This window comes from Bacillus sp. AK031, assembly GCF_053903065.1.
In genome coordinates, this window is the sequence record NZ_CP096424.1 from 1,261,251 (window position 1) to 1,318,921 (window position 57,671).

A 57,671-nucleotide genomic window follows, 5' to 3' on the forward strand; every position below is an offset into this window, starting at 1 on the left:
AGAGGAAATTCTGCTTGAAGGAAAGATTGTGGAAGTTACTTATCTTGAACAGTAAAGGTACAGGAGGGTTTGGCTTGAAGAACCAGTGGATAACGTTTTTTACGGGCAAAGTACTTGTAAAGGTAGAGGGGAAGGGAATAGAAAGGTTTATCAATGAAATTACGCGTTCTCAAATTGCTGTATGGCAAGTGAAAAGAGTGGGTGAAAATACTTTCACCTTTTACTTATCCCTCAATGATCTACATAATTTCAGGCGTGCAGTCAGGCGGTTTGGCTGCCGTGTCACTTTTTTGAGAGGACAAGGCTCTCCTTTCCTATGGAAGAGAACATTGAAAAACAGCGGATTCTTACTGGGAGCAATTTCATTCCTGTTTTTGATCTTGCTTCTGTCAAATATGGTATGGGGGATCAGCATTAAAGGAGCCAGTCCGGAGACGCAATATGAGATTGAAAAGCAACTTCAGGAAATGGGGATTGAAAAAGGGAAATTCCAGTTTACAATCACTGATGTGGAAAGTATTCAGCGTGAACTTTCGTACAGAATGAACAATATTACCTGGGTTGGGGTGGAATTAAAAGGGACAACCTACCATTTGCAAGTAGTGGAAAAAAATCAACCTGAGGCGGAAGAGAAAGTCGGTGCCCAAAACCTGATTGCAAAAAAGAAAGCAATAATAAAAGAGATTTTTGTTGAAGAAGGCATGCCGATAGTGGAAGTGAATGATTACGTGAAAAAAGGACAGCTGCTTGTTTCCGGACTCATTGGCAAGGAAGACCAGGAACAGAAAAAAGCGGTTTCAGCAAAGGGTGTCATACGTGGTGAAGTTTGGTATGTAACAAAAGTGGAATTGCCGTTGAAAACTGATTTTGAGGTATTCAGCGGAAACGAAAAAGTAAAACATTATATTTCCTTTGGAGACATCCGGTTACCTGTCTGGGGTTGGGGGAAGATAGAATACAAAGACAGTGTGGAAGAGCTTAGTGAAAAGAAAATCAAATTTTTGAAATGGGAATTGCCGACAACCTATATTGAAAGAACAGTGAAAGAAAAGGAAGACGTTACAAGGGAGTACTCTAAGAAGGAGGCGGTTGAGACGGCCAAAGATCTGGCAAGAGACAACTTGAAAGCAGATCTGCCTGAAGACGCCAAGGTTATCGGCGAAAAAATTTTACACCAGCAGATTGAAAATGGTAAAGTAAGGTTAAACGTACATTTTCAAGTAATAGAAGACATAGCTGTCGGACAACCAATCATTCAAGGAGACTGAGTAATGTCAGAGGAATTAAATACAACAAATATCCAACTTGATAATCCAAATGAAGCGATTGCGCTATTCGGTGTTTCGGATTCCCACCTTAAGTCCATGGAAAATGAGTTATCCGTCTCTATTGTAACCAGAGGGGAATCTGTATATATTTCCGGGGATGAAAAAGATGTTGAAGCGGCACAGGAAATCCTTAACCGGTTACTTGCTGTAATCAGGAAAGGGATCAATATCAGCCAGCGTGATGTTAGTTATGCTCTGCAAATGGCAAAACAGGGTACGCTTGAATACTTTGAAGATTTATACAATGAAGAAATCACTAAAAATGCAAAAGGCAAACCAATCAGGGTTAAGACTTTGGGGCAGCGCCAATACGTCCATGCCATCAGGAACAATGACCTTGTGTTCGGCATCGGGCCGGCCGGGACAGGAAAGACTTACTTAGCGGTTGTAATGGCTGTACATGCCCTGAAAAACGGGCAGGTTAAGAGAATCATTCTAACAAGGCCTGCAGTGGAAGCCGGGGAAAGCCTAGGGTTCCTGCCGGGTGACCTGAAAGAAAAAGTGGATCCTTATTTAAGGCCGTTATATGATGCGCTGAATGATGTTCTTGGGGCTGACCATACACAAAGGTTAATCGAAAGAGGAACCATTGAAATCGCCCCCCTTGCTTATATGAGGGGGAGAACGCTCGACGATGCATTCGTCATTCTTGATGAAGCGCAAAATACCACGCAAGCTCAAATGAAGATGTTCCTTACAAGACTTGGCTTTGAATCTAAGATGATTATCAATGGTGACAGGTCTCAGGTCGATCTGCCGAAAGGGGCTCAATCAGGACTTGTGGCAGCTGAGAAAATCCTTAAGGATATTAAAGGCTTGTCATTCATTTATCTGGAGCAGACGGATGTTGTACGCCATCCCCTTGTCGGGAAAATCATTTCTGCATATGAAAAGAATACAATGTGATGTAAAGACTGCTTGCAGGGAACTGCCGGCAGTCTTTTTGCCTTGTGGACAGCAATTGGGAAATTCATACAACCGCTAAATTAGTGGATGCAATCCCATTGAAAAACTGTTATCATTTTACATAATTAATAGAATTTTCACCCCTCTATATTTAATTTGATACCAGCCGGGAGGATTCTGATGAAGTTCCAGCCTTACATTAATAAAATTCGGTCCATTTTGAGCTATAAAGTTTTTACACTTCTCATTTTTATTTTACTGGGTTTGCTGCTTTACGGAGTCCTTTATGGAAATGTAAAACCTCCAATATATGATGTGAATGTTTTTGAGACGAGTGACGTTACAATCAGATCGCCTAAAACGATTGAAGATAAGGAACTGACAGAGAAGAAACGCGAAGAGGCAGCGGAAGAAGTTTCGGATCAATATGTACATATTGAAGGTGTAGTTGAAAATCGTGTTTCTCTTCTCAACTCGATATTTGCCATAATAAAGGATGTCGGAAAGGAGAAAACTCCACAGGCGGAGCAGCCGGAAAGTGCGGAAGAGGAGCAGATAAAAGAACCGACGATTGAAGAAAAGCTTACAACACTCAAAGCAAAGCTGAAAGAAAATGTCAAAGAGGAAGAGGATATTACCCAGAGCATTCCTGATAGTGTCCTAAGAACTTTGCTTACCTTTAGTGAAGATGAGCTTAATCGCGTAAACACAGCAGTCGTATCTCAAATAGAATTATTGATGAGCAGCAAGGTATATGAGGAAGATCTGTATGAAGTAAATGGAAAATTGGAGCAGAGAATCCGGGCACAAAACCTTCCGAGTCTGATGACGGAACCTGCTATTTCAATGGGAAGGCTGGCAATCGTTCCTACAGAGAAATTTGAACCGGAATTAACAGAAGAAAAGAAGGAGGAGGCACGGGAGAGTATAACGCCTTCACAAATCATCGAAGGTGAAGTTATCATCCAGCAAGGGAGTATGGTCACACCAGAAATTTACCGCCAGATTGAGTTATTGGGCTTGCTTTCTAATGAAAAGTCGAAAAAACCGTTTGTCGGTTTAGGAATCTTTGTTGTTGTGACAATCGGTGCGCTTTACTATCATTTTTACAACTGGCAGCTTCCTGAAGAAAGAAAACAGAACAGGTTGATTTTACTCAGCTTGATTTTCGTTATCAGTTTAATTCTAATGAAAATTACCGCATTAATGAAAGAGCTAGACCTTGACAATGTCGGTTTCCTGTTTCCTGCAGCTCTTGCAGGCATGCTGATCAGGATCATGCTCAATGAAAGAATTGCGATGCTGATGGTAATGATTCTCGCTGCATGCGGCAGTATTGTATTCCATTATGAATTAAGCGGGGCAATTGATATTGAGATGGCCATCTATATCATGTTCAGCGGCTTGGCGGGAGTGCTTTTCCTGTCCAGCAGGAAGAACCGGGCAAATATTTTGCAGGCAGGCTTGTTTGTTGCCATTGTAAATGTCCTTATCATCTTTTTCCTGCTTTTCTTGCGGGGGGCAACGTATTCAAATATGGAGTATATGTACTTTGTCGTCTATGCGTTTGTTTCCGGAATAGGTGCGGCCGTTCTCACTATAGGGTTTCTTCCTTTTTTCGAGGCTGGTTTCGGCATACTGTCAGCTATGAGGCTTGTTGAACTGTCAAATCCGAACCATCCATTGTTAAAGAAACTGCTTACGGAGGCACCGGGTACTTATCACCATAGTGTAATGGTTGCGAATCTTGCAGAAGCAGCGTGTGAGTCAATCGGCGCCAACGGCCTCTTGGCAAGGGTAGGCTGTTACTATCATGACGTTGGCAAAACTGTCCGTCCCCGTTATTTTATAGAGAACCAAATGCATGGGGGCAACCCTCATGACCATCTGCCTCCTGAAAGAAGCAGGGATATTATCATCAGCCATGCCGCAGATGGAGCTGATTTGCTGAGAAAATATAAGCTGCCGAAAGAATTTATTGATATAGCTGAGCAGCATCATGGAACGACGCTATTGAAATTCTTTTATTTTAAAGCAATGGAAGAGAATGAGGATATTCAAGAAAAGGATTACAGGTATCCGGGACCGAGGCCGCAGACCAGAGAGACGGCAATCATAAGCATAGCGGACAGCGTAGAGGCAGCAGTGAGGTCGATGAAAAGCCCGACTACCGAGGAGATCAAGAAGCTGGTGGACAATATCGTCAAGGACAGGCTTCAGGACGGCCAGTTCAATGAATGTGATATAACTCTCAGGGAATTGGAAATAGTAAAGAAAACATTATGTGAAACGCTTAATGGAATTTTTCACTCGAGAATTGAGTATCCGGAAACCAAGAAAAAGGAGCTTGCACATGAATCTTGAGATTGATTTTTTAGATGAAACAAATGAACTTGCAGATTCTGACAGGGAACTTGTCCAAAGTCTTTTGGATTACGCAGCGAAGCAGGAAAATGTTGAGCCAGCCAGTGAACTGACCGTTTCGTTTGTAACGAATGAACGCATTCGGGAAATTAATAAAGAATACCGCGATAAGGACCAGGCGACTGATGTGATTTCATTTGCATTGGAAGAACTTGGAGCGGATGAGACTAAAATCGTCGGAGATGGGATTCCACGCATTTTAGGAGATATCATCATCTCTGTCCAAAGAGCAAAGGAACAAGCGGAAGAGTATGGTCATTCTTACTCGCGTGAGCTGGGATTCCTCGCCTTGCATGGGTTCTTGCATCTGCTGGGATATGACCATTTAAATGATGAAGATGAGAAAAAGATGTTCGGCAGACAGGCGGAAATCCTGGATGGATATGGACTTCAAAGGTAATCCTCCGCCTGGAAAGAAGGTTCTTCGCTCCTTTAAATACGCTTTTAATGGAATCAGGCTTGCATTTACTGAAGAACTCAACTTTCAAGTTCACTTTATTACTTCTATAATTGTTATAGGTGCAGGTTTCGTGTTTTCGCTTTCGACCATGGAATGGCTTATCTTGATTCTGTTGATAGCAGGGATGTTTGCTTTGGAAATCATGAATACAGCTATAGAGCGAACCGTCGATCTAGTTACAAAGGAGTATCACCCATTAGCCGGGCAAGCGAAAGACCTGGCGGCAGGTGCAGTCTTGTGTTATGCAGCTGCCGCGGTGATAATTGGCGCCATTATCTTTATGCCCAAGGTATTAAGAGTGATCTTTTAACTAGGCTCTTTTCTAAAAGATTATTGCTTTTAATACTATTTCACTCTCTCCCCTATAACGTAGGAGGATTGGAGCGGAAGGCGCACGACCTCCTGCGGGACTAGCGGGACAGGTGAGACCAAGGTTACGTACCTACTGGAACGTAACCCCGCAGGCTCACCGCCCGCCCCGCGGAGTCGTGCGCCTGGAGCGGAAAGCCATCACTTTTAAACAGCCGCAATCATTGCGAATAGAGCCTTTAACTAAAATGGCTTCAGTTATCGAAGAAAAAAGAAATTACAAAGGGAGGACGAAATCGCTAATGATTTTGTCCTCTTCTTTTAGTTGATATAGAATGGTGCCGTTCATACTTGAAGATGGAACAACACAAGTTTTGAATTGAAAATTATAAAATACTTCTTTTTGGGGAAAAGGGAGAAAAAATATTTATCTATTTTATATCTATTTTCTGAAATTATGTGGTTTTTTAATCTGTTTATCCCTCTATAGTTTATTGATTGGAGCGGAAGGTATGCGACCTCCTGCGGGAACAGCGTGACAGGTGAGACCAAGGTTACGTACCCACCGGAACGTAACCCTGCAGGCGAATCCAGCTCCAGCGGCCAGCACCTAGCGGATTTCGGTCTCCTTCCTTGCGATAAGTCATCATCAACTCACTTTGTTCGTTGTGATTCCTTTATCTCATGCAGGAGCCCTCCAATCCGTACGGTGCTGAACGGCCGCTTCCGCTTTTTATGAAGCCGAGGAGGCTCACCGCACGCCCCGCGGAGTCGCATGCCTGGAGCGGAAATCATAGCAGATTTGTTGTATTGTTTTTATGATGGTTTTCAATTCGTTTACATGTGCGAATTATCCTTTTCACTCCCAAAACGGAACCGTTAAGGACAATTCTGCAGTCTTTTTTTGGAGAAATTTGAATTCCGGCTGATAGTTGGATAAAATGGTTTCACACACATGGTAGTGATTGTCCATTTGTGAGAATTATCTAACTATTTTATAACAATACGGTAACAGCCCATTTTTTTTTACGTAAGATGTAGTAAAATAGAAAGTGGGTAACAAAGGAGATAAACAATGAACAATGAACAATTAATCGCAGAAGCTAAATTAGCAAGAGATAGAGCCTATGTTCCCTATTCTAAGTTTGGTGTCGGAGCTGCACTTTTGACGGAAGAAGGAAAAGTTTATCATGGCTGCAATATCGAGAATGCCGCATACAGCATGTGCAATTGTGCTGAAAGGACCGCATTATTCAAAGCCTACTCTGAGGGTGACAAGAACTATAAAAAGATGGCTGTCATTGCGGACACTGACCGGCCCGTTCCTCCCTGCGGAGCATGCAGGCAAGTGATCTCTGAGTTGTGTCCCCCTGATATGAAAGTGGTTTTAAGCAATCTAAAAGGGGATATACAAGAGCTAACAGTAGCAGAAATATTGCCAGGGGCATTTTCACCGGAGGATTTAAATGAGTAGTAACGAACAACAAGCATACAAATCAGGATTTATATCTATTATCGGAAGACCGAATGTTGGAAAATCCACATTCCTTAATCGAGTAATTGGACAAAAGATTGCGATTATGAGCGATAAGCCGCAAACAACAAGAAACAAAGTGCAAGGTGTGTATACAACAAATGACTCCCAAATGATCTTCATAGATACTCCAGGGATTCACAAACCGAAGCATAAGCTGGGAGATTTCATGATGAAAATAGCCCAGAATACGCTGAGGGAAGTAGACATTGTACTCTTTATGATTAATGCCGAAGAAGGCTATGGCCGCGGCGACGAGTTCATAATCGAGAAACTGAAAGGCATCAAGACGCCAGTTTTTCTGGTCTTGAACAAAATTGACCAGCTTCATCCTGACGATGTACTTCCGCTTATTAAGCAATATAATGAGTTATACGATTTTGCAGCGGTCGTGCCGATTTCTGCATTGGAAGGAAATAACGTTGAGAATCTTGTCTCGGAAATTCGTAAAGAACTTCCTGAAGGACCTCAATATTACCCTGCAGACCAGATTACGGATCATCCTGAAAGGTTTATCGTTTCTGAACTGATTCGTGAAAAAGCGCTTCATTTGACAAGAGAAGAGATTCCGCATTCATTGGCTGTCGTCATTGAGAAAATCTCGACAAGAGGGAATAAAAACGTCATTGATGTAATGGCTACCATTGTAGTTGAACGCGATTCACAAAAAGGTATCATTATTGGCAAGCAAGGCGGAATGCTGAAAGAAATAGGCAAGCGGGCAAGGGTTGATATTGAAAATCTATTAGGGTCCAAAGTGTACCTTGAACTCTGGGTGAAAGTTCAAAAGGATTGGCGTAATAAACTTTCGAATCTAAGGGACTTTGGTTTTAATGACGACTATTAATAGGTAATTACTGTAAGTTTTACAATATTTACGTCTCATGTTTTTTCTCTGAAAGGTCAATCTAATAACACAAAGGTATTAGCTAGTTTAAAACATGAAAGGCGGGGTTTTTATGTTGGACTTTACCTGGAAGGTGTTTTCACAAACAGGTAGCATAGACACATATTTACTTTTCAAAGAACTTGAGTCAACTGATGACGAAGGAATCCTTGATTATGATGAAGAACTAGCGGAGTTAGACAATCCTATCTCTTAAGCCCTGATCAGCAGGCTCTAAAACAGATTGAGCCTTATTGTGTACGTCCTATATTGATTGAAGATATATGATTGATTTGATTACCTGGGCTATCACCCGAACAAATTTCAATCCCTCGGGAGGTGGCTGTATGCTGCAAAAATGTGAAGGTATTGTGATAAGAACCAATAACTATGGTGAGTCGAATAAAATTGTAACCATTTTTTCAAGGGAAAACGGGAAACTGGGGGTAATGGCGAGAGGTGCTAAGAAGACTAACAGCCGATTATCTTCAGTTTCTCAGCTTTTTACATATGGATATTTCTTGTTTCAGAAAAGCAGCGGACTGGGAACCTTACAGCAGGCAGATACGATTTCTTCGATGAGAAATATAAGGGAAGACCTTTTCAAAACAGCTTATGCAACATATATAGTCGATCTCATCGATAAAGGGACAGAGGAACGTAAGCCTAACCCATACTTATTTGAAATGCTGTTCCAGACACTGACTTTTATTAATGAGGAATATGATCCTGATATTATAACGCATTTATTTGAAATGAAGATGCTTCCGGTTCTGGGCCTGCATCCGGCGTTAGACCGATGTGCCGTTTGCGGAGAGACTGAGGGGACGTTCTCCTTTTCATTTAAAGAAAATGGGATTATATGTCATAGGTGTCTTGAAAATGACCCCTACCATTATAAGGTTTCCGCCCAGACCATTAAGCTTTTGAGGCTGTTTTATCATTTCGATATGAACCGGCTGGGAAAAATATCGGTAAAAGATACGACAAAAGAAGAATTGAAAAAAATCATCCGAACTTACTACGATGAATATTCAGGTCTTTACCTTAAATCAAGAAAGTTCCTTGATCAGATTGACAGGATGAAAGATCTTATGTAGTGAAAGAAGCTGACAGCACTAGTGTGGTTAGCTTCTTTTCAATTTATGCATGAATTTGCCTAAAGACTAAAATTTTTTTGAAATGTCCGTAATCAGGAAGTGGCAAAGCGAAAGGGAGCAGCTTCATGCTGCTCCCTTAATCTTTAAAAATTAACTTTTTCTTGAAGGAATCCTTTAACCTCGCTGATCGGCATACGCACCTGATCCATGGAGTCGCGGTCACGAACAGTCACTTGACCATCTTCTACTGAGTCGAAGTCAAATGTGATACAGAAAGGAGTTCCGATTTCATCTTGCCTTCTGTACCTTTTACCGATTGAAGCCGTTTCATCGAAATCGATCATTAAATCTTTAGAAAGTTCCTCATACACCTTAAATGCTTCATCAGAAAGCTTCTTGGATAGAGGGAGAACAGCCGCTTTAAACGGAGCAAGAGCAGGGTGGAAACGCAGCACTGTTCTTGTTTCTTTCTCAAGTTCTTCTTCTTCATAAGCATCACATAGGTAAGCGAGAGTTACACGGTCTGCCCCAAGCGATGGTTCGATACAATAAGGAACATATTTTTCGTTGGTCTGTGGATCCATATAATGAAAATCTTCATTAGAATGTTCCATATGGCGTTTAAGGTCAAAGTCTGTACGGTCAGAAATTCCCCATAATTCACCCCAGCCAAACGGGAATTTATACTCAATGTCAGTTGTTGCATTACTGTAATGAGATAACTCATCGTCATCATGGTCGCGCAGCCTCATGTTATCTTCTTTCATTCCCAAGGATAACAGCCAGTTCTTACAGAAATCTCTCCAATAAGAGTGCCACTGAAGGTCTTCTCCTGGTTTACAGAAGAATTCCAACTCCATTTGCTCAAATTCACGTGTACGGAAAGTGAAGTTTCCAGGAGTGATCTCATTACGGAAACTCTTTCCTATTTGGCCAATGCCAAATGGCATTTTTTTGCGCATGGAACGTTGGACATTTTTAAAGTTGACGAAAATCCCTTGCGCTGTTTCCGGACGAAGGAATATCTCATTTGTAGATGACTCTGTTACACCCTGATGTGTTTTGAACATAAGGTTAAACTGGCGGATTTCCGTAAAGTCACGGCTGCCGCAATCTGGACATGGGATTTCATATTCATCCATGATTTCCCCCATTCTTTCAAAGGGAAGTCCGTCCACCACCATTTCAACACCTTTTTCTTCAAGGGCATTTTCAATGATTTTATCTGCTCGGTGGCGCGTCTTACAATTTTTGCAGTCGATCATCGGGTCATTGAAGTTGCCGACATGTCCGGAAGCGACCCATGTCTGGGGATTCATCAATATAGATGCATCCAAGCCGACATTATAAGGGGATTCCTGAATGAACTTTTTCCACCATGCTTTTTTGATGTTGTTTTTAAGTTCTACTCCAAGAGGGCCGTAGTCCCAAGTATTCGCAAGTCCTCCATATATCTCAGACCCGGGAAACACAAAACCTCTGTGCTTCGATAAATTAACAATTTCTTCCATTGACATTGATAACACTCCTTTGTTATTAAAAAAATAAAAAAAGCACGTCTCCAGGCTTACGCCTAGGGACGAGCTTTGCCCGCGGTTCCACCCTAGTTGATATACATAAGTATATCCACTTTGATTTTCATCTGCTCGAGACTGCCTTTTCCTTGTGTTCCGGGCTTTCACCATCCCCGGATCGCTTTAGGACAAGTACTTATAGGTCCGTCAACGCATTCTACTATTGAATTAGGTTCCAAGAGCGGTTTCTTGGAAAGATGGAATAATTTTATCACTTTCTATAAGAATATACAACATATGAAGAATGATACAAAATAATTGCAGTCTCCTGATGAAAAAGCTACCCTGTTTTAAAGGGATAATGTTAAAAATGCTGCAATAATAACTGATTCTGAAAAAGTCTTTCTTTTCTTTTTTGTTGATTAGTATATAATATTTAGTATAAAGTATAACACTTATTTTATACATTTGTCCGTTAGGTGGTGAGTAAGATGGAACTAAATAGTCGACAGGAGCATATTCTGCAGATTGTAAAAGATAATGGTCCAATAACAGGAGAGCAAATCGCCGACAGGCTGAATCTCACCCGGGCAACTTTAAGGCCCGACCTTGCTATTTTGACCATGGCGGGCTATTTAGATGCACGCCCGCGTGTAGGCTATTTTTATTCAGGGAAAACAGGGACTCAGTTATTAACTGATAACCTTAAGAAAATCCTGGTAAAAAACTATCAATCCATTCCTGTTGTTGTGAATGAGAATGTTTCAGTATATGATGCTATAGTAACAATGTTTCTTGAGGATGTAGGAACGTTATTTGTAATAGATGGAAATACCCATCTCGTCGGCGTCCTTTCCCGTAAAGATTTACTAAGGGCAAGTATCGGCAAACAAGAGCTGTCGTCAATTCCGGTCAACATCATCATGACAAGGATGCCCAATATCACGACTTGTGGAAAAGAGGACCTCCTAATCGATGTGGCCAAGAGCCTGATCGACAAGCAAATTGATTCAGTGCCTGTAGTTAATGAAACGGAAAACGGGGAGCTGGAAGTGACCGGCCGAATAACGAAGACTAACATCACTAAAGCATTCGTCGCTTTAGCAGAAGATCTATAAAACGTATTTTTTAACAGGTGGTGAGTACTTTGAATGGACCTTACATTTATGTGGTTTCAGATTCAGTAGGTGAAACAGCTGAACTTGTGACAAAAGCGGCAATCAGCCAATTTGATGGATCTAATACAGTGATCAAGAGATTTCCGTATGTAGAAGAATTTTCCCATCTGGATGAGGTTATCTCTTTAGCTAAACTTAATAAGGGGTTAATTGTATATACACTTGTAAAACCGGAAATGAGAAAATATATCAAAGAAAAAGCTGAGAATGAAAAGCTGCATGCCTTTGATATTATGGGGCCTCTGATGGATACCTATCAGGAACAATATAACAAAACACCATTGAACGAACCTGGAGTGGTCCGCAAGTTGGATGCTGACTACTTTAAAAAAGTAGAAGCAATCGAGTTTGCAGTAAAATACGATGATGGACGGGACCCCCGCGGACTTCTCAGAGCGGATATAGTTCTAATTGGAGTATCCAGAACATCGAAAACTCCCTTATCACAATACCTTGCCCTTAAAAGGCTGAAAGTGGCAAACGTCCCGCTTGTTCCAGAAGTGGATCCTCCGGAGGAACTTTTTAAAGTTTCACCTTCAAAGTGTTTTGGATTGAAGGCTGACCCGGAAAAGCTGAACAGCATAAGAAAAGAGCGGTTAAAGTCCCTGGGGTTAAATGACCAGGCGAGCTATGCAAACATGGAAAGAATTCAGGAAGAAATTGATTATTTCGAGAAGATCGTGAACAGAATAGGCTGTCATGTCGTGGACGTTTCCAACAAAGCGGTTGAAGAGACAGCGAATATCATCATCAATGAAATTCAAAGATCGAAGTAGAGGATGGCGCAACCAGGCCATCCTTTTTCTATGTGTGCCAGGCATGGCAACTATCTAGGTGGTGAAAGTCCACTGTGGGGGTACACATCGACCAACCACTAAGGAAGCGCAAGGTACTTATTGTGAAATAAGGGCTGGAGGAAGCGTGGAATAAAATCTTGGCTCGACGAACAGAAATCTGATACAAAGGCTTTATAAAGGGATGAAGTTCCATAACAAACTAAAGTCCAAAAGATGTGCGTAACTTTATGAAGTAATCAGGCGAGTAAAAGAGGAAAGATAGTTGTCTTACCCTGGGAGATCTTGCGGATGTACAGGAGTACAGTCGAAAAAGGTTAGTCGCAAGAAGTCAGCAGAAGCCATAGTAGTGAAGCGAATTCATGAAGGGCGGAACAATTTATAGTGTTTCGACACCACGAACGCGTAAGTGACCTACTCCGAATGTGTTAATGGTGAAAGTATGAGCGTACCTCAGAGGATAGCCAAAATACGAGATATCACTTACTACGTGAGAGGAAAGGAGAAACGAGTGTGGAACTTTTAGAACAAATCCTTAATAATCAAAATATGAATGAAGCCTACTTGCGTGTCTATAAAAATAAAGGCGCTAGTGGGATAGATGGGGTAACGGTCGATGAACTAAAGCAATACCTGAAGGAAAACAAGGATGAATTGCGGAAGCGCATCAGAACAAGAAAATACCATCCACAAGCTGCCTTAAGAGTGGAGATCCCAAAAGAAAACGGAAAGATGCGCAAATTGGGAATACCAACAGTAGTGGACAGAGTTGTTCAACAAGCCATTCATCAAGTTCTCAGTCCGATATTTGAAGAACAGTTCAGCGAATTCAGTTACGGATTCAGACCAAAAAGAAGCTGTGAGATGGCAATTATTAAAAGCTTGGAATTTCTGAATGAAGGACATGACTGGGTTATTGATATCGATCTTGAAAGATTCTTCGACACAGTCCACCATGATAAACTGATGCGCATTATATCTCAGACAGTTGATGATGGAGATGTCATTTCATTAATTAGAAAGTACTTAGTTAGTGGAGTCATAGTAAATGGAAAGTATGAAGATACACCTGTCGGTACTCCGCAAGGAGGAAACCTCAGTCCACTACTGAGTAATATCATGTTGAACGAACTAGATACAGAACTTGAAAATAGAGGATTAAGATTCGTAAGGTACGCTGAAGACTCACTTATTTTTGTGAAAAGCGAAAAAGCAGCGGACCGAGTAATGAAATCAATTGTGAAATTCATTGAGAAGAAATTAGGACTTATAGTCAACGCAGAGAAAAGTAGGATTGCCCGTCCCAAAGAACTGAAATTTCTAGGATACGGATATTATTACGACTATAAGAACAAGAAATATCAAGTAAAACCTCATCTAAGTTCAATACGGAAATTTCAAAGAAAACTTCGCCAACTCACAAAACGAAACTGGAGTGTTCCATTAGACTTTCGAATTTTGAAATTGAAACAAGTCGTTTTTGGATGGGTGAACTACTTCAGGATTGCCAATATGAAAGAAGTGACCAAACAAATAGACCAGAAGCTCCGCTCTAGAATAAGGGTCATCATCTGGAAACAATGGAAAGTTCCGAGTAAACAAATCAAATCGCTTATTCAACTAGGGATTCCGAAGGAAGAAGCGAAAGGACTAACCTTCTGCAGAAAAGGTTATCGGTTTATAGGACTTTCTAAAGTGGTCCATAGAGCAATTTCAAATGAAAGACTAAAACAGAGGGGACTCCCTTCTGTTTTAACCCATTATCTAAAAGTACACACTGTAATATAAGTTGAAGCGCCGTATACGAGACCCGTACGTACGGTGTTGTGAGAGGGGCGAAAATAATAACATGATTATTTTCCCTCTACTCGATTTTAATAATATTTTTTGAGGCTGACTCTTATTACGTGTGGTCTATAACCCGGTGCATCTTTAAAGGACTATACAACATGCAATGGTAATTCCAATCAACCGATCACATCACTTGTTCAAAGCTTAAGGCTGTTCTGAAAAAATAATGTCCAAAGGGGGAATAGAATGGAGTATGAAAAAATATATTGTATACGGGGTTTTTAGTGGTCAAACAGATAAACTTATACTATAATAAAAAATTGTGATAAAAATATATTCAAAAATAGGTTTAGACTCAACTATAAACGAATAAACTAATTATTGGGTTATGTCAAGTCGTTTGCAAAGAAAAAAATCGACAAAATGTCTTTTTTACACTGCTATAAGTGAAAGTTGTCATAAAGAGAAGGATATTTTGAGGTGATGTAGAATAGGTAATATTAACAGCACTGGTTCTGTGATTTATTTAGATGCGGATGCTTGTCCCGTGAAAGAAGAGATTACGGAATTATCAAAAGTGTATGGATTAGAAGTTATATTTATAGCATCCAATGCCCATAGAAAAGCAAATCCAGAAAAAGGTAAATGGGTATATGTGGATTCATCAAAGGAGGCAGCAGACCTCTATATTATGAATCACATTAAGGCAGGGGATGTTTTGGTCACTCAAGACATTGGCTTGGCAAGTGTTGTCTTGCCAAAACGCGTTTATGCCATTTCTCCAAGGGGAAAACAATTTAGAGAAGAAACCATTTCTACGGCTTTGGATTTCCGTTACTTGTCTGCCAAGGAAAGGCGGAAAGGAAAATACGGTAAAGGGCCTAAGCCTTTCACAACGGAGGATAGAGAAAGGTTCGTCTCTACACTTACAAAAATATTGTCGAATTTTGCAGGAGATTTATAGAAAATATCGAATGCACTATTTAAAGTAAATAGTAATCAGGTGATGTATTAGTGACAGGGAGAATTCCTGAAGAAAAAGTAAATGAGATTCGTCAGTCAGTTGATATTGTAGATGTCATAGGTGATTATGTCCAATTAAAAAAACAGGGCAGAAATTATTTTGGTCTCTGTCCGTTTCACGGTGAGAGTACTCCTTCTTTTTCTGTTTCGCCTGATAAACAGATATTTCATTGCTTTGGCTGCGGAGCCGGTGGAAATGCCTATACCTTCCTTATGGATATCGATGGTATACCTTTTCAGGAAGCGGTCGTAAAGCTTGCCGAGAGGACCGGACAGGAGCTTTCCGTCGAGGTAAGCCCTGCAGAGAAGCCAGCCGGCAAAGATGAAGAAAAGATGATCGAGGCTCATGAGCTGTTAAGTAAATTTTATCATCATTTGCTTGTAAATACAAAAGAAGGTCAGGATGCGTTAGAGTATTTGCTGGAGAGAGGCTTTACCCGTGAAAGCATTGACAAGTTCCAAATAGGATGGAGCCTTCCGAGCTGGGAATTCACGGTCAACTTTTTGACGAAGCGAGGGTTTGCGCCGAACCTGATGGAGCAAGCAGGGCTTTTGGTAAAAAGGGAATCCGAGGAGCAATATTTTGACCGTTTCAGGGGAAGGATCATGTTCCCCATCCATGACCATAGAGGAAAGACAATCGCTTTTTCTGGAAGGGCCATGGGGGGCGAAGAGCCTAAATACCTGAACAGTCCTGAGACAATCATTTTTAATAAAAGTTCTGTCCTTTATAACTTTCATAATGCCAGGTCGCTGGTTAGAAGGAGAAGCCAGGCAATCCTTTTCGAAGGGTTTGCTGATGTGATTTCGGCAGACAGGGCAGGGGTGGAAAACGGAATTGCTTCAATGGGTACTTCATTGACCCCAAAGCATATGCAAATGCTGAAAAGAGTAACAGACTCGGTCGTCATTTGCTATGACGGGGATAAAGCAGGAATGGAGGCAGCTTACCGCGCTGCAAAAATGCTCAGTGAAGATCAGTTTAATATAAGAATTGCTGTGGTCCCTGAAAAACTTGATCCTGATGACTACATCAAAAAATACAATGCTGAAAAGTTTCAAAATGATGTAATAGGGGCAAGCCTGACATTCATGGCCTTTAAGCTTATTTATCTCCGGCAGGGAAAAAATTTGAATGATGAAGGAGATAGGCTGCAGTATATAGAAGAAGTATTAAAGGAAATCAGTGTGCTGCAGAACCATATCGAGCGCGATTATTATCTGCGTCAGCTCGCAGATGAGTTTTCCTTGTCGCTGCAGGCTCTCCAGCAGCAGCAAAAACAGTTCTATTATTCCAGCAAAAAGACCGAGAAGAGAGAACACAGGAAGAAAGAATATGTTCAGCCGATACAGCCGAAATCTGAAAGCAAGCTTTTCCCGGCTTATCATACTGCCGAGAGAAGATTAATTGCCCACATGATGAAAAATCCTGATATTTGTTTTAAAGTGCAGGACCTGCTGGGTGGCAGCTCATTTAACCTTGACGAGCATCAAGCAATCATTACCTATTTATTTGGCTATTATGAAGAAGGGAATGAGGCGGACTCCAGCGGATTCATTCAGTTTCTGCCAGACAGCAGGCTGAGAAGGGTCGTTTCTGAGATAGGAATGATGTCTGTTTCGGATGAATGCAGCGAACAGGAATTAATTGATTACGTTAATCAGGTGTTAAAACATCAAAAGATGTTGACAATAAAAGAAAAACAAACAGCTCAAAAAGAAGCGGAAAGACAAAAAGATTATAACAAAGCTGCTTTGATTGCGATGGAAATCGTGCAGCTGAGAAAATCGTTATAAAAGCAAGTGGAATCAATTGCAAGGAAGTTGGAAGGAGGGGAACAAATGGCTGAAAAGTCAGCACGTTCCAAAGAGGTAGAGTCAGAAGTTACTGTAGACCAGGTGAAAGATCAGTTAATGGAAGTCGGGAAAAAACGAGGCGTTCTAACATATGAAGATATTGCCGAAAAAATGGCAAACTTCGAGCTAGAATCGGATGCTATGGATGAATTTTATGAGCAGCTTGGCGAACAAGGGGTGGAAATCATTAATGAAAATGAAGAAGATGATGATCCCAATGTACAGCAGCTCAATAAAGCTGAAGATGAAGAATTTGACCTGAATGATTTAAGCGTTCCTCCCGGTGTGAAAATAAATGACCCGGTTCGTATGTACTTGAAAGAAATCGGGAGAGTTGACCTTCTTTCTGCGCAAGAGGAAATTTCGTTAGCTAACCGTATCGAAGAAGGTGACGAAGAAGCGAAGCGCCGTCTTGCAGAAGCCAACCTAAGACTGGTTGTAAGTATTGCCAAAAGATACGTGGGACGTGGAATGCTGTTTCTTGATCTCATTCAAGAAGGTAATATGGGCCTTATCAAAGCGGTTGAGAAGTTCGATTACCGTAAAGGTTTCAAGTTCAGTACTTACGCAACTTGGTGGATACGCCAGGCGATTACCCGTGCGATTGCCGACCAGGCAAGAACGATCCGTATTCCAGTGCACATGGTTGAAACAATCAATAAGCTGATCAGAGTACAGCGCCAGCTGCTTCAAGATTTAGGCCGTGAACCTTCACCTGAAGAGATTGCTGAGGAAATGGATCTTACACCTGAAAAAGTAAGGGAAATTCTTAAAATCGCACAAGAACCCGTTTCTCTTGAAACACCTATTGGTGAAGAAGATGACTCTCACCTGGGCGACTTCATCGAAGATGCCGAGGCACAGTCTCCTTCTGAACATGCTGCATATGAGCTGCTTAAAGAACAACTGGAAGATGTTCTTGATACGCTGACAGATAGAGAAGAAAATGTATTGAGACTAAGATTCGGGCTTGATGATGGCCGTACAAGAACACTTGAAGAAGTTGGAAAAGTGTTTGGTGTCACCAGGGAACGTATTCGGCAGATCGAAGCCAAAGCCCTTAGAAAATTGCGCCATCCAAGCCGCAGCAAGCGCTTGAAAGATTTCTTGGAATAGAATATACACTTTCTGAATGTTTGCTTCCTTAGGGGAGCAAACATTTTTTGTCTATACAATTTCTGATTTTTAAAAGGGTTTTTCGTATCTATGGCGAAAATACACTAACAGGATGTGGAACATTTGGATACTAAAAATCAAAAAACAAACATAATCATTAATGAAATTCAATTCTGGAAACAGAATAAGATGCTCCCCGAACACTACTGTGACTATCTGTTGGCACTCTATAATCAGGGAGAGGAAACAGATGAGAAGCCGGCCAAAAATCGAAAGTTTTCATTTGGTGCGATTACTTTATCGCTGCTGTTTCTATTCTTGATTCCGGTTTCATTATTTGTCATTTATTTTACTGAATTGTCATTCGTTTTGCAAACAGCGATTTTGACGGGTTTTGTCGTCTTATTAATTTTTGCAGGAATTTATTATTCTAGAAAAGAAATTGTATTCCCGGTTATATACATTTCTGCTGCCTTTATAATCCTGATATATTCAGTAAATACGGCTGATGCCTATTTTCAGGGAAGCCCAATTGCTATATACATGATCCTGTTTGTTAATTGCATTCTCTGGATAGCAGCCGGGATCCTAAAGAGGCTGCTGTATTTTACAGTTGCAGGTGGGGCTGGCTTAGTTATTCTGTTTATTTCTATGGTGATATAATATTATAATTTTTGAAAGTTTTTAAAAGTTGAGAAAATTATGCCAATCCTTTTATAATAAGAAGTGTAAGCGCGTACAGAAGATACTTTGGCACACAGAAACAAATGCAACTATTACTATTTTGTGTGTATCACACTTAATCTGTCATGTGTTACTGACGTTTGCATACTAAGGGGGATGGACATGAATTTTGATTTAACTTCAGAACAAAAGATGATTCAAAAGACGATTCGGGATTTTGCCAGGGAAGAAGTGGCGCCCGGGGCTGTGGAAAGGGATCGGACTAAACAGTTCCCTAAGGAAATTTTCGGTAAATTATCAGAACTGGGAATGATGGGCTTACCGTTTCCTGAAGAATATGGCGGAGCAGGCGGCGATACGGTCAGCTTTGCAATTGTGACTCAAGAATTGAGTAAAGCATGTGCTTCCACGGGGATTACTTACTCTGCCCATATTTCTTTAGGTGGAGCTCCTATAAATATGTTTGGGACAGAAGAACAAAAACATAAGTATCTGGCGCCTATCTGTACAGGAGAATCTTTCGGTGCTTTCGGACTCACAGAACCTAATGCGGGCTCTGATGCTGGTGGCACTCAGACGACAGCAGTAAAAGAGGGCAATGAGTACGTAATCAATGGAAATAAAAGTTTCATTACCAATGCCAGTTATGCAAAGCACCTGGCTCTCACAGCGATCACAAACAGAGGTGAGGATGGCAGCAAGGAAATCAGCGCAATCATTGTACCTACAGATGCAGAAGGCTTTACAGTAGTGGATAACTACGAGAAAATGGGGCTTCATTCCTCTAATACAACTGAATTGGTCCTTGAAAATGTAAGAGTTCATGAAGAAAACCTTCTAGGGAAAAAAGGAGAGGGGTTTAAACAGTTCCTTGCAACTCTTGACGGCGGCCGGATCGGTATCGGGGCTATGGCTCTGGGGATAGCTGAAGCCGCATATGAGAGAGCTCTTCAATATTCCAAGGAACGAAAACAATTTGGAAAACCACTTTCAAAATTTCAGGTTACGCAATTCAAATTGGCTGATATGGCTTTGAAAATCGAATTGGCGAAAAATATGATTTACAAAGCAGCATGGTTGAAAGACCAAGGCAGACCATTTGCAAAAGAAGCTTCTATGTGTAAACTGTATGCTTCTGAAATTGCAATGGAGGTAGCTGATGAAGCGATTCAAATCCATGGTGGATACGGCTATATGAAAGAGTATGAAGTTGAGCGGTATATGAGAGATGCAAAGCTGCTGGAGATCGGTGAAGGAACATCTGAAGTACAGAGGATGGTCATTTCCCGTTTAATCGGCTGCTAATAATTAATAAAGCAAAAACGTGTTTTTTTCCTGAATGTTCATTTGCAGATGAGAAAAGTGAAAAACAAACACCACAAATGGAGGACGAAATCGCTTATGGTTTCGTCCTCTTTTTTCATTGTTTTAGAAAGTTTACGCTCAACTTAGAAGATGAATCAATACTGGGTTTAGGTTGGAAATCAATGGTGTGGGTAAGAGTGTTGTCGCGAAGGGATTTGTACGCATGTGACGAGCGCACTTGAGCTTTTGAATGTGTCTAATTTGCGACAAACGTCGAAAAAGTGCTGCTTAGGACTTTTACTTTCCATCTTTTTAAAGTAAAATATAAATTGTTTATAATAAACACAACCTATATTATCAATTGTTACATAAGGGAGGTTAAATCTATGAATCGCAATCCGATTATTCCATTCGTTTTAATTATGGTTTTTGGAATCGGCCTTGTTTTCTTTATGTCTTTGGAAGGCTTGAATAACTCTGAAGAAATGGCAGAAGAACATGGTGAAGGTACAGAAGAACCCGCGCCAGGCGGAACTGCTGACGGAGGGGAATTCGATCCGGAAGCACATTACCAACAAGCATGTATTTCATGTCACGGTGGTAATTATGAAGGCGGTGCCGGCCCGGCGCTTACTGGTGTAGGCGAACGTTTGTCTGCAGAACAAATCCAAGATATCCTTAAAAATGGTAAAGGCATCATGCCACCTAATCTTGTTCAAGAGGAAAATCTTGACGCCATGACAGAATGGTTAATGTCATTATAATTCATAAAAAAAGTTCTTTGCCTGTGCAAAGAACTTTTTTTTGTTATAAAACTTGGTTAGAATGAGAAACGTATACAGCAGTTTCATATCTTACTCGAATACTGCTTTGTCCCTTCTATGGACAAAAAAATATCTTTGTACTGACAATACATAAATAAAAAGGTGAAAATATGAATGCTGAAAAGTTATCAAAAAGATTAGAAATGGTTGTTTCATTCATACCGGAAGGCTCAAGAATCACTGATATCGGATCCGATCATGCTTATCTGCCCTGCTATGCCATCGATAAGGGAATCGCTGTTGCCGGCATAGCCGGGGAGGTTGCAGAAGGCCCTTATCAATCCGCCGTGAAGCAGGTTAAATATTCGCAATTGGAAGATGTCATTTCCGTACGTAAAGGTGACGGTCTGGAAGTCATCTCACCGAATGAAACGGATTGTGTAACGATTGCAGGCATGGGGGGGGCCCTTATTGCCAGCATATTAGAGAATGGAAAAGATAAACTCGAAGGTGTCAGCAGATTGATTTTGCAGCCAAATGTCGGGGCAATTGCCATACGTAAGTGGCTGCTGAAAAATGGCTGGGAGTTAAAAGCTGAGAGAATTCTTGAAGAAGATAATAAAATTTATGAAATCCTCGTTGCTGACAAGGGGGATGCAGAATCGCCGTATGACAATAAAGACACAGAACTTCTGGTTGGTCCGTTTCTGCTTAAAGAAAAAAACTCCGTTTTCAAACAGAAATGGATTCAGGAAATGAACCAGTGGAATTCCATTATAGAGAAGATGAAGAAGGCTGAGGACTCTCCCGGATTACAAGAGAGAAGGGAGCAGGTACAAAAAAAGATAAACATTGTTAAGGGGGTATTGGATGAAAAAAGTTAATGGCCATGAAATTATTTCTTTATTTGAGACACTTGCACCTAAGGAGCTTGCTGAAGAAGGAGATAAAATCGGGCTGCAGATCGGAAGACTGAACCAGAAGATTGAGAAAGTGATGGTCACTCTCGATGTGCTGGAGGAAGTTGTTGATGAAGCGGTTGAGAAGGGCGTAAAATTAATTATTGCACACCATCCGCCCCTTTTCAGGTCATTAAAGGCCATTAGGACAGATACTGTTCAAGGAAGGATGATTGAAAAGCTCATCAAGAATGATATTGCAGTGTATGCAGCCCATACGAATCTGGATGTTGCCGAAGGCGGGGTGAATGACCTGCTTGCTGATGCCTTGGAACTAAAAGATACTGAGGTTTTATTGCCGACCTACAAAGAAAAGCTGAAAAAGCTTGCCGTGTTTGTACCCGAAGAAGATGCAGAGAAGGTAAGGAAGGCTCTGGGTGAAGCTGGAGCAGGCCATATAGGCAACTATAGCCATTGCTCATTTTCCTATACCGGCACTGGACGATTCCTTCCTGGTGAAGGCTCAGAGCCTCATATCGGCGAGATAGGCAATCTGGAAAAAGTACAGGAAGTTAAGGTTGAAACGATTTACGCTGCAAAGTCAGAGAAAAAAATTCTGCAAGCTATGCTGAAAAGTCATCCATATGAAGAAGTTGCCTATGATATCGTGCCTCTTGATAACGAAGGAGGAACACTCGGGCTAGGGAGAGTTGGAAAACTGGAAACTGACATGTCACTAAAAGAATTTGCTTCTTTCCTGAAGGAGAAGCTGGAAGTGGAAAATGTCCGCGTGACTGGGGATTTAGAGCACACTGTCAAAAAAGTGGCTGTCTTAGGTGGTGACGGAAATAAATTTATTCATAGTGCTAAATTCAGTGGTGCCGATGTGTTTGTGACAGGGGATTTATATTACCATACCGCTCATGATGCGATGATGCTCGGCTTGAACGTGCTTGACGCCGGCCACCATATTGAAAAGGTCATGAAAGCGGGAGTAGCCAGGTGGATGGCGGATAAAAGTAAAGAAAAGGGAATGGACGTGGAATATCTCATTTCTGAAACTAAAACTGATCCATTTATATTCTTATAAAGGTTAAAGAAAAGAAGGCATTCCGAGGAATGCCTTCTTTTTATTCTGCTGTTGTTTTCGGTTTCTTAACTTTAGGAAGTATTTTGTTCAGTGGAACCTTCTTTTCTCTTGTCCATGTTTCTTCATTTTCAGGGTTAAACTGAGTGATGAAGTTCATAACTTCCTTAACAATTGGTGTCGGAGTGGAAGCGCCTGCTGTTACTGCAACCAATTCAGCATCTTTGATCCAGTCAATTTCAAGCTCGCTGATATCTGCGATGCGGTAGGCTTTGGTTCCAGCGATTTCTTCTGAAACTTGAGCAAGGCGGTTTGAGTTGTTGCTTTTGGGATCTCCCACTACGATCAGGACATCGGCTTCTCCTGCCTGCTCAGCCACTGCTTCTTGCCTTACTTGCGTAGCGAGGCAGATTTCTTTGTGTACTTCCACGTGAGGGTATTTCTCTTTAACCATTTCCATCACATCTGCAACATCCCACTGACTCATTGTTGTTTGGTTTGTAACGATGATCTTCTTATTCTCTATATCAAGATTCTTGACGTCGCCTTTTGTTTCTACAAGATGGACAATGTCAGGAGCAACCCCTACAGCACCTTCAGGCTCCGGGTGTCCTTTTTTACCGATATAAATAACATCAAAGCCTTCCGCTTCTTTTTCCCTGATCAAATCATGGGTTCTTGTCACATCAGGACATGTTGCATCAAGCGTCACCAGCCCTTTTTCCCTCGCCAGCTTTTTCACTTCCGGAGAAACCCCGTGGGCAGTGAAAATAACGGTACCCTCATTTACTTGGTCCAGGATTTCCTTCCTGTTTTTACCGTCCAAAGTGATAATGCCTTCTTCTTCAAAAGCATCGGTTACATGTTTGTTATGGACGATCATTCCGAGAATATAGATCGGTCTTGGAAGTGATTTATCTAATGCAGCGTTGCGGGCGATCACCATTGCATCGACTACACCATAGCAATAGCCTCTCGGCGTGATTTTCTTTACGTTCATATTTGAAATCCTCCTGTATATATAGTCGGACTGGTTACCTTTCCTACAGGTATCATTATAAAGTAGATTGCATTTTATGACAAAGAATCTTTTCTCGGTGCAAATTTATGTACAAACAAAAGGGGGTTCAAGCACCCTTTAATTTAGAGAAACATGGGAAGAAAGTTGCTTAGAAATAAAAAAACGCTCTCCTTTTGGTGAGAGCGAATAGCATATTATACATATAACTTTGGCTTTGACCCGCCGCTCTGGGTTCTCTTATTCTTGGAGTTATCAAGAGGAGCGGTTTGTTTTTTCTTCTTTTGCTTTTCAGTGGTTTTTTTTGCTTCGGGCTGTTCTTCATCTAAATCTTCAACAAATGAATCGGTTGATGCTTCACTTTCATCTTCATCTGATTCAGCTGCGCTTAACCCTCTGTAAAGCTTCCACATGGCGGGAAGGTTCTTAACGAGTGGGCCATATTGCTGGAATTGCTGAATCATGGGTCCCATCTGCTGAGCAGTTTTGAGGACATTCTGTGTATTGTTTAGAAAACCATTGATAGATCCGGGGTTCATAATATTTTTTAAAAAGGATCCGCCTGCTTGTGAGGATCTTTGGAAACCGGCGGCACCCTGCAGCGGGTTGAATTGGCTGGGAGAGGACTGGGCAGAATTTCCCCGGTTCAGGATTTTGGACAATATCCCGCCCCCTGATTTTCTGGGAGCTCCCATTTGGAAATTACCTTGCATTGGCCGCGGCTGTCCCATCATCCCAAAGCGTGGGGAACCGGGGCCCCTCATTCCGTTCATGGGCGGAAATGGCTGTCTTCCGAACGAATTGCGGCTAAAAGGCACTTGCTGTCTTGGCGGCATAATCGGCCTCCTTTCATGATAACGCCCATAAGGTCTCTTTATACTGTATGCAGGACCGGGGTAAAACGTCTAAACCTTTCGAAGAAAATAATATGCCTATCTGCTAGAACTTTTAAAAATTGTTTATTATAATGAAGAGATGAACTTTTGTCTGAGAAGACTTGATTCGTGAAATTATAAGGCAATGTTTTGAATCTGCAGCTAAAAACGGTATTGTTGTATATGAGGACCTTTCATCGCCAAGATTGTTGTTAACGTATAGATTTTTTCTTTACCAAAGGCTATAGGAAAGGTATCGCCAGTAATCAAAGACAATCTCTTCAAAAATCATAAATACTAATCTCTATAAGGAGTGACAAAATGGGAAATCAATTTCAGCAATATGATTTTCAGCCATTTATCAGCAAAGCTATCGATCGGTTAGGTTTTTTTGAACCAACCGAAATCCAAAGAAAAATGATCCCTTTGATTAACAGAGGGGAAAGTGCAATAGGCCAATCTCAGACAGGTACCGGCAAAACCCATTCTTATTTATTGCCGATCCTGAACAAGCTGGACAGGGATTCTCAAGAAGTACAAGCAGTCATCACTGCCCCAACGAGAGAACTTGCACAGCAAATTTATCAGGAAATATTGAAGATTACCAGCGATGATGAAATTACCTCCCGCTGTTATATTGGGGGAACAGACAAGCAGCGTACGATTGATAAGCTGAAAACCCAGCCGCAAATCGTAGTCGGGACACCTGGAAGAATTAATGATCTTGTTAAAGAAGGAGCACTTCTTGTTCATAAGGCAGGCATACTTGTCGTGGATGAGGCAGATCTTATGCTCGATATGGGCTTCATTTATGATGTTGACCAGATTGCAGGCAGAATGCCGGAAAAACTTCAGATACTGGTTTTTTCAGCGACCATTCCAGAGAAATTAAAGCCATTCTTGAAAAAATATATGGAAAACCCGCAGTATGCACACGTAGAACCGGAGCATATTTCGGCAAAAAACATTAACCATATCCTTCTTCCAAGAAAGAGCCGGAAAAAAGATGATCTGCTGTTTGATGTATTGACTTCTCTCAACCCTTACTTAGCTATCGTCTTTACCAATACGAAGGTGAAAGCTGATGAAGTGGCCGACTATCTGCTTGGAAAAGGAATGAAGGTCGGCAGGATCCATGGAGACCTTTCTCCTCGTGAGAGAAAGAAAATGATGAAACAAATCCGTGCCCTTGAGTATCAGTACATTGTCGCGACAGATCTTGCTGCCCGCGGAATTGACATTGAGGGAGTCAGCCACGTTATTAACTATGAGATACCAGGAGAGCTGGACTTTTATATTCACAGAACGGGAAGAACGGCGAGAGCGGGAGCTTCAGGTGTTGCTGTAACGATTTATGAGCCATCAGATGAAGATGCACTGAACCAGCTGGAGAAGCTTGGAATCACTTTTGAAAACCAGGACCTCATTAAAGGTGAATGGGTCAAGCTGTCTGACCGGAACAAACGTAAAAACCGTCAAAAGACGGAAGATAGTATTGATCAAAAAGCAAAATCCCTTGTCCGTAAACCTAAAAAGGTTAAGCCAGGATACAAGAAAAAAATGCAATACAAAATGGATCAAATCAAAAAACGTGAAAGACGTGTGCAAAAGAGGAATAAATAAGTCCTGTTTGTACCATATATGCATTGAATGCCAGGGAGTGGATTTAGATGATAAAGTTAGGATCACATGTTTCAATGAGCGGGAAGAAAATGCTGCTTGGTTCAAGTGAAGAGGCAGTAGGATACGGCGCCAATACTTTCATGATCTATACGGGGGCGCCCCAAAATACGAGAAGGAAAAAAATCGAGGATCTTAATATTGAAGAAGGCCTTCTTCATATGAAGGAAAATGGAATCCATGACATTGTCGTGCATGCACCTTATATCATCAACATCGGTAATACAACCAACCCTTCTACTTTTGAACTGGGTGTGAATTTCCTTCAATCAGAAATTGAGAGAACCGCTGCACTCGGTGCCAAACAAATCGTACTTCATCCCGGTGCCCATGTAGGAGCTGGTGCTGAAGCGGGAATTAAAAAGATCATTGAAGGCTTGAATGAAGTTCTGGTCAAGGATCAGGAAGTGAACATTGCACTGGAAACAATGGCGGGTAAGGGGTCTGAATGCGGCCGTTCTTTTGAAGAGCTGGCTATGATTATCGATGGTGTCGAACATAATGAAAAGCTGTCTATTTGCTTTGACACTTGCCATACTCATGATGCGGGATACGATATTGTCAATGATTTCGATGGGGTACTCGATGAATTCGACCGTATCATTGGCATCGACCGCTTAAAAGTCCTTCATATCAATGACAGTAAAAATGTCTGCGGAGCAGCAAAGGACAGGCATGAAAACATTGGTTTTGGACATATCGGTTTTGACGCGTTGTCGAAAATCGTTCATCATCCACAATTGGCCGATGTTCCTAAGATTTTGGAGACGCCATTTGTCGGTGAGGACAAAAAGAACAAAAAAGCGCCATATAAGTTTGAAATTGAGATGCTGAAAAGTAAAGCTTGGGATGAAGGGCTTTTGACAAGAATTCAGGAATCGTAAAAAAATACGGGCTTCTCATTAGAGAAGCCCATTCTTGTTAATTGACGAATTTGGTGAAAATCTTATTGACTTCTTTAGCAGTAGAAGGTCCTGCAATTTTAGCGATTTCCTTGATGACTTTGCTCCGTTGTACATCATCGAAAATATTAATGTTTTTCCCTCTTAAATATACAGCAATCTTTTCTGCTTGTGCAGGTCCAATTTTTACACCAAATTGCTTCCCGTAATTCAATAAATCATCTGCTGTAATGTTATTGATTTTATGATTCACTACATTTTGCAACAGCTTCATCGACCATCACTCCTCATAGGATACATATGAACGGGACGAGTTGAATGTGACAATTAAAATCCTGGGGACCTGGTCAAATTTAGAAAATTAATTGAATGCCGGGAGGAGAAAGTATGGCTCAAAGAATTCATAAAAAAGAGAGTCTTATTCATTTGGTTTACCGTTTTTTCTTTATCATTGTCGGTGCAGGGCTTGCAGCGATGTCCATCGAACTCTTTTTGATTCCTAACAATATCATTGATGGAGGGATCATTGGTATATCCTTGATTCTTGACTATTTGATTTCTGATAAGATACCATTTCTTAACTTCGCAACTTTATTGGTTATCCTAAACCTGCCTTTCATGTATTCGGGATATAAACAAATAGGGAAGACGTTTGTGGTCTCTTCCCTATTTGGAGTCATTGCACTTGCTATCATTGAGACAATGCTCCATCATGTAGAACCGTTTGTCACGGAGGAAATTCTTGCAACGGTCTTTGGAGGTTTGACATTGGGTGTAGGAGTGGGTCTTGTCATCCGTCATGGAGGTTCCCTTGATGGAACAGAAATCCTGGGTATACTTCTGACCAAAAAGCTTCCGTTCTCTGTTGGGGAATTTGTGATGTTTATGAACATTTTCATTTTTGGCTGGGCTGCTTTTGTATTTGGTATAGAAGAAGCGATGTATTCAGTCATGACGTATTATATAGCGTTTAAGACCATTGATACGGTCATACAGGGGATGGATGAGACGAAGGCGGTCATCATCGTCTCAGACTACTATTCGGAAGTTTCCGATGCGATTCTGCAAAGGCTGGGAAGAGGAACGACTATGCTCAAGGGCCGCGGGGGATACACGGATAATGATAAAGAAGTCATTTATGTTGTCGTGACCAGGCTTGAAGTGATGAAACTGAAAGCAATCGTTTCAGATATCGACCCAAGTGCTTTCATTACCATCATGAGCACTCAGGAAACGAAGGGTGCCAGGTTTAAATCTGCTATTCACTAGGGGAATAGGTTATGCCTGTTCCTTTCTGTTCCGTTGTTTCATGAATCCATATCGCTTAAAAAACTAAATCACAGGATGATTTAGTTTTTTTCTTCTTAATGGCTAAAATAAAGGCTTGAGAAGGATTTCCCGGTTTACATTATATTATTCATCCTGTATACTTCTTATAGCAAATCGGAACGATTCTTATAAAGGGGATTTTTCTCATGAAGAACTATGATTCTGTTATAGATATAAAAAATTTAAGTTTCCGCTATGATAAAGAAGTTGTGCTGCAGGATATCAACCTGTCAGTTCCAAAGGGAGCATTTCTAGGTTTAGTAGGTCCAAATGGATCAGGAAAGTCTACTTTATTAAAACTGATTCTCGGGCTTCTGAAAGCAAAAGATGGAGAGATTCATCTCTTTGGCCAGTCTCAGGCAAAATTCAAAGATTTGGACAGAATTGGATATGTATCCCAAAAAGCCAATTCGTTTAATACAGGATTCCCTGCCACAGTGGAAGAAGTAGTAGCGAGTGGGTTAACTAAGAAGGCCGGAATGTTTCGGATGATTGGAAAAAAATATTCATCTCAAATTGAAAAGGCTATATCTTCTGTTGGCATGTCTCAGTTTACAAAACGAAATATAGGAGAACTATCAGGAGGACAGCAGCAGAGGGTGTTTATTGCCAGGGCGCTTGTCAGCCAGCCTGATGTGCTGATCCTGGACGAACCGACTGTTGGGGTCGACAGCAAGAATGTGCAGGCATTTTATGAAATGCTGGAGCATTTGAACAAAGATCTGGAAATCACTTTGCTTCTCGTCACCCATGATATCGGAACCATTTCCAGTAAAGTCACACACGTGGCATGCTTGAATAAACATCTTCATTTCCATGGAAATACAGAAGAGTTTGAGAACTTGCGTGAGAGTGACCTTTCAGGCATATACGGGCATGAGGTCCATCTGCTTCAGCATGACCACAGCCATTCGGAGGTGGAGAAATGATTGAAGCACTTTTTCAGTATGAATTTTTACAGAATGCATTTTTAACAGGGCTTATAATAGGTATTATCGCACCGCTTATTGGGGCATTCATTGTGGTAAGGCGTTTATCGCTTATTGCTGATGCTCTCAGCCATGTAACTCTGTCGGGAATTGCTGCAAGTTTATTTTTGAGTAAAAATGTTAGCGCTTTGGCAGGCCTCAATCCCTTGTATCTTGGAATGGTGTTTTCGGTAACAGGATCTTTGTTCATTGAAAGGCTGAGAGGCCTGTATAAGCATTATCAAGAGCTCGCGATACCAATTATCCTATCGGGTGGAATTGGTATCGGTGTCATTTTCATCTCACTGGCAGATGGTTTTAACACGGACCTGTTCAGCTACCTGTTCGGAAGTGTAAGTGCTGTAAGCCGTACAGACTTATATTTGATTGCAGCTGTTGCAGTTTTTGTCCTGGCGATCATCGTTTTACTTTATAAAGAGTTGTTTTTGTTATCTTTTGATGAAGAGTTTGCAAAAGCTTCAGGAATATCCGCAAAGATGATTCATTTTATTTTCATGGTCATGGTCGCATTGGTAATTGCTGCTTCTATGAGGATTGTCGGAATTCTCCTGGTCTCGTCCTTGATGACTTTACCGGTAGCAGCAAGCATCAGGATCGCCCGCGGATTTAAGCAGACAATCGGCTTTTCTTTATTATTTGGTGAGCTTGCAGTCATTTCAGGGCTGGTTTCAGCCTATTACATGGATTTGGCGCCGGGTGGAACAATCGTACTTTCAGCAATTGTGATACTGCTGCTTGCAATTTTGTATAAGAAAATCACTTCCAACCAGGGGATAAAAAAAGACGGGGTGAAGGTATGAAACTTGAAGAAGCATTGATTCTTATGAAAGAAAAAGGGTTTAAACATACTGGCAAACGTGAGCAAATGCTGGAACTGTTTTCTTATTCCAACCGTTATTTGACGGCAAAGGAAGTCTTGGAAAGCATGAAGGATGACTACCCGGGCCTTAGTTTTGATACGATTTACCGAAACCTCTCGCTTTTTGTGGAGCTTGAAATTTTAGAGGAGACAGAATTGTCAGGGGAAAAGCACTTTAGATTTACTTGTTCCAGCGACCACCATCATCATCACTTTATCTGCATGGACTGTGGAAAGACGAAAGCAATCCATACATGCCCAATGGAGGTCCTGCAGGAAAGCCTGAACGGGTATGACATTTCAGGGCATAAATTTGAAATCTACGGAAAGTGTCCGGAATGCAATTAAAAGGAAAGCCGGCAGCTTAATCAGCTGCCGGCTTCTTGCGCTTTATGGTTTAAGCCAGTTATCGACCCATTGGCGGGCTTCCTGCCAGTCATTGACCCGTATGACGCCGTTAGGGATACTGTCCTGGTTATATGGAGTATTGAAAAGAATTACCGGAATATCCAGCTCTTCATGGATGGAAACTGCATTATCGTGCTTGTCTTCAAAAAAGATATCCACATTATATTTATCAGCTGTCGATACCTTGTCATGAGATCCGATAAGCTCGATATGGTGAAACAAAAGATCCTGGTAGTTGAACCATTCTTTAGTAATCTCTATCAGGTGAGCAGGGCGGGCACTGATAAAGTAAAGTTCATGTGAGTCTTTCCAGCGGTCAAGAACCGGTTTTGCACCTGCAGCCAGCGGAGACTCTTGATAAATGGTGCCTTCTGTTCTCTTGAACCATTCACCGAATACTTCAGGAGTTATATTCAATACTTCTGTAAGTTCATACTGTGTGATGTCATTCAATGTCAAATTTAAATTAAATTCCTTGTTGATATAAGGAAGGAGAGACGTTGGACATGTTACAGTGCCATCAATATCTATTCCGAATCTTTTCTTCATCAGTACATCTCCTTATTTTCTTAAAAAGTAAGAAAGTATAAAAGTTTTGTCATATAAATTAGGTTTGCGATTCTGCAGGCAGCTTCAGAGCACAAAGGACATACCCAACCGCTTTCCTTTAGTAAAAGTGTACCATATTTTCTTGTTAATAAAAGGGGAATTGACTTGTTTTGTTCAGTATTGACAATCATTAGCATAGGTAAAATCACAACTTTGACAAACACTATAAATGCTCCTGAACACGGAAAGTGAGGGATTGTATAATGGCAGAAGAGAGACGCAAAAATGACAGCGTTCACCAAGATCTTCAAAATATAGACATCTACAATGACTATATCAATGTTAATGACAATCCGGAAGTTGAAGTGGTTCAAAATAAATATAATGAAGAAACTGCGGCAGAACTTACAACTCCGCTGGCTCTGGGCAGCGACTATGAAAGGGATACTGCTGAAGAATCCACAGCATCCGGCAGGATCTTAGGCTATTCTGCTCTGGCTCTTTCCATATTGTCACTGTTCATCGTACCTGTGTTGTTTGGGGCTGCAGGGATCGTCCTTGGGTTTGTAGCAAGGCGCCGGGGAGCAGAAGGTGTTGGAGCATGGGCAATCGGAATCGGTGCTGTTTCCATCATTGTCGGCATCTTCGTCTTGCCGTTCTTCTAAAACAATTGTCAACGGAACTTGGGAGCATTCCGTATGACAAAGAAAAAGCTTGGCTGTGAGCCAAGCTTTTTCTTATACTTCCTGTTTCTCTTCTTCTTCTCTTTGTTTTCTGTAGTGTTCTTCAGCAAGAATATCAATTTCTTTTTTAAGTTCTTCAACCATTGTTTCTTCAGGGACTTTTCGGACAGTTTTACCATGTCGGAACAGAAGTCCTTCTCCACGGGCTCCGGCTATACCGATGTCGGCCTCGCGGGCTTCACCGGGACCGTTTACTGCACAACCCAATACAGCAACCTTGATTGGTGCTTTTATTTTGGAAATGTACTCTTCGACTTCGTTAGCGATGCTGATCAAATCGATTTCGATTCTTCCGCAAGTAGGACAGGAGATCAATGTGGCCGCATTGGAAGCAAGCCCAAAGGACTTCAGTAATTCTCTTGCTACTTTTACTTCTTCAACAGGATCGGCACTCAATGAGATTCGGAGGGTGTTTCCGATTCCTTTGCTCAGTAAAGCTCCTAGTCCGGCAGCGCTTTTCACTGTTCCTGCAAAAAGTGTTCCTGATTCAGTAATGCCAAGGTGCAATGGATAGTCGAATGTTTGCGCCGCTTTTGTATACGCTTCGATAGCGAGGTTAACATCCGATGCTTTCATTGAGACGATGATATCATGGAAATCCAGGTCTTCCAGAATCTTGATATGGTGAAGAGCACTTTCCACCATCCCGTCAGCAGTAGGATATCCGTATTTCTCGAGGATTTTTCTCTCAAGGCTTCCGGCATTTACACCGATACGGATTGGAATCCCTTTTTCTTTGGCAGCCTTTACAACTGCTTCCACTTTTTCTCTTCTTCCGATATTCCCTGGATTGATTCTTATTTTGTCAGCCCCGCCTTCAATAGCTTTCAAGGCAAGCTTGTAATCAAAATGAATATCGACAACTAAGGGGATATTGATCTGTTTTTTGATATCTGCAATCGCATTAGCTGCTCTTTCATCAGGACAAGCAACACGGACCACTTGGCAGCCTGCTTCTTCAAGGCGGTGTATTTCTTTAACTGTAGCTTCGACATCGTGCGTTTTGGTTGTTGTCATACTTTGTATTATGAGCTCGTCATTGCCGCCGATAGTTAAATTTCCGACTTTGACAGGACGAGTTTTAGAACGATGGATTATTTCACTCAAGGGTTATTCGCTCCTTTTGGAAAATTCATTTATAGTGAAACAAAAAAATAATTTAAGCGTACGAAAGTATTGTAACAATCTTTCCTTAGAGTTGACAAGAATTAGATAGCGGGCAGGGAGGAAATAGACACCTTTATGTCCCGGTATTGCTGCCGGTTTGCAGAAGAGCTAGTAATTCGGCAGTTTATATGACCTTCCAATTTGTATCTCGTGGGGAGACTGGCCTTCATTCAATATTTCAAAATCTGTAATTAACTGATCGATCGGAACGGGGAGAGGCCCATCCAGCTGTTGTTCCATTAGAGATAATATTGTATCCCCTGATTTCACTTTTACCGTGAAATATTCTGGGGAATTCGCTTGAACAGGCTCTTCGTTTTCATGCGAGGGTTGATTATGCACAGTTACAGTCACTTCTGCCACCTTTGGGAGAGACCCTGCTTTTAAATCATAATATATGCTATATGAAACAATCATAATCACCAAAAAAATGTATAGCTTTTTCAAATTACCGCCTCCAACTTCCAATCCCTATATGTGAGCCAGCTGCCGGCCTTTGAAGCATAAATCATCATAAGATATGATTCGGCACCATCATGCTGCTTTCCTACCTGCTACCTTCTTTTTCAAAAATTTTGCTTATTTATTGATCAGGAAATATGACACAGTTCCAAAGTAGCGAATTTAAACAAGTATTACACAGGATTTACATACCCTTAACATTTCTCTGTGAAAATGGAGAAGGATGAGAATTGTCGAATGATTTATGTCGATGAGCAGAAAAGTGTCGTAATGATTTGATTAATGGAGGGACTAAGGTTGAGCAACTGGAAGAATTTCTTAAAGAAGGTTTCTACTCAGAAGAACATTGGTCGGTTGAAAAGGAAAAGCAAAAATACAACAGAGAGAAATGAACAGCATGGTAAAGCATTTTTTTCAAAAGTCAGCCTGCAGACCCGGCTGTTATTTTTATTTATTTTCCTGCTTGTGATATCAATCAATGCGGTTGGAATCAGTTCGTACCTAAAAGCTAAGGGTACAACAATTAGTACCATAGAAAACAGGCTGATCCGAGAAGCGGAATTGATGGCTTATGTGGCTGAAAACTTAAAGTTCTTATATGTCAGTGATGAGGACTATTTTATGCAGCAATTAGAAATCAGTATCAGGGATCAGCAGAAACAGCTTAAAAAGGACGGAATGGAGTCTCATATCTACTTTTTTTCTGATAATGAAATCACCCCATTTAAGGTAAGCAAAAACTCAGATCTTGTGTTTACAGAGGCTGTTCTGAAAAGGATATCTGAGGAAACCAAAAAAGTTCTTCATGAAGAAGTGAACGGGGAAGAATTTACAATTTCAATTATGAAACTTAAGGAGATCAATGGTAAATATGTATTGGCCGTCCCTGCCAAATCATATCTAGGTCCTGTCAATCAAATGGCACAATTCACTGTCATAGTTATATTGGTCAGTTTGGCCATTACGACTGTACTTATCATTCTGTTTATTCGGAGTTTTACAAAACCTCTTGTACAGCTGCAAAACATAATGAGAGAAGTAAGGAATGGGAACTTGAGGCAAACAGCGGATATCGATACAAATTTACCCGAGATATACTCGCTTAAGAAAAGCTTTAATATGATGATCGAACAAATGAGAAATGTCTTGAATGAACTGGATGTGACGACCAATGAACTGAAGACGACTGGAAATGATCTCAGTCATTCTTCTGATGATGCGCTGAATTACAGCCGCCAGTTAATTGAAGCAATCAATATTGTCCGGCAAGGCGCTGAGCAAACTGCCAGCAGTTCCGAAAGCAGTGTAAACGGATTTCATGCCATGAAGGGGAAAATTCAATTGCTATTGGCAAATATGGATAAGGTACATAAAAGTTATGAAGATATGAATGAGTCTGCAAAGCGGGGAGAGAAGTATAATACGGACCTTATTAGCACCATCCACTCTTTTGAGAATGATTTTGACCATATGACCTATACCGTTCAGGAAGTAAGGAACCATTCTCTTTCAATCACGAATTTAGTCGGTTTGATAAAGGGTGTGGCTGAGCAGACAAAACTGCTGGCTCTTAATGCAGCGATCGAAGCAGCAAGAGCTGGAGAATCGGGGAAAGGGTTCGCAGTAGTGGCAGACGAAGTAAGAAAGCTGGCAGATCAGTCTGCTAAAGCCGCAGAAGATATTACTCGTTCTATAGCAGGTATGGAAGGTGTTACGATTAAAGCAACAAAAGAGTTTGACGGGATGCTTGCTAAGATAAAAGATAACCTGAAGATTGCTAATGAATCGAAGGATTCCTTTGATGAACTAATGGATGAAGTCGGGACAGTCAGCGGCAATCTTGATTGTATGCAAGTGGAGCTGAAAGAATTAAAGGAGGTGCTTCCTCAACTGGAGCAGGCGACAATAAGCTTTTCTTCAATATCACAGGAAACATTGGCAAGCAGTGAAGGAATGCTTGCTACAAGTGAAAATCAAATCACCCAAATGGAGACAACCCATGAAATTGGAATGCAGCTAAGAGCTCTTTCTGTTTCATTATCCGCGCTATCCAAAAGATTCAGTTTAAAATAGAAAATAGTTTACCTTAGTTGATGGGAATTTAAAGATGTTGTCTTTATTGTTAATAAGGCAGTTGGCTAAAAGGGCAAAACAGCAACAAGGTTTACGAAAAAAGGGAACTGGATTTATTCCAGTTCCCTCAGGCTGTCGAGAAAGTCTCGACAGCCTTTCCTTTTGTTTGAATACTTTAATAATTCACCGCGTTAATATGTTAAAATATAATTATAAAACAAAGGTGGGTGTTATCGTGTTTAATACTAGAAAAGACATGCAAAATGAAATCGAATTTATCTCAATTGAAGAGTTAGTCCCCCAAGATCACCTTCTAAGAAAAATCGATCAGTACATAGATTTCTCCTTTATCCTCGAAAAGGTTCGTCCTTACTATTGTGAAGACAACGGGCGTCCTTCATTAGATCCCCTCGTCTTATTTAAAATGATGTTTATAGGTTATTTATATGGAATTCGTTCCGAACGCCAACTTGAAAAAGAGATTCAAATGAATATAGCTTATCGTTGGTTTTTGGGTCTTCGACTCGGTGACTCCGTCCCTCATCACTCCACCATCAGTTGGAATCGTCATCATAGGTTTAAAGGAACGAATATTTTTCAAGAGATCTTTGATGAAATCGTTCTTCTGGCCATCAATCATAAAATGGTCGGCGGAAGAGTTCTATTTACTGATTCAACGCATCTGAAAGCGAATGCTAACAAACACAAATTCACCAAAAAAGTCGTAGAAGTCGAAACACGGGAATATGTGGAAGATTTAAACAAAGCTATTGAAGAAGACAGGAAGAATAACGGAAAAAAGAACTAAAGGACCGCGAGGAGGTGAAGGATACAAAAGAAATAAGAAAAAGTAACACAGACCCAGAGAGTGGATTTATGTCGCGTGACCAAAAACAAGAGATGTTTTGTTATTTAGATCACCGGACGACCGATATGAAATTCAATATTATTACCGATGCCTTTGTCACTCCTGGTAATGTCCATGATTCTGTACCTTACCTTCAGCGTCTTGACCGTCAGATTGAACGATTCAATTTAGAAGTAGAAGCTGTCGCATTAGATTCCGGGTATCTCACGAATCCGATTTGTAAGGGGTTGGCTGATCGTACAATATACGGAGTGATAGCTCATAGAAGATACCATCCTACAAAGGGGCTTTTTCCAAAATGGAAGTTTATTTATAACTCAGAAGAAAACCACTATATTTGTCCAAACGGCCAGACTTTGCCTTACCGCACGACAACCCGTGAGGGGTATAGAGAATACAAATCCGATCCTAAACAATGTGCACAGTGTCCTCTTTTACAAGAGTGTACACGTTCAAAAAACCACCAAAAGGTAGTGACACGCCATGTTTGGGAGGAACATAAAGAACAAGTAAGGTTGAACCGGTTGTCAAAGTCCGGAAAAATGCTTTATAAATTTAGAAAAGAAAAAGTTGAGCGAAGCTTTGCAGATTCAAAACAACTGCATGGGCTTCGCTATTGCCGGTTAAGGGGAATACAAAATGCAAGTGAGCAGGTGTTGCTTACCGCAGCTTGCCAGAACATGAAAAAGATTGCCACACACCTAGCCAAGAAGGGCTAGGTGTGTGGGAGGCTATTTTCAGTAAAATTTGGAGGGTAATTTCAACAATATATTTAACCACAAAAAAAGCTTGTAGAGAAAAACACTAGGTTTCTCTACAAGCTGAGGGAACTGGATTTATTCCAGTTCCCTTTTTCTTCCTCATTTAGCTTTTCTTTGCGGAATTTCTTTAACCGTTAAGTAAAGAATAAGACCAATAACAATCCAGTCTAAAAACAGACTTCCAGGAATGAAAGTGTTTAACATTTCCATGATAGTGAAAAAGACAGTTGAAAGAGTGATGCTGTAAGCGGTGATCCTCCATGATTGTCTATATGGAAGGTTCCGATTTATGGTATTGGCGAAAAGCAATCCGAGCAGAGCGAAAATACTGACTTTGATGAATGTCATTCCTGCAGAGAAAAGGTATAAGATCACTATGAACACTGAAAGGATAATTCCCTTAAGTGAATCAATGGATTCCAGGAAATCGGCGATATCTTCATTGTCTGCATTCAGGCCATCAAACATCGAATAAGCATAAGACTGAATCTGACCGGCTGTAACAACGGCAAGTTCATCTTCTAAGAGCGCGACTGCATTCCCTTCTTCAACAAGATCAGCCTTTTGGTATTCACCTGAACTGTCAAGAACAATCGTGAAGTTGTCTTTTTCAATCGTCACGGGTTCGGCAGTCTCGGAAGTCAGCACTCCATTCGATATCAAGAATGGCGGTAAATCATTGTTAACAGTTTCCATGCTTTCTTCGATCGCTTCATTGGAAAAAACGGTCAAGTTGTATGCAGCAGGCAAGATGGATACCAATACCAGAAGGAAAATATACAAGATCGTTTTTCCTATTCCCTGAAAACGGAAAGTCGCTATATCCTTGGGAGAATATAAACTTTTGTATAGCTGCTTGAAAATATTCATGAATTGAGACACTCCCTATATAATTGTACTTCCTCATTTTATGCTTCAACAGGAGGATACTTCAAGCTTTAAAACCGGAATGTCAGGTCTTCACTTTTTTTTATTAAGAATTCACTCACACAGTGAGGAAAAATATATAAAAAAACTCTTTACTTTATCTCAATTTTGCTTTAATAATTGAAATGGGTTTTTGTTGTTAAATGTCGAAATATTTATTTAGGGGTTGAAATCTTTGGAATTAAATTGGCAAGAGATGTTATTTCAATTTTTTGGCGGTCTTGGGATTTTCCTGTTTGGTATCAAGTACCTTGGAGATGGATTGCAGAAATCTGCTGGTGACCGTTTAAGGGATATTCTTGATAGATTCACGACCAATCCTTTTATGGGTGTACTGGCTGGTATAATTGTAACGATTCTTATTCAGTCTAGCAGTGGTACCACAGTCATTACAGTCGGGCTTGTCAGCGCCGGGTTCATGACCCTTCGCCAGGCGATTGGGGTTATTATGGGGGCAAACATCGGTACCACAGTTACAGCCTTCATCATCGGAATCGATCTTGGTGAGTATGCACTTCCGATCATTGCAGTAGGTGCAGTGATGTTATTCTTCTTCAAGCACAAGAAAGTCCAATATCTGGGACAGATTGTGTTTGGATTTGGTGGTCTGTTTTACGGACTGGAACTAATGAGTGGAGGAATGAAACCTCTTCGTTCCTTAGAAGCGTTTACTGATCTGACAATCAGTATGAGTTCAAACCCTATTCTGGGGGTAGTTATTGGTACATTATTCACGGTAATTGTACAAAGCTCTTCAGCGACAATCGGTATCCTTCAGGGACTTTATGCCGAAGGCCTTGTAGATATCAATGCTGCATTGCCGGTGCTTTTCGGTGATAATATTGGTACGACGATTACAGCTGTCCTGGCAGCAATCGGTGCATCTGTAGCCGCAAGAAGAGCAGCGGCAACGCATGTGTTATTTAACTTGATTGGAACAACGATCTTTCTGATTATATTACCGATTTATCACAGATTAGTTGAATTCTTGCAGGATGCCCTGAACCTTAATCCTGAAATGACGATTGCCTTTGCACATGGAACATTCAACTTAACGAATACGATCATCCAGTTCCCTTTCATTGGTTTACTGGCAGTAATCGTTACCAAGTTGATTCCTGGGGAGGACGCCCTGGTTGACTATAAAGCAAAACATCTTGATCCAATGTTCATTGAACAGTCACCTTCCATTGCACTTGGACAAGCAAAGGAAGAGGTTCTTCGCATGGGTGAATTTGCGGTGAAAGGCTTGGAGGAATCCAATAACTTCCTGAAAACAAAGCAAAGCAAACATTCGGATGTTGCTTATCAAATTGAAGATGCAATCAACAACCTTGATAAGAAAATCACGAATTATTTAGTGGATATATCTGCTGCTTCATTAACAGAAGCAGAATCTGAAAAACATTCGATCTTAATGGATACAGTAAGAGATATTGAACGTATAGGAGACCACTTTGAGAATATCCTTGAACTGGTTGAGTATCAGCAGGCCAATAAAGTAAAGATCACTTCGGATGCCATGGCTGATTTGGACGGTATGTTTGAACTGACAATTGAAACTGTCAAAAAGGCTGTTTCATCTTTAGACAATAATGATCATCAGCTTGCACGTGAAGTTGCTGAAAAAGAAGACATGATCGATAAAATGGAACGTAAACTGCGTAAGCAGCATATCCTCCGCCTTAACGAAGGGTTATGCTCAGGGCAGGCAGGTATTGTTTTCGTTGACATCATCAGCAACCTGGAGCGCATAGGAGACCATGCAGTGAATATTGCTGAAGCTGTCCTTGGAGAAAACGATTAATATGAGTGTATAATAGGACTGACCGGGGGAGTGACCTCTCTCGGCCAGTCTTTTTTTGTATGGGGAGGTAACATATTGGAGATTATCTATTGGGGAATAATTATCATTTTAATCGCAGCTGCATTTATCGGTTTGGTCTATCCTATCATACCAAGCGTACTTGTATTGCTCGGGGCTTTCCTTCTTTATGGCGTGTTATTCAGCTTTGACCCATTCAACTGGCTCTTCTGGACTATTCAGGGCCTTTTTGTTGTTTTATTATTCGGTGCAGATTATGCTTCAAACTTGATTGGGATCAAAAGGTATGGCGGCACGAAGGCGGGAATATGGGGAAGCACCATCGGACTGCTCGTAGGCCCGTTTGTCATTCCGGTTGCAGGAATTATTGCCGGTCCGTTCTTAGGTGCAGTTATTGGAGAGATGCTGGTAAACAAGACGGGCTTCAAACAGTCATTGAAAGTGGGAGCAGGGTCACTGATCGGCTTTATTTCAAGCATGGTCACAAAAGGAATCATCCAGATCATCATGGTCATTTACTTTTTCGTTCTGGCACTTTGATTTTGAACCAAGCTAAAAAAGAATAGAACTCTCTTTTTTGGGGATTATAATTATGTCATCAAACTTTTTGCTTTCTTCGAGCATTTTGTTTGATGAGAAGATTTTTATTTGGTAATCTAAAAATGAAAAGTCCGGAATCGTTGAACGATTCTAAATATTACATAGGGAGGAATTTTATCATGGCATTTGAATTACCGCAATTACCTTATGCTTACGATGCATTAGAACCACATATCGACAAGGAAACAATGAACATCCACCATACGAAGCATCACAACGCTTATGTAACTAAGTTGAACGACGCATTGCAAGGAAACGAAGAACTTCTTAGCAAATCTGTAGAAGAAGTTGTCGCTAACCTTGATGCTGTTCCTGAGGGAGCACGCACTGCAGTCCGCAATAACGGCGGCGGACATGCAAACCACTCATTATTCTGGACAGTTCTTTCTCCAAACGGAGGCGGAAACCCAGAAGGTGAGCTAGCTGACGCAATTTCAAGCAAATTCGGCAGCTTTGAAAAGTTCAAAGAAGAATTTGCAGCTGCAGGTGCCGGCCGCTTTGGTTCTGGATGGGCTTGGTTAGTAGTAAACAACGGAGAGCTTGAAGTGACAAGCACTCTTAACCAGGACTCTCCTCTAATGGATGGCAAGACACCTATCCTTGGGCTTGATGTTTGGGAGCATGCTTACTACCTGAACTATCAAAACCGCCGTCCTGACTACATCAACGCATTCTGGAATGTAGTTAACTGGGATGAAGTTTCTAAGCGTTACAGCGCAGCAAAATAATAACATTCTCAAAAGAAGGTTCCTTCGGGGCCTTCTTTTTTATGTCTTTTGCGGCGAAACATGCTGTTAAAGAAATAACTAGAGCTGAAATTTTCACTTGATGATGCGAAGGTTAGGTTAATATCAGCCTCCTTCTTTTTTTAATGGGTATAAGTTGCTCTCCTTTTTCAAAAAATAAGTGCAAGATAAAGGGGAGTAATAAAAATGACCAGGTTTAAAAGGATTTTGGGTGATATTGAGTTAAAGAAAGATATCGTATTTCTTTTGTTGATCGGCGGATTATATTCCATGAGTGTCGCTTTATCCAATACATTTGTGAACATTTATCTATGGAAACAATCCGGAGAGTTTTTAGACCTCGGGATTTATAATTTAACAGTAGTAATCTTCCAGCCGCTGACATTTATTCTGGCCGGCAGGTGGGCTAAAAAAATTGATCGGGTGATTGTACTTCGGACAGGAGTGATTTTTTTAGCTTTATTCTATCTTTCCGTCCTGTTTTTCGGTGAAAATGCCGGAGACAACCTGATAATACTCGGTGCTCTTCTTGGGATTGGATATGGTTTCTACTGGCTGGCTTTTAATGTTCTGACCTTTGAAATTACCGAGCCGGAAACAAGAGACTTTTTCAATGGCTTTTTAGGGACCCTTACATCCGCAGGTGGAATGGTCGGACCGATATTGGCGGGTTATATTATTTCAAGGTTTGCTTCTTTTAAAGGGTATACGATTGTATTTGGTTTATCCCTTGGCCTGTTTTCACTTGCGGTTGTTTTAAGTTTCTTTTTAAAGAGACGGCCTGCACACGGAAAGTATTGGTTTAGAAGAATATGGAAAGAAAGGAAGTTCAATGAAAACTGGCGCTTGATAACAGATGCTCACTTTTTTCAAGGCTTGAGAGAAGGAACGTTCATTTTCATGATCTCCGTATTTGTTTTCATCAGCACAGGCAGTGAATTTGCAATAGGGACCTTCGGATTGATTAATTCTGGAATTGCGTTCATCGGATACTTTCTGACCTCCAGATTGATCAAAAAAAAGCATCGCAAAAAGTCGATCCTTATCGGGGGATTAATCCTTTATAGTGCAATCTTTCTGATTGTATTTGACCTGACCTATCCGAAACTTCTTCTGTACGCGGGAATTATCGCAGTAGCGTATCCCCTGTTGCTGGTTCCTTATATTTCAATGACCTATGACGTTATCGGAAAAGGATGGAAAGCGGCTGAAATGAGGATTGAATATATTGTTGTCCGGGAAATATTCCTTAATCTGGGGCGAATCGTCTCAATCCTGTTATTTATATTTGCGATTACGTTTTTTAATGAAGAAAAAAGTATTCCAATATTGCTTCTGATCCTTGGGTCAGGCCATAGCATCATTTACCTGTTTATCCGGAAAGTGAACCTGTCCATGACGTAATAACAATTTAGCAGAGAAGGTAAAGCGGCTTCTCTGCTTGTTTATTGAGCAAAATTATATGGAAAATATTGATTTATTAACCATGAGTTGTTTTGGGTGGAAATGATACTTCACTTTCTATAATATAGAGTGTATAAGCATGTAATAAATTAGACGATTAATATAGAGGAAGGACTGGAAGAGGTTGAAAAATAATAAGAAAAAGAAAAAGACGCATGTGCCTGTACGGATGAATCTATTGTTCTTTGCGGTCTTTTTATTATTTTCTTTACTGATTTTGCGGCTGGGTGTCGTACAAATTGTCTCTGGGGAAGAGTACAAACGCGAAGTCGAAAGAACAGAAGACGTGCTCGTAAATAACAGTGTGCCGAGAGGGAAGATTTACGACCGGGTAGGGAATGTCATCGTCGATAACACTCCGATGAATGCAATCACCTACACAAGAGCACAGTCCACCAAGTCGGAGGACATATTGAAGGCTGCACGTGATTTAGCTCAATTGATTGACGTAAATCCAGATGCTGTAACGGAGCGTGATAAGCAAGATTTTTGGATTTTAAACAATCCAGATAAAGCGGATGACAAGGTATCGAAGGAAGAGGAAGCTGAGCTAAGAAAGAATGAGGAGTTATCTTCCGATGAAATTAACTCAAAGATTTATCGAATGACCCTTGACCGAATCACGGAAGAGGAACTCGGCTCTTTCTCTGAACAGGACTTGGAAGACCTTGCAATTTTCCGTGAAATGAACAGTGGTTATGCTCTCTCGCCGCAGATTGTTAAAAATAAAGGTGTCACGCAAGAAGAGTTTGCCAGGGTCAGCGAGCACTTATCTGAACTTCCAGGAGTGAATACTACAACCGATTGGGAAAGAACATATGTATACGATAAGACTTTGCGTTCGATCCTTGGAAATGTTTCCTCCTCACGGGAAGGGCTTCCCAGCGAGTTAGTAGATTACTATTTAGCCAGGGATTACAGCCGAAATGACCGTGTTGGCAAAACGTACTTAGAACTTCAGTATGAAGATGTATTGAAAGGGCAAAAAGAAAAAATTAAAAACATTACCAAAGATGGAAGCGTTATTGAATCAGTTCTGATGCAGGAAGGGCAGCGGGGAAAAGATGTCGTCCTTACCATCGATATGGAACTGCAGCAGGAAGTTGAAAAGATTGTGACGGAAGAATTACTGAAAAATGTAAATCAATCACGATCTCCCTATTTAGATCGGGCATTTGTTGTCATGATGGATCCAAATAACGGAGAAATCTTAGCAATGGTAGGAAAAAGATACGGGAGAGATCCTGCTACAGGAGAATATAAGGTTTTAGATTATGCATTGGGAACATATACTTCTTCTTATGAAGTTGGATCAGTGGTCAAAGGGGCCACTGTAATGACAGGGTACATGACAGGGTATTTGTCCCCTGGTGATAACCTTTATGACGAGCCAATCAAAATAGCTGGAACAGAAAAAAAAGCATCATGGTTTAACAAGAATGGCGGTGGGAATCAATGGATGAATGATAGATTTGCTCTAGAGATTTCATCTAACTCATACATGTTCAAAATTGCCATGAAAATTGCTGGAAATCCTAACTATGTCTATGATGCTCCGATTAGCGGTTCTGAAGAAGACCTAAACAACCTTAGGTACCATTTTAATCAATTCGGTTTAGGGGTCAAAACTGGGATAGACTTACCGGGTGAAATAGATGGTTATAAAGGGGAGTTTGTTACTCCGGGTAACCTGCTTGATTTCGCAATAGGCCAGTTTGATACCTTTACTCCTATGCAGCTTGCTCAATATGTTTCTACTGTAGCAAACGATGGATACAGAGTGGCACCTCATCTGCTTAAAGAAGTTCGTGAGCCAAGTAAAGAAAGTTCAAGTATGGGACCTATTGAAACGGTATTTGAACCAAAAGTATTAAACAAAGTTAATGTAACTCAATCACAAATTGAAAATATCCAGCAAGGCTTCTATCAGGTATATCATCATTCAAAAGGTACAGCCGTTGATTATTTTAATAATGCTCCATACGTGGCTGCAGGTAAATCAGGAACAGCAGAGGCTTGCTTCCCTGATCCGGAAACTAACAGATGCATACCAGGTACAAATAATACAACATTAATTGGATATGCTCCTTACGACCAACCTGAGATTGCCTATTCTACAGTTGTTCCATGGTCTCATAATAGTGTACAAGATCCGTACATCAATAAAGAAATCTCAAGAAAAATCATGGACGTATATTTCGAACTAAAGAAAAAACGAGAAAAAGAAGGCATGAACTCCAATGACGTGGAGAAGAAGGTAGAAAACGTAGAAGATGCAGAAGAGCTGCAGGAAGAAACAAGACAAGAGAATGTCTCTGGAGACAATGAAGAAGATAATGGAACAGAAGAATAGAAAACCTCTAATGAAACCTTTCCCTGTGAAAGGTTTCTTTTTTTTGAATAAATACATTATGAAGGAAGAATGTATTTATATTTCGAGAAATGTTGACTGATTTTATAGAAAATAAACGTGAAAAAAGTCGAATTTACAAAACCTTTACAATTGATTAAAACCGGATTAACACTCATCTATTATTCTATTACTCGTAGGACAAATAACAAAATTTCTTAGGGGGAATTTAGAAATGAAGAACTTCAAAGGATTGCTACTGCTAGTAGTAATGGCAGCACTTGTAATGTTTACTGCTGCGTGTGGATCTAACAACGGTAACAATGCAGCCAATAATGGCGGGAACGCTGAAGGTGGAGATTCTGCCTCACTTGAAGGAAGCGTAGTAATCGATGGTTCCGGTACAGTTTATCCGTTCATGGCTCAAATGGCTGAAAACTATATGACTGAAAATGAAGAAGTATCAGTGGAAGTAAGCCGTGCAGGAACATCTGCAGGATTCAAGAAGTTCTTAGTCGAAGAAGGCGGCACAGACTTCAACGATGCCTCTCGTGAAATCAAAGATGAAGAGCAAGCCCAAGCAGATGAATTGGGAATCGATGTAATGGAATTCCAAGTTGCACTTGATGGTTTGACTTTCGTTATCAATCCTGAAAATGACTGGGCTACTGAAATGACTCAAGAAGAAGTTGTAAACATCTTCCTTGCTGAAGGTGGAGTAACAAAATGGTCCGATATCAACCCTGAATGGCCGGATGAAGAAATCAAGCCAATGGGTCCAAATGAAAACCACGGTACGAACGAGTTTATGTTTGAATCAATCATGGAAGAAGAAGATTTTGTTGATAGTGTAAACCTTCAGCAGGAATACTCTACTTTAGTTGACCTTGTATCTAAAGATAAGAACGCGATCGCATTCTTTGGTTATGGGTACTATGAAAATAACAAAGACAAGCTTGGCGCAGTTGCTGTTGACTTCGGGAATGGCCCGGTTGAACCAAGCCTTGAAACAATCGGGTTAGGGGATGCAGCTTATGCACCATTCACACGTCCAGTATTCACTTATTTGAATGCGAACATGGCGCAAGAAAAGCCACAGGTTCTTGATTATGCAAAATATATCATGAACAATGCTCAGGATGTTGCTGCAGAAACTGGTTTTGCTCCACTTTCTGATGAAACAATTGAGGAGAATTTAGCGAAATTAGAAGAAATTCAATAACAGTTGAGTAATTACAATAATACTCAGAAGATGAGAAGATAGGCCTTCTCATCTTCTTATGTGGTTATTTTCCCCTTTGAGTAAGGGATGAAGGATGAAAGGGGTTTTCATAATGAAGAATTCAGACGGGAATGGCAAGTTGAATGTTCGCGAAATGATTGAAGAGAAAAAAAGCACCGTGAACATCAATTCAGTCATGGAAAAGTTCATTCCTAAATTTTTATTTGCTATTGCAGCAATTTCAATTTTTACGACTATCGGAATTGTTATTACATTATTAACAGAAACAGTTAATTTCTTTAGGGCTGTTCCATTTTTAGATTTCTTCACTGGAACGGAACTGAACCCGATCGGAAGAGAACCGCAGTTTGGGGTACTGCCGTTACTCACGGGTACAATCATCTCTTCAATCATTGCGATGTTTGTGGCGATACCGGTTGGCGTAATGTCCGCTGTATACTTGAGTGAGTATGCATCGGAAAGGGTTAGAAAGACATTGAAACCAATACTTGAAATCCTTGCCGGAATACCGACAATTGTATATGGATTTTTTGCCTTTACATTCGTGACTCCTCTATTAAGATCATTTATTCCTGCACTAGAGCCCACTAATATCCTCAGTCCAGGAATCGTAATGGGAATCATGATCATCCCAATGGTGGCCTCACTTTCTGAGGATGCCATGAGTTCTGTACCAAACTCGATGAGAGAAGGGGCACTTGCACTTGGTGCGACAAAACTCGAGGTAACTTGGAAAGTAGTTATTCCTGCTGCTATTTCTGGAATTATTTCTTCCTTTGTTCTGGGTATTTCCCGCGCGATTGGGGAAACGATGATTGTTACGATTGCTTCAGGAAGCAATAAAAACTTCACGTTTGATATTACCCAATCCATGCAGACTATGACCGCGTATATTGTTGAAGTAACCGGTGGTGAGGCTGCAGCTGGAACAACGATATACTACAGCTTGTACGCTGTAGCCATGACACTGTTTGTTTTCACATTAATTATGAATTTGATTGCACAATATATTTCTCGAAGATTTAGGGAGGAATATTAATTATGAAATATGTAGACGCAGCACAAGTACAAAAGCAAATGGGTATGCGCTTGTTTAAGAATAAGCTTGCCAAGACAATATTTTTACTTTCTATACTATTTGGATTAGTCGTACTGGTTACACTGATTTATCGGGTGGTAAATGACAGTATGGGCTGGATTGATATGAATTTCCTTACAGGAAAACTTTCTGTTAATCCTGAAAAAGCAGGTATCATGGGGGCTATACTTGGTACCGTTTGGCTAATGTTAGTTGTGGCCCCGGTGACAATGTTCCTTGGTGTTGGGACTGCCATTTATCTCGAAGAATACGCCAAAGAAGGCAAGCTCAAGAGCATTATCCAGACCAATATAAGCAACCTTGCAGGTGTACCGTCGGTTGTTTTCGGTATTCTGGGATTGACTGTATTTGTAAGGATGGCGGATCTGGGGAACATTGTCCTAGCCGGCGGATTGACAATGTCTCTTCTTGTTCTTCCGATCGTAGTGGTAGCCAGCCAGGAAGCATTAAGAGCTGTTCCTCAATTTTTAAGGGAAGCTTCTTATGGGATGGGTGCTACAAAATGGCAGACCGTGAAGAATATCGTTTTGCCTACAGCCATTCCCGGTATTTTAACCGGTGTCATCCTGGCGTTATCACGTGCTATAGGTGAGACAGCACCTCTTGTCGTTATCGGGATTCCAGCGTTATTGATTCCTCTGCCAGAAGGTGTTTTTGACAAATTCACCGTAATGCCGATGCAAATTTACTATTGGACGGTTGACTCTGCTTTGACAGACGAGTATGCATTTTTAGCAGCGGCTACGATTGTCGTATTATTGGTTGTACTGTTCGCAATGAACTCAATCGCAATCATCATCAGAAACAAATTTCAAAAGAGATTCTAATTTTTGGAGGTTATTTCAATGGCAGTACTTTCTGGGAACGATAAAAGAACGGCAAACACAGTAACTGAAGGCAAGGGGAAAAATCAAAATAAAAGCATAGTCTATGAAACAAAGGACTTGAACCTATGGTACGGCGAAGACAAAGCGTTGAAAAACATAAATCTTGCCATCAATGAAAATGAAGTGACGGCCATTATCGGGCCATCCGGGTGTGGTAAGTCCACATTTATTAAAACACTTAACAGGATGGTTGAATTGATTCCTGTTGTCCGTATTTCCGGTGAGATCAATTACCGTAACCAAAGCATTCTTGATAAATCTTTTACAGTGGAAGATCTAAGAACAAGAGTGGGAATGGTTTTCCAAAAGCCAAATCCTTTCCCAAAATCAATATATGATAATGTCGCTTACGGTCCAAGGATCCATGGAATCCGCAATAAAAAAGTGTTGGATGAAATTGTTGAAAAAAGTCTTCGCGGAGCGGCTATCTGGGATGAGGTTAAAGACCGTTTAAAAGAAAATGCTTATGGTCTTTCCGGCGGTCAGCAGCAGCGCCTCTGTATTGCCCGCTGTCTGGCGATCGAGCCTGATGTCATCCTTATGGATGAGCCTACTTCAGCTCTTGACCCAATCTCTACACTAAAAGTAGAAGAACTCGTGCAAGATCTGAAAAAGGATTACAGCATCATTATTGTCACACACAATATGCAGCAGGCAGCGCGTATTTCAGATAAAACAGCATTCTTTTTAAATGGAGAAGTGATCGAGTTCGATGAAACGAATACTATCTTCTCGACTCCTAGTGATAAAAGAACAGAGGATTATATTTCTGGACGTTTTGGATGATAAATATTCATTGATTTACAACGAAAGATATGGCTTCACCGATAAGTTTCGAGGAGGATTTTCATGGGGACTAGAGGACAATTTGATGAGAGTTTAAAGGACCTTCAATCAAAACTGATGGAGCTTGGCAGGCTTGCCAACACAGCTCTTGATGCAAGTGTTAAAGCATTGGAAGAGCAGGATATCGAAAAAGCACTGGAAATCATTGAAGATGATACGCATGCTGACCTGCTTGAAGAAGAAATCAATGATATTGCAATTTTGCTGATAGCAAAACAGCAGCCCGTTGCAACTGATTTAAGAAGGATCATTGTGACGATCAAAGTGGCATCCGATATCGAAAGGATAGCTGATTTTGCCGTTAATATTGCTAAATCCACCATAAGAATCGGCAAAGAGCCGCTGATTAAACCGATCAATAACATTAAGAAGATGTATACATTGACTTCGAACATGATAAATCTAACCTTGGAATCATTCGTAGAAGAAGATGTCGTGAAGGCGAAGAAAATTGCCGATCTGGATGATGAGATTGATGATCTGTATGGTGAGACAATCAAAGAACTGCTTAGCTTAAATAAAAAGCAGCCGGAATTCACAGCACAGATAACACAACTCTCCTTTATTTGCCGGTATCTTGAACGTTCTGCAGACCATGCGACAAATGTAGCTGAAGGTGTATTTTATCTGGTTAAGGGAAGACGTTTTGATTTAAATGCATAGAATAGAAAAAGGCAGCCGTAAATGGCTGCCTTTCAGTTTGTCAGTAAATCTGATATTTGCTCAAGTGTCATATCCGAATTAAACTGATATTCACCAATTTGAATTTTGTCAGCCAAGCCGCTATTGACCAGGTAACTGTTCAAATCGCTGGCATTTCGGATAACGCCGCTGCTTTCCAGCTTATCAGCAATTTCTATCGGAGTCATGCCGGGTGAAACGGTAATTGTCACTTCACTCACTGCAGTATCGCTGTCGCCGGTTTCTGTTTCCTCTTTTGCCGTACTATTATTTTTAGACAGTGTCTCTACCTGATCCTGCAACTTCGAAACTTCTTCATTTCGCTGCTTTGCTTCTTCCTCTGTGAGGATGACATAGCCCTGCTCTTTCAATTGAGCTTCAGGATCAGCCTTAGATTCATCATAGTAAGAAAAAACGATCAATATGATGGCAGAGAGAAAAAGTCCTGCTGCAAAAGCTCTTGTACTTTGCTTGTTCATGGAATCTCCTTTCACATATCCCTGCTTCGAATAATTTCCTTTACATCATTTATCGGCAATGCCGATTGTTTTGCGATTTGGTCCAATTCCATTCCTTGGCCGTAAAGCGCCAACACTTGATTTTTGACTATTTCATGAACCTTCGTTTTCGGTCGTTTAGAAGCGGTCGACTGAAACACAGGACCTTCATCCATTAAAAGCTCTTCTTCGAGTACCTTCAGTCTCTTCTTTAATGTGTAATTTTCCTGAAGAAAATTCATGGACAGCTCTTCAACATCTTTCTCCAGTGTTTTATATCGATCTCTTTGAAAAAAAGAAATAATAAACAGCAATGCAGAAAGTGAGAGCAGACTAATAATAACGATTGTCATAAGTTCACCTCGTATGAGTTTGCTACCTATTATTTATAGCATAGATTCCTGCAATTCTCTATATATTTGGGGACTTATCATTATAGATGACTGCTACCTGGTTGCGTAATTAACTTCTAGAGCTGAAATAAGTTAGCACTTTTTCCTTATAAACAACAGCATTACTCTTTAAACATAGAAAAAGTAATTAAACTCTCAGGCACAGTATTCGAATAAATTAGAGGAGCCCCCCTTAATATTATAGAAGAAACTTGTCGTTTTCCGTTGTTGAATTGGGCTGAATACCAATAAATCAACAGAAAACGAATTTTTTTTGCACTTCTTTTCTTGTCTTTATGCATGCCAGCAAATTGCGACAAAATGCGTTTATTGTAGGTTTTTGCCCATGGTGATACGATTAAGTAGACGAATAAATATTGTATTCTTTGCATATACCCATAAATTTCTCTCAGAGGTGAAAATGATGCTTGATAAAATTATTGAATACCGTGAACAAGGGTTATCATTTAGAAAAATAGCGAAACAAATGAATACGACAGTAGGAAAAGTACAGTATCAATGGGTTAAGTATCAAAAGTCATTGGAAGAAACAAAAGCTGCTATTGCAGCTGCCTCGGAGGAAAAGGTAAAGCCGCTGAAGCGATCAGGCAGATACAAGGGAAGGCTTATCGCAAAGAAACGTAAACCTGCTGCTTTGAAAACGGATTTAACAGTAATGTTTTCTGAAGGTGCCAGGGTGATGTGTTATTGGAATATTCCGGGATCCATTATTAAACAAGTGGGGGAGTTCCATGGTTTATCAGAAAATCAGTATCAGTACTCATTAAGGGTTTTTGATATCACATCAATTGCTTTTAACGGCCACAACCATCACAGCTATACAGACATCATCGTTCCTCCTCAAGCCGCACACTGGTTCATCAGCAGCCTTAAACCAAACCGCTCATACTGTGTTGAATATGGAATAGTAGACGTGAGAGGAAGGTTCACTGGAATTACTCGATCGAATGTTTTTCATACTCCGCGCACCAGTCATAATCAGGAAGTTCATCAAATGGATGAACTGCAGGAATATGCAGCCGGCAAAACGAAAACTCCCCATTGGGTTGAGCATGTCAGTACATACTCATATTATTTGAAAAACTAGGAGGAAGTCATGGAAAATAAATCGTTAATATTAGTGTCTAATTCCGTTTCCCGTTTCCCCTCAGATATGAAAAAAAGTCCCGGCCTTTTATATCAAATGTTAACTGAGTACTTGTTTATCATAAAAAAAACAATGATGGAAAAAGCATTTCCACGAGCTGCTTATGTCGTTCAGCCGGTGATAATTGACTGGCTTTCAACAGATGAATCCAAACAGCTGATCGAACAGTATTTTTTGGACTCATTACAAGAAGAGCGAAAAGCGGAGAATAATAGAGTAGAAGAGTTATACACTGCCTGGGTCAGTATTGAACGTGATATTCCCGCTATGTTTAACAAACTGCAAGAACAAGGCAGGATTCGTATTATCCCTGCAGCAGCCGTCAATTTTCCCCTTACACACCTTTTGACTGATTGGGGCATTCAATTTTTAATCGACCAGAGTATCCGCCTATACCAACAGCATTTCAGCCAACCAGCCAAAGGTTTTTGGATCCCGGGCTGTGCTTATACACCAGGAATTGATCTTTACCTGATTAAATCTGGAATAGAATATACTTTTATTTCTCCAGCAACCTTTTCGTACAGTGAAAAAGAAATGGATACAGAAGTACTTAAAACCCCAAGGGGACTCCGTCTGATCCCGGTTGGAAAAGACCTGAGCCATAATTATATTCACATAATTGACAGTGATTCAGAGATGGTTGATATACTGCAGCAGGGTGGTTTTAATGATTATAATGAACAGAAATTGCTGAATAGCACTGCTGCACTAACCAGGGCAGGGTTTGGTTACTTGGGAATGGAAGAAGGGCAGAGAATCCTTCCAGATGAAGTATTGATTCACATGCGGGAAATGCATGGAATGGAGAAAAGTCTGCAAGAAATCAATGAGGATGGGATGGAGAGTCCTCGGATATTCAGCCAAATGGCAAGAGAATGGCTGTCAAGCCTTCGATATTTGGCTGTTGAGCAGGAGTTGGATGCCGCCAGTTTACAGGCATTCAGACAGCTTCATGACCATTTAACTAATGAAATCGAAGATAGCCATTTTTTAGAATACAGGGAAAGCCTTGAGTATCTTCCATTGGAGCTGGCCAAATTTTCAGTTGGCAATTCCCTAAGAGCGGATAAACAGCAAACTGTATTGCTGTTGTCTTGGGAATATCCTCCCAATATTGTCGGGGGATTATCGAGACATGTCCATGATCTTTCTGTATCGCTCGTAAAAAAAGGCTGTAAAGTAATCGTTCTTACAGCAGCAACCAATGGGGTCCCCGATTATGAAATAAATGAGGGTGTCCATGTTTACCGCACCGGACCCCTCCATCCGATGGAAGAGGATTTCCTGCAATGGGTCTTTCAGTTGAATCTTTCGTTTATTGAAAAAGCCGGTGAGATTTTTGAAAAAGAAGCTATTCATCTCGTCCATGCACATGATTGGATTGTTGGTAAATCTGCTGTGCTGATTAAAAATCATTATCATATCCCCTTATTGACAACCATCCATGCAACCGAGAATGGAAGGAACCAAGGGATATTTACAGACCTCCATAAACGGATTCACGAGGAAGAGAAAATTCTTGTCAATGCTTCCAATCAGCTCATCATCTGCAGCGAGCATATGAAGGATGAGCTTTCTCAATTGGATCCACCGGCACACCTGCCCGTAACAGTCATCCCAAATGGGGTGAACTTGAAGAATGTATTATCTGATGAAAGTGGCCAGGTCAACAGTACATTCGATGATGTGAGATATTATTTTTCGATAGGAAGAATCGTACATGAAAAAGGATTTGACACGATTATTGAAACCGCAGAGCGAATAAGTGAAGATCAAAGCATCCATTTTGTGATTGCGGGAAAAGGTCCGCTTCTCGAACAGTATCGGAACAAAGTAACAGAAAAAGGGCTCGAGCAATACGTCCATTTTCTCGGATATGTAAGCGATGAAGAAAGAAACGCCTACTTGTTTAAGAGCGAGGCCGTCATTTTTCCGAGTATATATGAACCGTTTGGAATAGTAGCACTTGAAGCAATGGCTGCAAAAAAAGCGGTCATCGCTTCCAGAACAGGCGGCTTGACAAATATAGTAGAACATGGGCACGCCGGTTTGTTGTTTGAACCAGGAGATTCCGGAAGCCTGGCAAACGCCATCCTTTCCATAGAAGAGTCAAACGAAATGAAGGTGCAAATGGGTGAAAATGGTTTTAAAATGGCAGAAATCATGTTCAGTTGGGAGCGAATCTCACAGCAGACAATCGGTATCTATGAAGAAATGATCATCCAACATAAAGTTGAAGGGGCATTATCATGAAAGGAGTCATTCTTGCAGGCGGACAAGGGACGCGATTAAAGCCCTATACACTCTCTGTGCCAAAGCCGATGGTAACCATCATGAATAAACCCATTTTGGAATATAATGTCGCTTTATTGAGGGCAAATGGAATTTCTTCCATCATGATAACGACTTGTTATAAGGCTGAGAAAATATCAGAGTACTTTGGAGATGGTAGTGAATTTGGAGTAAGCATCACTTATTTACATGAAGATTTACCTCTCGGAACAGCAGGGGGTGTCTTTGAGTCCAGCCGCTTCCTCGATGAACCGTTCGTAGTGATCAGTGGAGATGCTTTTACAAGCCTTTCCCTGCAGGATGCAATCTTGTTTCATCAGCAGAAAGGAGCTTCACTTACCATTGTCGGTAAAGAAATGGAGAACCCGAGAGGCTATGGAATCTGCAGGACTGGTCCCGACGGCAAACTGATTGAGTTTATAGAGAAACCTGCTGCAGGGCTCATTGACAGCAATCTTGTAAATACCGGCATCTATATCATTGAGCCGGAGTTGCTTAGAACCTATCAATTCCAGGGATATACAGATTTCAGCCGTGATGTTTTTCCGGCGATGCTGGAGGCTAAGGAAGACATATTCGTATATAGAACTGATGATTACTGGAGAGATATCGGCAATCCGGAACAATACAAACTGGCAAGAGAAGAATATTTAAATGGCCGCATGAAAGAAAAGGAAGAAAAAGTAAGTGCGGGGATACTGGATGAATTCATGTCCGTAAAAGATGGTCTTGAAAACACACTCAAATATCTGACAAGAATGATCGTTTCGTGCCCGGATAATCAAAAACAGCAAATCATCAACAAGCTGGTTGAAGAGCAAAGAGAAACCCCGGTCCTTAATTTAGACGGAATCCTGATTTCCCACAGTGTTGGAGGGTGGACCAGAATCATTGACCAGCCCAGCAATGGATTTATCATTTATTCAAAAGCAGAGCGCAGAAATCTTGCCAAGGAATTTGCCGGATATTATTTCAATAAAATAAAACAATGGCAAAAGGTGTAGATATGAAGATGAAAACAAATTTATCACATGCTGAAGTGTATAACAGCCACGGGGACAGTTTTAATTGTGAGATATTCGCCTGGACAGACGAGAACAATAGAATAGAATCAAAACAGCTTTCTCGATTCTCTAATTGGAAAGACTTCAACTATGTCATTCAGGAAGAATCTCATGTTGAAGGAGCGGTAACCAGCTTTACTGTCGAAAACAAGAAAAGAACCCATCGCCGGCTGAAACTCTTTTTCCTGCTGGACTGGAGAACGGCAGGTGATGAGCGGCTCAGTTTTGTATCGCCCGATAACCATCTTGTCTACCATCATTCTTCAACAAAGGTATCGATGATTGATTACCATGTGAGCAGCGGGATGATCAGAAGATCATTATATCCATTAACTGAAAAAGGAATCTTTCATTGGAAGGAAACACTGAAAACAGGTTCCCTCCTTTACCAGCCGCTTTTGAAAGGACCTGCTCTGACAGTGGTTTCATTCGACTTATTATTCAGGCCATTAGAGAAGATTCAAGGAAATATTTTCGAAATAGAAGCAGAATCTAAAGATGATATGAAAAATTTCCACAAACACTTTAAAAACAGACTAGCATTTCATCTGAAAAAGTGATATTATAGAAAAGTCGTATGAACAGATGAAGATAGCGAAGTTTGGAGGGAAATAAACAATGCGTGTAAACATTACTTTAGCTTGCACTGATTGCGGTGAGCGTAACTATATTTCTACAAAGAACAAACGTAATAACCCAGACCGTTTAGAGCTAAAAAAATATTGCCCAAGAGAAAAGCGCACTACAGTGCATCGTGAAACAAAGTAAGCAGCCGGGATTTTTCCTGCTGCTTTTTTTGTGCGTGAATATAGAAGAAAAAGGGGAGTTACATACGTGGACAAACAAACCTTGCGCAGCAAACAAAAGGCATTGCTTTCCTCACTGGACCGCAATGTGTACGAACATAAATCCTACATGATTGCCAACAAGCTATTCAATATGGAAGAGTGGAAAAACAGCAGCGCCATAGCCGTTACAGTTTCCAACAGCCCTGAAGTGGACACTTGGAATATTATCAAGCGAGGCTGGGAAGAAGGAAAAAGAGTGGCAGTTCCAAAGTGTGTACCAAAAGAAAAAAGGCTGGAGTTCTATTACTTAAAGTCTTTCGATGAATTGGAAATGGTATATTTCGGTTTATTTGAGCCGGATCCTTCTAAAACAACACCTGCCAAAAAGGAAGAGATCAGTTTAGTGATCGTACCTGGGCTGGCTTTCATGAGAACTGGGCATAGGCTTGGGTTCGGCGGTGGATACTATGATCGCTTTCTGGAAAATTTTCAAGGGTCTACAGTCGCTCTGGCTTTCGGTGAACAGATTGTAGAAGAGGTGCCAATAGAATCGTTTGATTTGCCTGTGGAAAAAATCATAAGTGAGGGAGAGATCATTCATTGTGAATGAACAGTTTCTTATGTTTCTCTTTATTCTTGTGATAAGTGTTTCAGGCTGGAAAACAAGCAATCTAAGTGCAAGTGGAGCATTGGCTGCCGTCCTGGTAGGCACAGCGGTTGCTTATGCCTTGAGCTGGCAGGGATTGATCGTCCTTGGAGTATTCTTTGCTTCTTCAAGCTTTTGGTCCAAGTACAGAAAAAGCGAGAAAAATGTTATTGAAAACAAACTGGCGAAAACATCCATAAGGGATTGGCAGCAGGTTCTCGCTAATGGAGGAGGTTCAATGGTTTTTTCCCTTTTCTTTCTCTGGACGGGAGATCCTATTTATATCATTGCTGCAGTATCTGCATTGGCGGCTGCTAACGCAGATACATGGGCTTCAGAAATTGGGCCATTAAGCAGTGGCAAACCTGTGTCAGTAAGAACATTTAAGAAAACATCTAAAGGGACGTCGGGGGCTGTATCAGCACTTGGGACATTAGCAAGTCTTGGGGGTGCTCTAATCGTAGCACTAGCGGCTTGGGCACTGTTCAATGAAATTTCCGCCACTTGGATG

Annotated in this window: 57 protein-coding genes (2 of these 57 cut by a window edge); 47 read left to right on the forward strand and 10 right to left on the reverse strand. The window is 40.9% G+C overall.

Translation table 11 applies throughout. The features are described 5' to 3' along the window. From yqfC to recO, 10 genes are all read left to right on the forward strand, one after another. On the forward strand, positions 1-55 hold the final stretch of the coding sequence (gene yqfC / locus M1E09_RS06255; RefSeq protein WP_456273990.1) for a sporulation protein YqfC. 230 nt of this gene lie to the left of the window's left edge; the window shows 55 of its 285 coding nt (coding positions 231-285); its start codon lies off the left edge, out of view; it ends in the stop codon at positions 53-55. A gap of 19 nt (positions 56-74) precedes the next feature. Beyond that, positions 75-1,268: a sporulation protein YqfD gene (gene yqfD, locus M1E09_RS06260; protein ID WP_456273991.1), complete on the forward strand. Its 1,194-nt coding sequence runs from the start codon at positions 75-77 to the stop codon at positions 1,266-1,268. A 3-nt stretch (positions 1,269-1,271) separates the two neighbouring features. Then, positions 1,272-2,234 carry a PhoH family protein gene (locus tag M1E09_RS06265; RefSeq protein WP_456273992.1) on the forward strand — a complete coding sequence of 321 codons (963 nt, stop codon included), beginning with the start codon at positions 1,272-1,274 and terminating at the stop codon, positions 2,232-2,234. Between the two features lie 180 nt (positions 2,235-2,414). Beyond that, complete coding sequence (locus M1E09_RS06270) at positions 2,415-4,598, forward strand: HD family phosphohydrolase (RefSeq protein WP_456273993.1); 2,184 nt, start codon at positions 2,415-2,417, stop codon at positions 4,596-4,598. Beyond that, positions 4,588-5,058, forward strand: coding sequence for an rRNA maturation RNase YbeY (ybeY, locus tag M1E09_RS06275; protein WP_456273994.1), 471 nt, complete (start codon positions 4,588-4,590; stop codon positions 5,056-5,058). Before M1E09_RS06270 ends, ybeY begins: the two co-directional genes overlap by 11 nt. Continuing rightward, positions 5,036-5,428, forward strand: a complete 393-nt coding sequence (locus tag M1E09_RS06280) for a diacylglycerol kinase family protein (protein ID WP_456273995.1) — start codon at positions 5,036-5,038, stop codon at positions 5,426-5,428. The genes ybeY and M1E09_RS06280 overlap by 23 nt, the downstream gene beginning before the upstream one ends. 1,074 nt (positions 5,429-6,502) lie before the next feature. Further along, positions 6,503-6,901, forward strand: a complete 399-nt coding sequence (locus M1E09_RS06285) for a cytidine deaminase (RefSeq protein ID WP_456273996.1) — start codon at positions 6,503-6,505, stop codon at positions 6,899-6,901. Continuing rightward, positions 6,894-7,808 (forward strand): GTPase Era, encoded by a 915-nt coding sequence (gene era / locus M1E09_RS06290; RefSeq protein WP_456273997.1) that lies wholly within the window; start codon positions 6,894-6,896, stop codon positions 7,806-7,808. Before M1E09_RS06285 ends, era begins: the two co-directional genes overlap by 8 nt. 112 nt (positions 7,809-7,920) lie before the next feature. Continuing rightward, positions 7,921-8,064, forward strand: a complete 144-nt coding sequence (locus tag M1E09_RS06295) for a YqzL family protein (RefSeq protein ID WP_456273998.1) — start codon at positions 7,921-7,923, stop codon at positions 8,062-8,064. Positions 8,065-8,194: 130 nt separating this feature from the next. Then, positions 8,195-8,947, forward strand: coding sequence for a DNA repair protein RecO (gene recO / locus M1E09_RS06300; RefSeq protein ID WP_456273999.1), 753 nt, complete (start codon positions 8,195-8,197; stop codon positions 8,945-8,947). Positions 8,948-9,090: 143 nt separating this feature from the next. Here the strand turns inward: recO and M1E09_RS06305 are convergent, their stop codons facing one another. Continuing rightward, complete coding sequence (locus tag M1E09_RS06305; protein WP_456274000.1) at positions 9,091-10,464, reverse strand: glycine--tRNA ligase; 1,374 nt, start codon at positions 10,462-10,464, stop codon at positions 9,091-9,093. Positions 10,465-10,952: 488 nt separating this feature from the next. On the opposite strand from M1E09_RS06305, the gene M1E09_RS06310 reads away from it, so the two are divergent. The 11 genes from M1E09_RS06310 to M1E09_RS06360 all read left to right on the forward strand — a co-directional run bounded on the left by M1E09_RS06310 (position 10,953) and on the right by M1E09_RS06360 (position 22,962). Further along, a complete protein-coding gene (locus M1E09_RS06310; RefSeq protein WP_456274001.1) occupies positions 10,953-11,579 on the forward strand; it encodes a helix-turn-helix transcriptional regulator in 627 nt (208 codons plus the stop codon). Positions 11,580-11,608: 29 nt separating this feature from the next. Beyond that, positions 11,609-12,415, forward strand: coding sequence for a pyruvate, water dikinase regulatory protein (locus tag M1E09_RS06315; protein ID WP_456274002.1), 807 nt, complete (start codon positions 11,609-11,611; stop codon positions 12,413-12,415). Positions 12,416-12,946: 531 nt separating this feature from the next. Next, positions 12,947-14,221: a group II intron reverse transcriptase/maturase gene (gene ltrA / locus M1E09_RS06320; RefSeq protein ID WP_456274003.1), complete on the forward strand. Its 1,275-nt coding sequence runs from the start codon at positions 12,947-12,949 to the stop codon at positions 14,219-14,221. Between the two features lie 550 nt (positions 14,222-14,771). Then, on the forward strand, positions 14,772-15,188 hold the full coding sequence (locus tag M1E09_RS06325; RefSeq protein ID WP_456274004.1) for a YaiI/YqxD family protein: 417 nt from the start codon (positions 14,772-14,774) through the stop codon (positions 15,186-15,188). A gap of 50 nt (positions 15,189-15,238) precedes the next feature. Continuing rightward, positions 15,239-17,044 carry a DNA primase gene (dnaG, locus tag M1E09_RS06330; RefSeq protein WP_456274005.1) on the forward strand — a complete coding sequence of 602 codons (1,806 nt, stop codon included), beginning with the start codon at positions 15,239-15,241 and terminating at the stop codon, positions 17,042-17,044. A gap of 45 nt (positions 17,045-17,089) precedes the next feature. Then, positions 17,090-18,220: an RNA polymerase sigma factor RpoD gene (rpoD, locus tag M1E09_RS06335; RefSeq protein ID WP_456274006.1), complete on the forward strand. Its 1,131-nt coding sequence runs from the start codon at positions 17,090-17,092 to the stop codon at positions 18,218-18,220. A 114-nt stretch (positions 18,221-18,334) separates the two neighbouring features. Then, positions 18,335-18,883: a hypothetical protein gene (locus M1E09_RS06340; RefSeq protein ID WP_456274007.1), complete on the forward strand. Its 549-nt coding sequence runs from the start codon at positions 18,335-18,337 to the stop codon at positions 18,881-18,883. 183 nt (positions 18,884-19,066) lie between these two features. Then, the gene (locus M1E09_RS06345; protein WP_456274008.1) at positions 19,067-20,209 is read left to right on the forward strand and encodes an acyl-CoA dehydrogenase family protein; all 1,143 of its coding nucleotides are present in this window, start codon (positions 19,067-19,069) and stop codon (positions 20,207-20,209) included. Positions 20,210-20,595: 386 nt separating this feature from the next. Further along, the gene (gene cccA, locus M1E09_RS06350) at positions 20,596-20,973 is read left to right on the forward strand and encodes a cytochrome c550 (protein ID WP_456274009.1); all 378 of its coding nucleotides are present in this window, start codon (positions 20,596-20,598) and stop codon (positions 20,971-20,973) included. A 170-nt stretch (positions 20,974-21,143) separates the two neighbouring features. Beyond that, entirely contained in the window at positions 21,144-21,857 is a 714-nt protein-coding gene (locus M1E09_RS06355; RefSeq protein WP_456274010.1) for a tRNA (adenine(22)-N(1))-methyltransferase, read from the forward strand. Beyond that, complete coding sequence (locus M1E09_RS06360; RefSeq protein ID WP_456274011.1) at positions 21,844-22,962, forward strand: Nif3-like dinuclear metal center hexameric protein; 1,119 nt, start codon at positions 21,844-21,846, stop codon at positions 22,960-22,962. Before M1E09_RS06355 ends, M1E09_RS06360 begins: the two co-directional genes overlap by 14 nt. Positions 22,963-23,002: 40 nt before the next feature. Here M1E09_RS06360 and M1E09_RS06365 read toward each other — a convergent pair whose 3' ends face one another. Next, positions 23,003-23,959 carry a 4-hydroxy-3-methylbut-2-enyl diphosphate reductase gene (locus tag M1E09_RS06365; protein WP_456274012.1) on the reverse strand — a complete coding sequence of 319 codons (957 nt, stop codon included), beginning with the start codon at positions 23,957-23,959 and terminating at the stop codon, positions 23,003-23,005. Between the two features lie 215 nt (positions 23,960-24,174). Continuing rightward, positions 24,175-24,639, reverse strand: coding sequence for a VrrA/YqfQ family protein (gene vrrA / locus M1E09_RS06370; protein ID WP_456274013.1), 465 nt, complete (start codon positions 24,637-24,639; stop codon positions 24,175-24,177). 534 nt (positions 24,640-25,173) lie between these two features. Here vrrA and M1E09_RS06375 point away from each other — a divergent pair. Both M1E09_RS06375 and M1E09_RS06380 read left to right on the forward strand, forming a co-directional pair. After that, on the forward strand, positions 25,174-26,475 hold the full coding sequence (locus M1E09_RS06375) for a DEAD/DEAH box helicase (RefSeq protein WP_456274014.1): 1,302 nt from the start codon (positions 25,174-25,176) through the stop codon (positions 26,473-26,475). A gap of 47 nt (positions 26,476-26,522) precedes the next feature. Then, positions 26,523-27,416 carry a deoxyribonuclease IV gene (locus M1E09_RS06380; protein WP_456274015.1) on the forward strand — a complete coding sequence of 298 codons (894 nt, stop codon included), beginning with the start codon at positions 26,523-26,525 and terminating at the stop codon, positions 27,414-27,416. A 37-nt stretch (positions 27,417-27,453) separates the two neighbouring features. On the opposite strand, the gene M1E09_RS06385 is transcribed toward M1E09_RS06380, so the two are convergent. Next, positions 27,454-27,708 (reverse strand): DUF2624 domain-containing protein, encoded by a 255-nt coding sequence (locus M1E09_RS06385; RefSeq protein ID WP_456274016.1) that lies wholly within the window; start codon positions 27,706-27,708, stop codon positions 27,454-27,456. A gap of 113 nt (positions 27,709-27,821) precedes the next feature. Between M1E09_RS06385 and M1E09_RS06390 the strand changes: the two genes are divergently transcribed. The 4 genes from M1E09_RS06390 (at position 27,822) to M1E09_RS06405 (ending at position 30,959) form a co-directional block, all read left to right on the forward strand. Next, on the forward strand, positions 27,822-28,703 hold the full coding sequence (locus tag M1E09_RS06390; RefSeq protein ID WP_456274017.1) for a YitT family protein: 882 nt from the start codon (positions 27,822-27,824) through the stop codon (positions 28,701-28,703). A 206-nt stretch (positions 28,704-28,909) separates the two neighbouring features. Further along, complete coding sequence (locus M1E09_RS06395) at positions 28,910-29,692, forward strand: metal ABC transporter ATP-binding protein (RefSeq protein WP_456274018.1); 783 nt, start codon at positions 28,910-28,912, stop codon at positions 29,690-29,692. Next, positions 29,689-30,552, forward strand: coding sequence for a metal ABC transporter permease (locus M1E09_RS06400; RefSeq protein ID WP_456274019.1), 864 nt, complete (start codon positions 29,689-29,691; stop codon positions 30,550-30,552). Before M1E09_RS06395 ends, M1E09_RS06400 begins: the two co-directional genes overlap by 4 nt. Next, positions 30,549-30,959 (forward strand): Fur family transcriptional regulator, encoded by a 411-nt coding sequence (locus M1E09_RS06405; RefSeq protein ID WP_456274020.1) that lies wholly within the window; start codon positions 30,549-30,551, stop codon positions 30,957-30,959. Before M1E09_RS06400 ends, M1E09_RS06405 begins: the two co-directional genes overlap by 4 nt. Before the next feature lie 42 nt (positions 30,960-31,001). Here the strand turns inward: M1E09_RS06405 and M1E09_RS06410 are convergent, their stop codons facing one another. Further along, entirely contained in the window at positions 31,002-31,568 is a 567-nt protein-coding gene (locus tag M1E09_RS06410) for a 5' nucleotidase, NT5C type (protein ID WP_456274021.1), read from the reverse strand. A 263-nt stretch (positions 31,569-31,831) separates the two neighbouring features. Between M1E09_RS06410 and M1E09_RS06415 the strand changes: the two genes are divergently transcribed. Then, the gene (locus M1E09_RS06415; RefSeq protein WP_456274022.1) at positions 31,832-32,233 is read left to right on the forward strand and encodes a DUF4190 domain-containing protein; all 402 of its coding nucleotides are present in this window, start codon (positions 31,832-31,834) and stop codon (positions 32,231-32,233) included. Between the two features lie 72 nt (positions 32,234-32,305). On the opposite strand, the gene ispG is transcribed toward M1E09_RS06415, so the two are convergent. Then, complete coding sequence (ispG, locus tag M1E09_RS06420; protein WP_409251377.1) at positions 32,306-33,418, reverse strand: flavodoxin-dependent (E)-4-hydroxy-3-methylbut-2-enyl-diphosphate synthase; 1,113 nt, start codon at positions 33,416-33,418, stop codon at positions 32,306-32,308. Positions 33,419-33,586: 168 nt separating this feature from the next. Beyond that, positions 33,587-33,925, reverse strand: coding sequence for a hypothetical protein (locus M1E09_RS06425; RefSeq protein ID WP_456274023.1), 339 nt, complete (start codon positions 33,923-33,925; stop codon positions 33,587-33,589). Between the two features lie 312 nt (positions 33,926-34,237). On the opposite strand from M1E09_RS06425, the gene M1E09_RS06430 reads away from it, so the two are divergent. Together M1E09_RS06430 and M1E09_RS06435 are read left to right on the forward strand one after the other, a co-directional pair. After that, entirely contained in the window at positions 34,238-36,013 is a 1,776-nt protein-coding gene (locus M1E09_RS06430) for a methyl-accepting chemotaxis protein (RefSeq protein WP_456274024.1), read from the forward strand. Positions 36,014-36,269: 256 nt separating this feature from the next. Beyond that, positions 36,270-37,600 (forward strand): IS1182 family transposase gene (locus M1E09_RS06435; protein ID WP_456274917.1). Its coding sequence is split into 2 segments (ribosomal slippage): positions 36,270-36,810 and positions 36,810-37,600, totalling 1,332 coding nucleotides; the frame shifts between segments, so codons are not numbered across the junction. Positions 37,601-37,741: 141 nt separating this feature from the next. Here the strand turns inward: M1E09_RS06435 and M1E09_RS06440 are convergent. Beyond that, positions 37,742-38,512 (reverse strand): DUF1189 domain-containing protein, encoded by a 771-nt coding sequence (locus M1E09_RS06440; protein WP_456274025.1) that lies wholly within the window; start codon positions 38,510-38,512, stop codon positions 37,742-37,744. A gap of 253 nt (positions 38,513-38,765) precedes the next feature. Between M1E09_RS06440 and M1E09_RS06445 the strand changes: the two genes are divergently transcribed. The 10 genes from M1E09_RS06445 to phoU all read left to right on the forward strand — a co-directional run bounded on the left by M1E09_RS06445 (position 38,766) and on the right by phoU (position 50,292). After that, a complete protein-coding gene (locus M1E09_RS06445) occupies positions 38,766-40,376 on the forward strand; it encodes a Na/Pi cotransporter family protein (RefSeq protein WP_456274918.1) in 1,611 nt (536 codons plus the stop codon). 75 nt (positions 40,377-40,451) lie between these two features. Next, complete coding sequence (locus M1E09_RS06450) at positions 40,452-40,934, forward strand: DUF456 domain-containing protein (protein ID WP_456274026.1); 483 nt, start codon at positions 40,452-40,454, stop codon at positions 40,932-40,934. A 179-nt stretch (positions 40,935-41,113) separates the two neighbouring features. After that, positions 41,114-41,722 (forward strand): superoxide dismutase SodA, encoded by a 609-nt coding sequence (gene sodA, locus M1E09_RS06455; RefSeq protein WP_456274028.1) that lies wholly within the window; start codon positions 41,114-41,116, stop codon positions 41,720-41,722. Between the two features lie 204 nt (positions 41,723-41,926). Beyond that, a complete protein-coding gene (locus M1E09_RS06460) occupies positions 41,927-43,144 on the forward strand; it encodes an MFS transporter (RefSeq protein ID WP_456274029.1) in 1,218 nt (405 codons plus the stop codon). Between the two features lie 229 nt (positions 43,145-43,373). Further along, entirely contained in the window at positions 43,374-45,557 is a 2,184-nt protein-coding gene (locus M1E09_RS06465) for a penicillin-binding transpeptidase domain-containing protein (protein ID WP_456274919.1), read from the forward strand. A 232-nt stretch (positions 45,558-45,789) separates the two neighbouring features. Then, positions 45,790-46,776, forward strand: coding sequence for a PstS family phosphate ABC transporter substrate-binding protein (locus M1E09_RS06470; RefSeq protein ID WP_456274030.1), 987 nt, complete (start codon positions 45,790-45,792; stop codon positions 46,774-46,776). A gap of 112 nt (positions 46,777-46,888) precedes the next feature. Beyond that, entirely contained in the window at positions 46,889-47,836 is a 948-nt protein-coding gene (gene pstC, locus M1E09_RS06475) for a phosphate ABC transporter permease subunit PstC (protein WP_456274031.1), read from the forward strand. Between the two features lie 2 nt (positions 47,837-47,838). After that, positions 47,839-48,723, forward strand: coding sequence for a phosphate ABC transporter permease PstA (gene pstA, locus M1E09_RS06480; RefSeq protein ID WP_456274032.1), 885 nt, complete (start codon positions 47,839-47,841; stop codon positions 48,721-48,723). Between the two features lie 18 nt (positions 48,724-48,741). Further along, positions 48,742-49,569: a phosphate ABC transporter ATP-binding protein PstB gene (pstB, locus tag M1E09_RS06485; protein ID WP_456274033.1), complete on the forward strand. Its 828-nt coding sequence runs from the start codon at positions 48,742-48,744 to the stop codon at positions 49,567-49,569. A 63-nt stretch (positions 49,570-49,632) separates the two neighbouring features. After that, on the forward strand, positions 49,633-50,292 hold the full coding sequence (gene phoU, locus M1E09_RS06490) for a phosphate signaling complex protein PhoU (protein WP_456274034.1): 660 nt from the start codon (positions 49,633-49,635) through the stop codon (positions 50,290-50,292). Between the two features lie 32 nt (positions 50,293-50,324). Here the strand turns inward: phoU and M1E09_RS06495 are convergent, their stop codons facing one another. Then, the gene (locus tag M1E09_RS06495; protein WP_456274035.1) at positions 50,325-50,789 is read right to left on the reverse strand and encodes a hypothetical protein; all 465 of its coding nucleotides are present in this window, start codon (positions 50,787-50,789) and stop codon (positions 50,325-50,327) included. Positions 50,790-50,800: 11 nt separating this feature from the next. Then, a complete protein-coding gene (locus M1E09_RS06500) occupies positions 50,801-51,160 on the reverse strand; it encodes a hypothetical protein (RefSeq protein WP_456274036.1) in 360 nt (119 codons plus the stop codon). Positions 51,161-51,620: 460 nt separating this feature from the next. Here M1E09_RS06500 and M1E09_RS06505 point away from each other — a divergent pair, with 460 nt between their 5' ends. The 7 genes from M1E09_RS06505 to M1E09_RS06535 form a co-directional block, all read left to right on the forward strand. Further along, entirely contained in the window at positions 51,621-52,307 is a 687-nt protein-coding gene (locus M1E09_RS06505; RefSeq protein WP_456274037.1) for a DUF4912 domain-containing protein, read from the forward strand. Positions 52,308-52,316: 9 nt separating this feature from the next. Further along, entirely contained in the window at positions 52,317-54,623 is a 2,307-nt protein-coding gene (locus M1E09_RS06510) for a glycosyltransferase (protein ID WP_456274038.1), read from the forward strand. Then, positions 54,620-55,666, forward strand: a complete 1,047-nt coding sequence (locus M1E09_RS06515) for a sugar phosphate nucleotidyltransferase (protein WP_456274039.1) — start codon at positions 54,620-54,622, stop codon at positions 55,664-55,666. Before M1E09_RS06510 ends, M1E09_RS06515 begins: the two co-directional genes overlap by 4 nt. A gap of 8 nt (positions 55,667-55,674) precedes the next feature. After that, positions 55,675-56,286, forward strand: coding sequence for a hypothetical protein (locus M1E09_RS06520; RefSeq protein ID WP_456274040.1), 612 nt, complete (start codon positions 55,675-55,677; stop codon positions 56,284-56,286). 58 nt (positions 56,287-56,344) lie between these two features. Next, positions 56,345-56,494 (forward strand): 50S ribosomal protein L33, encoded by a 150-nt coding sequence (gene rpmG, locus M1E09_RS06525; protein ID WP_006837007.1) that lies wholly within the window; start codon positions 56,345-56,347, stop codon positions 56,492-56,494. A 66-nt stretch (positions 56,495-56,560) separates the two neighbouring features. Then, the gene (locus M1E09_RS06530; protein WP_456274041.1) at positions 56,561-57,124 is read left to right on the forward strand and encodes a 5-formyltetrahydrofolate cyclo-ligase; all 564 of its coding nucleotides are present in this window, start codon (positions 56,561-56,563) and stop codon (positions 57,122-57,124) included. Further along, positions 57,117-57,671, forward strand: the 5' portion of a protein-coding gene (locus tag M1E09_RS06535; protein ID WP_456274042.1) for a DUF92 domain-containing protein. The gene runs 231 nt beyond the window's last position; the window shows 555 of its 786 coding nt (coding positions 1-555); its start codon is at positions 57,117-57,119; the stop codon falls past the right edge of the window. The genes M1E09_RS06530 and M1E09_RS06535 overlap by 8 nt, the downstream gene beginning before the upstream one ends.

Excerpts from the sequence above, each read along its gene's own strand:
- M1E09_RS06265 (WP_456273992.1), top strand. The coding sequence starts at position 1,272 with ATGTCAGAGGAATTAAATACAACAAATATCCAACTTGATAATCCAAAT.
- M1E09_RS06270 (WP_456273993.1), top strand. The coding sequence starts at position 2,415 with ATGAAGTTCCAGCCTTACATTAATAAAATTCGGTCCATTTTGAGCTAT.
- ybeY (WP_456273994.1), top strand. The coding sequence starts at position 4,588 with ATGAATCTTGAGATTGATTTTTTAGATGAAACAAATGAACTTGCAGAT.
- M1E09_RS06280 (WP_456273995.1), top strand. The coding sequence starts at position 5,036 with ATGGATATGGACTTCAAAGGTAATCCTCCGCCTGGAAAGAAGGTTCTT.
- M1E09_RS06285 (WP_456273996.1), top strand. The coding sequence starts at position 6,503 with ATGAACAATGAACAATTAATCGCAGAAGCTAAATTAGCAAGAGATAGA.
- era (WP_456273997.1), top strand. The coding sequence starts at position 6,894 with ATGAGTAGTAACGAACAACAAGCATACAAATCAGGATTTATATCTATT.
- M1E09_RS06295 (WP_456273998.1), top strand. The coding sequence starts at position 7,921 with ATGTTGGACTTTACCTGGAAGGTGTTTTCACAAACAGGTAGCATAGAC.
- recO (WP_456273999.1), top strand. The coding sequence starts at position 8,195 with ATGCTGCAAAAATGTGAAGGTATTGTGATAAGAACCAATAACTATGGT.
- M1E09_RS06305 (WP_456274000.1), bottom strand. The coding sequence starts at position 10,464 with ATGTCAATGGAAGAAATTGTTAATTTATCGAAGCACAGAGGTTTTGTG.
- M1E09_RS06310 (WP_456274001.1), top strand. The coding sequence starts at position 10,953 with ATGGAACTAAATAGTCGACAGGAGCATATTCTGCAGATTGTAAAAGAT.
- rpoD (WP_456274006.1), top strand. The coding sequence starts at position 17,090 with ATGGCTGAAAAGTCAGCACGTTCCAAAGAGGTAGAGTCAGAAGTTACT.
- M1E09_RS06345 (WP_456274008.1), top strand. The coding sequence starts at position 19,067 with ATGAATTTTGATTTAACTTCAGAACAAAAGATGATTCAAAAGACGATT.
- cccA (WP_456274009.1), top strand. The coding sequence starts at position 20,596 with ATGAATCGCAATCCGATTATTCCATTCGTTTTAATTATGGTTTTTGGA.
- M1E09_RS06355 (WP_456274010.1), top strand. The coding sequence starts at position 21,144 with ATGAATGCTGAAAAGTTATCAAAAAGATTAGAAATGGTTGTTTCATTC.
- M1E09_RS06360 (WP_456274011.1), top strand. The coding sequence starts at position 21,844 with ATGAAAAAAGTTAATGGCCATGAAATTATTTCTTTATTTGAGACACTT.
- M1E09_RS06365 (WP_456274012.1), bottom strand. The coding sequence starts at position 23,959 with ATGAACGTAAAGAAAATCACGCCGAGAGGCTATTGCTATGGTGTAGTC.
- M1E09_RS06375 (WP_456274014.1), top strand. The coding sequence starts at position 25,174 with ATGGGAAATCAATTTCAGCAATATGATTTTCAGCCATTTATCAGCAAA.
- M1E09_RS06380 (WP_456274015.1), top strand. The coding sequence starts at position 26,523 with ATGATAAAGTTAGGATCACATGTTTCAATGAGCGGGAAGAAAATGCTG.
- M1E09_RS06385 (WP_456274016.1), bottom strand. The coding sequence starts at position 27,708 with ATGAAGCTGTTGCAAAATGTAGTGAATCATAAAATCAATAACATTACA.
- M1E09_RS06390 (WP_456274017.1), top strand. The coding sequence starts at position 27,822 with ATGGCTCAAAGAATTCATAAAAAAGAGAGTCTTATTCATTTGGTTTAC.
- M1E09_RS06395 (WP_456274018.1), top strand. The coding sequence starts at position 28,910 with ATGAAGAACTATGATTCTGTTATAGATATAAAAAATTTAAGTTTCCGC.
- M1E09_RS06400 (WP_456274019.1), top strand. The coding sequence starts at position 29,689 with ATGATTGAAGCACTTTTTCAGTATGAATTTTTACAGAATGCATTTTTA.
- M1E09_RS06405 (WP_456274020.1), top strand. The coding sequence starts at position 30,549 with ATGAAACTTGAAGAAGCATTGATTCTTATGAAAGAAAAAGGGTTTAAA.
- M1E09_RS06410 (WP_456274021.1), bottom strand. The coding sequence starts at position 31,568 with ATGAAGAAAAGATTCGGAATAGATATTGATGGCACTGTAACATGTCCA.
- M1E09_RS06415 (WP_456274022.1), top strand. The coding sequence starts at position 31,832 with ATGGCAGAAGAGAGACGCAAAAATGACAGCGTTCACCAAGATCTTCAA.
- M1E09_RS06440 (WP_456274025.1), bottom strand. The coding sequence starts at position 38,512 with ATGAATATTTTCAAGCAGCTATACAAAAGTTTATATTCTCCCAAGGAT.
- M1E09_RS06445 (WP_456274918.1), top strand. The coding sequence starts at position 38,766 with ATGTTATTTCAATTTTTTGGCGGTCTTGGGATTTTCCTGTTTGGTATC.
- sodA (WP_456274028.1), top strand. The coding sequence starts at position 41,114 with ATGGCATTTGAATTACCGCAATTACCTTATGCTTACGATGCATTAGAA.
- M1E09_RS06460 (WP_456274029.1), top strand. The coding sequence starts at position 41,927 with ATGACCAGGTTTAAAAGGATTTTGGGTGATATTGAGTTAAAGAAAGAT.
- M1E09_RS06465 (WP_456274919.1), top strand. The coding sequence starts at position 43,374 with ATGAATCTATTGTTCTTTGCGGTCTTTTTATTATTTTCTTTACTGATT.
- M1E09_RS06470 (WP_456274030.1), top strand. The coding sequence starts at position 45,790 with ATGAAGAACTTCAAAGGATTGCTACTGCTAGTAGTAATGGCAGCACTT.
- pstC (WP_456274031.1), top strand. The coding sequence starts at position 46,889 with ATGAAGAATTCAGACGGGAATGGCAAGTTGAATGTTCGCGAAATGATT.
- pstA (WP_456274032.1), top strand. The coding sequence starts at position 47,839 with ATGAAATATGTAGACGCAGCACAAGTACAAAAGCAAATGGGTATGCGC.
- pstB (WP_456274033.1), top strand. The coding sequence starts at position 48,742 with ATGGCAGTACTTTCTGGGAACGATAAAAGAACGGCAAACACAGTAACT.
- phoU (WP_456274034.1), top strand. The coding sequence starts at position 49,633 with ATGGGGACTAGAGGACAATTTGATGAGAGTTTAAAGGACCTTCAATCA.
- M1E09_RS06495 (WP_456274035.1), bottom strand. The coding sequence starts at position 50,789 with ATGAACAAGCAAAGTACAAGAGCTTTTGCAGCAGGACTTTTTCTCTCT.
- M1E09_RS06500 (WP_456274036.1), bottom strand. The coding sequence starts at position 51,160 with ATGACAATCGTTATTATTAGTCTGCTCTCACTTTCTGCATTGCTGTTT.
- M1E09_RS06505 (WP_456274037.1), top strand. The coding sequence starts at position 51,621 with ATGATGCTTGATAAAATTATTGAATACCGTGAACAAGGGTTATCATTT.
- M1E09_RS06510 (WP_456274038.1), top strand. The coding sequence starts at position 52,317 with ATGGAAAATAAATCGTTAATATTAGTGTCTAATTCCGTTTCCCGTTTC.
- M1E09_RS06515 (WP_456274039.1), top strand. The coding sequence starts at position 54,620 with ATGAAAGGAGTCATTCTTGCAGGCGGACAAGGGACGCGATTAAAGCCC.
- M1E09_RS06520 (WP_456274040.1), top strand. The coding sequence starts at position 55,675 with ATGAAAACAAATTTATCACATGCTGAAGTGTATAACAGCCACGGGGAC.
- rpmG (WP_006837007.1), top strand. The coding sequence starts at position 56,345 with ATGCGTGTAAACATTACTTTAGCTTGCACTGATTGCGGTGAGCGTAAC.